General features: G+C 70.7%; 52 protein-coding genes, 1 tRNA gene and 1 pseudogene (2 of these 54 only partly in view). 18 read left to right on the top strand and 36 right to left on the bottom strand.

The annotated features are described in order from the left end of the window. The 3 genes in view from ACSC1Q_RS28005 to ACSC1Q_RS28015 are tightly spaced (at most 5 nt apart) and all read left to right on the top strand, a layout consistent with a single transcriptional unit that may run on beyond the window. Positions 1 to 259, top strand: partial view of a response regulator gene (locus ACSC1Q_RS28005; protein WP_436761669.1) — the end only. It extends 416 nt beyond the left edge of the window; the window shows 259 of its 675 coding nt (coding positions 417-675); its start codon lies beyond the left edge, outside the window; its stop codon occupies positions 257 to 259. A gap of 5 nt (positions 260 to 264) precedes the next feature. Continuing rightward, entirely contained in the window at positions 265 to 1686 is a 1422-nt protein-coding gene (locus ACSC1Q_RS28010) for an ATP-binding protein (RefSeq protein ID WP_436761791.1), read from the top strand. Continuing rightward, on the top strand, positions 1683 to 2330 hold the full coding sequence (locus tag ACSC1Q_RS28015) for a hypothetical protein (RefSeq protein ID WP_436761670.1): 648 nt from the start codon (positions 1683 to 1685) through the stop codon (positions 2328 to 2330). Before ACSC1Q_RS28010 ends, ACSC1Q_RS28015 begins: the two co-directional genes overlap by 4 nt. Before the next feature lie 131 nt (positions 2331 to 2461). Here ACSC1Q_RS28015 and phoH2 read toward each other — a convergent pair whose 3' ends face one another. The 14 genes and pseudogenes from phoH2 to ACSC1Q_RS28080 all read right to left on the bottom strand — a co-directional run bounded on the left by phoH2 (position 2462) and on the right by ACSC1Q_RS28080 (position 15767). Then, entirely contained in the window at positions 2462 to 3805 is a 1344-nt protein-coding gene (gene phoH2 / locus ACSC1Q_RS28020) for an RNA 5'-3' helicase PhoH2 (RefSeq protein ID WP_350971862.1), read from the bottom strand. A gap of 221 nt (positions 3806 to 4026) precedes the next feature. After that, positions 4027 to 4794, bottom strand: a complete 768-nt coding sequence (locus ACSC1Q_RS28025; RefSeq protein ID WP_344750149.1) for an isoprenyl transferase — start codon at positions 4792 to 4794, stop codon at positions 4027 to 4029. Between the two features lie 79 nt (positions 4795 to 4873). After that, a complete protein-coding gene (locus ACSC1Q_RS28030) occupies positions 4874 to 5326 on the bottom strand; it encodes a hypothetical protein (RefSeq protein WP_436761671.1) in 453 nt (150 codons plus the stop codon). Positions 5327 to 5438: 112 nt separating this feature from the next. Continuing rightward, positions 5439 to 6032 carry a DUF7064 domain-containing protein gene (locus tag ACSC1Q_RS28035; protein ID WP_436761672.1) on the bottom strand — a complete coding sequence of 198 codons (594 nt, stop codon included), beginning with the start codon at positions 6030 to 6032 and terminating at the stop codon, positions 5439 to 5441. Between the two features lie 92 nt (positions 6033 to 6124). Continuing rightward, a pseudogene (locus ACSC1Q_RS43370) lies at positions 6125 to 6442 on the bottom strand (DUF7064 domain-containing protein); the annotation flags it as partial. A gap of 125 nt (positions 6443 to 6567) precedes the next feature. Further along, positions 6568 to 7353 (bottom strand): TIGR04222 domain-containing membrane protein, encoded by a 786-nt coding sequence (locus tag ACSC1Q_RS28040; protein WP_436761673.1) that lies wholly within the window; start codon positions 7351 to 7353, stop codon positions 6568 to 6570. 230 nt (positions 7354 to 7583) lie between these two features. Beyond that, positions 7584 to 8282, bottom strand: coding sequence for an SCO6045 C-terminal-like domain-containing protein (locus ACSC1Q_RS28045; RefSeq protein WP_436761674.1), 699 nt, complete (start codon positions 8280 to 8282; stop codon positions 7584 to 7586). Beyond that, the gene (locus ACSC1Q_RS28050) at positions 8275 to 9090 is read right to left on the bottom strand and encodes an MbnB/TglH/ChrH family RiPP precursor modification enzyme (RefSeq protein WP_436761675.1); all 816 of its coding nucleotides are present in this window, start codon (positions 9088 to 9090) and stop codon (positions 8275 to 8277) included. The genes ACSC1Q_RS28045 and ACSC1Q_RS28050 overlap by 8 nt, the downstream gene beginning before the upstream one ends. A 158-nt stretch (positions 9091 to 9248) precedes the next feature. Further along, positions 9249 to 10229, bottom strand: a complete 981-nt coding sequence (locus tag ACSC1Q_RS28055; protein ID WP_436761676.1) for a TIGR04222 domain-containing membrane protein — start codon at positions 10227 to 10229, stop codon at positions 9249 to 9251. 305 nt (positions 10230 to 10534) lie between these two features. Then, positions 10535 to 12334 (bottom strand): phosphoenolpyruvate carboxykinase (GTP), encoded by a 1800-nt coding sequence (locus ACSC1Q_RS28060; RefSeq protein ID WP_436761677.1) that lies wholly within the window; start codon positions 12332 to 12334, stop codon positions 10535 to 10537. A gap of 291 nt (positions 12335 to 12625) precedes the next feature. Further along, positions 12626 to 13135, bottom strand: a complete 510-nt coding sequence (abmR, locus tag ACSC1Q_RS28065; RefSeq protein ID WP_436761678.1) for an ATP-binding transcription factor AbmR — start codon at positions 13133 to 13135, stop codon at positions 12626 to 12628. 116 nt (positions 13136 to 13251) lie between these two features. After that, positions 13252 to 14526, bottom strand: coding sequence for a C40 family peptidase (locus tag ACSC1Q_RS28070; protein ID WP_436761679.1), 1275 nt, complete (start codon positions 14524 to 14526; stop codon positions 13252 to 13254). A 200-nt stretch (positions 14527 to 14726) separates the two neighbouring features. Then, on the bottom strand, positions 14727 to 15227 hold the full coding sequence (gene greA / locus ACSC1Q_RS28075) for a transcription elongation factor GreA (RefSeq protein ID WP_436761680.1): 501 nt from the start codon (positions 15225 to 15227) through the stop codon (positions 14727 to 14729). 111 nt (positions 15228 to 15338) lie between these two features. Then, complete coding sequence (locus ACSC1Q_RS28080; protein ID WP_436761681.1) at positions 15339 to 15767, bottom strand: DUF4307 domain-containing protein; 429 nt, start codon at positions 15765 to 15767, stop codon at positions 15339 to 15341. A gap of 226 nt (positions 15768 to 15993) precedes the next feature. On the opposite strand from ACSC1Q_RS28080, the gene mca reads away from it, so the two are divergent. The 3 genes from mca to ACSC1Q_RS28095 all read left to right on the top strand — a co-directional run bounded on the left by mca (position 15994) and on the right by ACSC1Q_RS28095 (position 17539). Next, positions 15994 to 16890, top strand: coding sequence for a mycothiol conjugate amidase Mca (gene mca / locus ACSC1Q_RS28085; protein WP_436761682.1), 897 nt, complete (start codon positions 15994 to 15996; stop codon positions 16888 to 16890). Between the two features lie 34 nt (positions 16891 to 16924). Then, positions 16925 to 17125, top strand: a complete 201-nt coding sequence (locus ACSC1Q_RS28090) for a hypothetical protein (RefSeq protein ID WP_436761683.1) — start codon at positions 16925 to 16927, stop codon at positions 17123 to 17125. Between the two features lie 96 nt (positions 17126 to 17221). Next, positions 17222 to 17539, top strand: a complete 318-nt coding sequence (locus ACSC1Q_RS28095; RefSeq protein ID WP_436761684.1) for a GNAT family N-acetyltransferase — start codon at positions 17222 to 17224, stop codon at positions 17537 to 17539. Between the two features lie 53 nt (positions 17540 to 17592). Here the strand turns inward: ACSC1Q_RS28095 and ACSC1Q_RS28100 are convergent, their stop codons facing one another. The 3 genes from ACSC1Q_RS28100 to ACSC1Q_RS28110 all read right to left on the bottom strand — a co-directional run bounded on the left by ACSC1Q_RS28100 (position 17593) and on the right by ACSC1Q_RS28110 (position 20328). Beyond that, the gene (locus ACSC1Q_RS28100) at positions 17593 to 18753 is read right to left on the bottom strand and encodes a hypothetical protein (protein ID WP_436761685.1); all 1161 of its coding nucleotides are present in this window, start codon (positions 18751 to 18753) and stop codon (positions 17593 to 17595) included. Positions 18754 to 18901: 148 nt separating this feature from the next. After that, positions 18902 to 19732, bottom strand: coding sequence for a cytochrome c oxidase assembly protein (locus tag ACSC1Q_RS28105; protein ID WP_436761686.1), 831 nt, complete (start codon positions 19730 to 19732; stop codon positions 18902 to 18904). Further along, complete coding sequence (locus ACSC1Q_RS28110; RefSeq protein WP_436761687.1) at positions 19729 to 20328, bottom strand: DUF2243 domain-containing protein; 600 nt, start codon at positions 20326 to 20328, stop codon at positions 19729 to 19731. The genes ACSC1Q_RS28105 and ACSC1Q_RS28110 overlap by 4 nt, the downstream gene beginning before the upstream one ends. Positions 20329 to 20832: 504 nt before the next feature. On the opposite strand from ACSC1Q_RS28110, the gene ACSC1Q_RS28115 reads away from it, so the two are divergent. Beyond that, positions 20833 to 22914 carry a thioredoxin domain-containing protein gene (locus tag ACSC1Q_RS28115; protein WP_436761688.1) on the top strand — a complete coding sequence of 694 codons (2082 nt, stop codon included), beginning with the start codon at positions 20833 to 20835 and terminating at the stop codon, positions 22912 to 22914. A 210-nt stretch (positions 22915 to 23124) separates the two neighbouring features. Here ACSC1Q_RS28115 and ACSC1Q_RS28120 read toward each other — a convergent pair whose 3' ends face one another. Then, positions 23125 to 25329 carry a transglycosylase domain-containing protein gene (locus ACSC1Q_RS28120; RefSeq protein WP_436761689.1) on the bottom strand — a complete coding sequence of 735 codons (2205 nt, stop codon included), beginning with the start codon at positions 25327 to 25329 and terminating at the stop codon, positions 23125 to 23127. Positions 25330 to 25431: 102 nt separating this feature from the next. Next, positions 25432 to 25911: an Lrp/AsnC family transcriptional regulator gene (locus tag ACSC1Q_RS28125; protein WP_436761792.1), complete on the bottom strand. Its 480-nt coding sequence runs from the start codon at positions 25909 to 25911 to the stop codon at positions 25432 to 25434. Positions 25912 to 26013: 102 nt separating this feature from the next. Between ACSC1Q_RS28125 and hppD the strand changes: the two genes are divergently transcribed. The 3 genes from hppD (at position 26014) to ACSC1Q_RS28140 (ending at position 29708) form a co-directional block, all read left to right on the top strand. After that, on the top strand, positions 26014 to 27123 hold the full coding sequence (hppD, locus tag ACSC1Q_RS28130) for a 4-hydroxyphenylpyruvate dioxygenase (RefSeq protein WP_436761690.1): 1110 nt from the start codon (positions 26014 to 26016) through the stop codon (positions 27121 to 27123). Positions 27124 to 27419: 296 nt separating this feature from the next. After that, entirely contained in the window at positions 27420 to 28145 is a 726-nt protein-coding gene (locus ACSC1Q_RS28135) for an RDD family protein (RefSeq protein ID WP_436761691.1), read from the top strand. 72 nt (positions 28146 to 28217) lie between these two features. Next, a complete protein-coding gene (locus ACSC1Q_RS28140; RefSeq protein WP_436761692.1) occupies positions 28218 to 29708 on the top strand; it encodes a M1 family metallopeptidase in 1491 nt (496 codons plus the stop codon). A 102-nt stretch (positions 29709 to 29810) separates the two neighbouring features. Here ACSC1Q_RS28140 and ilvA read toward each other — a convergent pair whose 3' ends face one another. After that, positions 29811 to 31019: a threonine ammonia-lyase gene (ilvA, locus tag ACSC1Q_RS28145; protein ID WP_436761693.1), complete on the bottom strand. Its 1209-nt coding sequence runs from the start codon at positions 31017 to 31019 to the stop codon at positions 29811 to 29813. Between the two features lie 401 nt (positions 31020 to 31420). Between ilvA and ACSC1Q_RS28150 the strand changes: the two genes are divergently transcribed. Continuing rightward, positions 31421 to 32026, top strand: a complete 606-nt coding sequence (locus ACSC1Q_RS28150) for a hypothetical protein (RefSeq protein ID WP_436761694.1) — start codon at positions 31421 to 31423, stop codon at positions 32024 to 32026. A gap of 289 nt (positions 32027 to 32315) precedes the next feature. Here the strand turns inward: ACSC1Q_RS28150 and ACSC1Q_RS28155 are convergent, their stop codons facing one another. Further along, on the bottom strand, positions 32316 to 33497 hold the full coding sequence (locus ACSC1Q_RS28155) for an FIST signal transduction protein (RefSeq protein WP_436761793.1): 1182 nt from the start codon (positions 33495 to 33497) through the stop codon (positions 32316 to 32318). Positions 33498 to 33871: 374 nt separating this feature from the next. On the opposite strand from ACSC1Q_RS28155, the gene ACSC1Q_RS28160 reads away from it, so the two are divergent. Both ACSC1Q_RS28160 and ACSC1Q_RS28165 read left to right on the top strand, forming a co-directional pair. Next, positions 33872 to 35269: a sigma 54-interacting transcriptional regulator gene (locus ACSC1Q_RS28160; protein ID WP_436761695.1), complete on the top strand. Its 1398-nt coding sequence runs from the start codon at positions 33872 to 33874 to the stop codon at positions 35267 to 35269. 9 nt (positions 35270 to 35278) lie between these two features. Beyond that, a complete protein-coding gene (locus ACSC1Q_RS28165; RefSeq protein ID WP_436761696.1) occupies positions 35279 to 37225 on the top strand; it encodes a vWA domain-containing protein in 1947 nt (648 codons plus the stop codon). Positions 37226 to 37240: 15 nt separating this feature from the next. Here ACSC1Q_RS28165 and ACSC1Q_RS28170 read toward each other — a convergent pair whose 3' ends face one another. Then, positions 37241 to 37663, bottom strand: a complete 423-nt coding sequence (locus ACSC1Q_RS28170; RefSeq protein WP_436761697.1) for a DUF6292 family protein — start codon at positions 37661 to 37663, stop codon at positions 37241 to 37243. A 474-nt stretch (positions 37664 to 38137) separates the two neighbouring features. Between ACSC1Q_RS28170 and ACSC1Q_RS28175 the strand changes: the two genes are divergently transcribed. Beyond that, positions 38138 to 38563, top strand: coding sequence for a hypothetical protein (locus tag ACSC1Q_RS28175; RefSeq protein ID WP_350971812.1), 426 nt, complete (start codon positions 38138 to 38140; stop codon positions 38561 to 38563). A 68-nt stretch (positions 38564 to 38631) separates the two neighbouring features. Here the strand turns inward: ACSC1Q_RS28175 and ACSC1Q_RS28180 are convergent, their stop codons facing one another. Next, entirely contained in the window at positions 38632 to 39771 is a 1140-nt protein-coding gene (locus tag ACSC1Q_RS28180; RefSeq protein WP_436761698.1) for a cystathionine gamma-synthase, read from the bottom strand. 317 nt (positions 39772 to 40088) lie between these two features. On the opposite strand from ACSC1Q_RS28180, the gene ACSC1Q_RS28185 reads away from it, so the two are divergent. Continuing rightward, a complete protein-coding gene (locus ACSC1Q_RS28185; protein WP_436761699.1) occupies positions 40089 to 41369 on the top strand; it encodes a sensor histidine kinase in 1281 nt (426 codons plus the stop codon). A 198-nt stretch (positions 41370 to 41567) separates the two neighbouring features. On the opposite strand, the gene ACSC1Q_RS28190 is transcribed toward ACSC1Q_RS28185, so the two are convergent. Further along, the gene (locus ACSC1Q_RS28190) at positions 41568 to 42938 is read right to left on the bottom strand and encodes a cystathionine beta-synthase (protein WP_436761700.1); all 1371 of its coding nucleotides are present in this window, start codon (positions 42936 to 42938) and stop codon (positions 41568 to 41570) included. A 133-nt stretch (positions 42939 to 43071) separates the two neighbouring features. Between ACSC1Q_RS28190 and ACSC1Q_RS28195 the strand changes: the two genes are divergently transcribed. From ACSC1Q_RS28195 to ACSC1Q_RS28205, 3 genes are all read left to right on the top strand, one after another. Beyond that, positions 43072 to 44046, top strand: coding sequence for an SGNH/GDSL hydrolase family protein (locus ACSC1Q_RS28195; RefSeq protein ID WP_436761701.1), 975 nt, complete (start codon positions 43072 to 43074; stop codon positions 44044 to 44046). Between the two features lie 59 nt (positions 44047 to 44105). Next, complete coding sequence (locus tag ACSC1Q_RS28200) at positions 44106 to 45449, top strand: outer membrane protein assembly factor BamB family protein (RefSeq protein ID WP_436761702.1); 1344 nt, start codon at positions 44106 to 44108, stop codon at positions 45447 to 45449. A gap of 228 nt (positions 45450 to 45677) precedes the next feature. Next, complete coding sequence (locus tag ACSC1Q_RS28205; protein ID WP_436761703.1) at positions 45678 to 46898, top strand: acetyl-CoA C-acetyltransferase; 1221 nt, start codon at positions 45678 to 45680, stop codon at positions 46896 to 46898. 57 nt (positions 46899 to 46955) lie between these two features. On the opposite strand, the gene ACSC1Q_RS28210 is transcribed toward ACSC1Q_RS28205, so the two are convergent. The 12 genes from ACSC1Q_RS28210 to ACSC1Q_RS28265 all read right to left on the bottom strand — a co-directional run. Beyond that, complete coding sequence (locus ACSC1Q_RS28210; RefSeq protein ID WP_436761704.1) at positions 46956 to 47366, bottom strand: PPOX class F420-dependent oxidoreductase; 411 nt, start codon at positions 47364 to 47366, stop codon at positions 46956 to 46958. A 70-nt stretch (positions 47367 to 47436) separates the two neighbouring features. Continuing rightward, positions 47437 to 47664: a DUF4287 domain-containing protein gene (locus ACSC1Q_RS28215; protein ID WP_329093696.1), complete on the bottom strand. Its 228-nt coding sequence runs from the start codon at positions 47662 to 47664 to the stop codon at positions 47437 to 47439. Positions 47665 to 47850: 186 nt separating this feature from the next. Continuing rightward, complete coding sequence (locus ACSC1Q_RS28220) at positions 47851 to 48636, bottom strand: Bax inhibitor-1/YccA family protein (RefSeq protein ID WP_436761705.1); 786 nt, start codon at positions 48634 to 48636, stop codon at positions 47851 to 47853. 146 nt (positions 48637 to 48782) lie between these two features. Continuing rightward, the gene (locus ACSC1Q_RS28225) at positions 48783 to 49166 is read right to left on the bottom strand and encodes a winged helix-turn-helix transcriptional regulator (protein WP_436761706.1); all 384 of its coding nucleotides are present in this window, start codon (positions 49164 to 49166) and stop codon (positions 48783 to 48785) included. Positions 49167 to 49284: 118 nt separating this feature from the next. Then, on the bottom strand, positions 49285 to 50118 hold the full coding sequence (locus ACSC1Q_RS28230) for a helix-turn-helix domain-containing protein (RefSeq protein WP_436761707.1): 834 nt from the start codon (positions 50116 to 50118) through the stop codon (positions 49285 to 49287). Between the two features lie 386 nt (positions 50119 to 50504). Further along, positions 50505 to 50577 (bottom strand) — tRNA-Leu (locus tag ACSC1Q_RS28235). 202 nt (positions 50578 to 50779) lie between these two features. Beyond that, complete coding sequence (locus ACSC1Q_RS28240) at positions 50780 to 52096, bottom strand: NAD(P)/FAD-dependent oxidoreductase (RefSeq protein ID WP_436761708.1); 1317 nt, start codon at positions 52094 to 52096, stop codon at positions 50780 to 50782. A 170-nt stretch (positions 52097 to 52266) separates the two neighbouring features. After that, the gene (locus ACSC1Q_RS28245; protein ID WP_436761709.1) at positions 52267 to 53067 is read right to left on the bottom strand and encodes a uracil-DNA glycosylase; all 801 of its coding nucleotides are present in this window, start codon (positions 53065 to 53067) and stop codon (positions 52267 to 52269) included. A 273-nt stretch (positions 53068 to 53340) separates the two neighbouring features. Beyond that, positions 53341 to 54420 (bottom strand): hypothetical protein, encoded by a 1080-nt coding sequence (locus tag ACSC1Q_RS28250; protein WP_436761710.1) that lies wholly within the window; start codon positions 54418 to 54420, stop codon positions 53341 to 53343. A gap of 231 nt (positions 54421 to 54651) precedes the next feature. Then, positions 54652 to 55611, bottom strand: coding sequence for a Ppx/GppA phosphatase family protein (locus tag ACSC1Q_RS28255; protein WP_436761711.1), 960 nt, complete (start codon positions 55609 to 55611; stop codon positions 54652 to 54654). Beyond that, entirely contained in the window at positions 55608 to 56192 is a 585-nt protein-coding gene (locus ACSC1Q_RS28260) for a DUF501 domain-containing protein (RefSeq protein ID WP_436761712.1), read from the bottom strand. Before ACSC1Q_RS28260 ends, ACSC1Q_RS28255 begins: the two co-directional genes overlap by 4 nt. Before the next feature lie 40 nt (positions 56193 to 56232). After that, on the bottom strand, positions 56233 to 56500 hold the 3' portion of the coding sequence (locus ACSC1Q_RS28265; protein ID WP_436761713.1) for an FtsB family cell division protein. It continues 143 nt past the right edge of the window; the window shows 268 of its 411 coding nt (coding positions 144-411); the start codon falls outside the window, past its right edge — the gene reads right to left on this strand; the stop codon is at positions 56233 to 56235.

Raw genomic sequence — 56500 nt, forward strand, 5'->3', positions numbered from 1 at the left:
CAAGGTGGCGCTGGGCGGTCGCGAGGTCCACCTCACCCCCACGGAGCTGCGGCTCCTGCTCGAACTCGTCCGCCACCCCGGCCAGGTGCTCAACCGCAGATACCTGCTGCGGGCCGTCTGGGACCACACCCACGTCGCCGACTCCAGGCTGGTCGACGCCTGCGTCCAGCGGGTCCGCGCCAAGATCGAGGCGGTCCCCGCCGAGCCCGAGTTCATCCACACGGTACGGGGATTCGGCTACCGGTTCAGCCCGCCGTGAAGCGGATGTTCCCGCCCTCGACGCGGCGGATGTACACCGGCCTGCGCGGGCGCCTGGTGATCACCTTCACCCTGATCGCCGTCACCGCCTCCGCGGTCGTCGCGGTGATCGGCTACGAGTTCGTCAAGAACAGCATGATCAGGCGGGCCGAGCACGTGGCCGTGAGCGAGGTGCGCGACATCCTGGAGGGCAGCAGGCTGCCCGTCGGCGCGCTCTGGCCGGGAGACAGCCCGCCGACCGACGAGGAGATCAGCGCGCTGCAGAGGAGCCTGCGCCCCCAGGGCGGCAGGGTGGTGGTCCGCTACGAGAACTACCCCTACCCCGACGGCGACTTCGGCCCCAAGAACGTCCCCGGCGACCTCGCCGCCAGGGCCACCCAGCGGCTGGTCGCCAAGCGCATGACCATCGGCGGCGACATGTGGCTGCTCATCGGCACCCCCGTCTGGCGGATCGAGCCCATCCACACCGCCCAGCCCACCGGGATGACCGTCTTCGTGTTCGTCCCCCTCATCGAGGAGGAACGGCTGCTGAGCGGCCTGCGGCAGCCGCTCGCCGTCGCCGGCGTCGCCATGCTGATCATCGCGCTCTCCCTGGGACTGGTGTCGGCCCGGCAGCTCCTGCTGCCGGTCAGGCGGCTCGGCTCGGCGGCCCGCGCGCTCGGCGCCGGCCACCTCGACACCCGCCTGCCCGTACACGGCCAGGACGAGCTCGCCGAGCTCACCGCCACGTTCAACGACACCGCCGCCGCCCTGGAGCGGAGCGTCACCGAGCTGCGCGCGCTGGAGGCGATGTCCCGCCGCTTCGTCGCCGACGTCTCCCACGAGCTCAGGACGCCGCTGACCGCGATGACCGCGGTCACCGACATGCTCTCCGAGGAGGCCGACCGGCTGCCGCCCGAGCCCGCGGCGGCCGTACGGCTGGTGCTGCGCGAGATAGCGCGGCTGCGGACCCTGATCGAGCAGCTCATCGAGGCGAGCCGGTTCGACTCGGGGACGGCCACGCTGAACGTGGACACCGTGAACATCGTCGACGTGGTCTGCGACTGCCTGGAGATGCGCGGCTGGTCGGACCAGGTACGGGTGAACGTCCCCGAGGGGCTGGCCTTCTCCGTCGACCCCCGGCGCTTCGACGTCATCGTGGCCAACCTGGTGGGCAACGCCCTGCGCCACGGCGAGCTCCCGGTGATGGTGACCGCCCGCAGCACACCGAACGGCCTGGAGGTGAAGGTGCGCGACCACGGCAAGGGCATCCCGGCGAAGGACCTGCCCTTCGTGTTCAACCGTTTCTACAAGGCAGGCGCCCGGGGAGACGGCAGCGGGCTCGGCCTGTCCATCGCGCGGGCCAACGCGCAACTGCACGGGGGCACGATCTCGGTCCGCGCGCAGCGGCCGGGCACCCTCTTCACGGTCTGGCTCCCCCCGGCATGAGACGGCCCACGAGACGGCCCACCCGCCCGTACGTCCTCGCCGGGAGACGGCCCACCGGCCCGTACGCCGCCCGCCCTCGCGGGAGACGGCTCACCCGCCCGTACGTTCTGGTCGCCCTCGTCGCGGCCCTGGTGCTCTGCGGCTGCGGCATCTCCCCGACCGACGTCCAGGACTACGGCCGCCCGCCGGTGATCAGCTACAGCCCCACGTGGGTGACGGTCTATCTGCTCCGCGACAACCGGCTGGAGCCCGTCAAGGTCCCGGTGGTCTCCGACTCGGCCAAGAACATCATCGACACCCTGTTCCGGGCCGGGAAGCAGCCGCCGAAGGCGGGACTGACCAGCGCGCTCAACGACTTCAGCCACTACGACACCAAGACGACCCGCTACTCGGACAACACCGACCAGCGCAACGAGCCGGACGACAACCTGGGCTACCGGCTGAACGTGATCATCACGGGCGAGGGCAAGGTCACCGAGCAGGCCCTCGCCCAGATCACCTGCACCATCCGGCAGAACAAGCAGGAGAGCATCTGGAGCGTCGAGGTCACCCGCCTCTTCCCCGGCACCCCGGAGACGATGGGCGACCGCGGCTGCTTCGAGTACCGCAACCTCGCGGCGCCCGGGGTGCGGCTGCCCCCCTGAGGGCCTCCGCGTGCGGGCCCAGAGGCATGAAGAGGCCCGGAGAGGCCCGGAGCCTGTGACGCGCGGAGCGCGGTCGCGGGTGCTCGTACGGCACCCGCGACCGCGCTCCGGCGGTGGCGTTCGGACGCCCGTCACATCGTGATGTCCTCCAGCATCTCGGTGACCAGCGCCGCGATCGGCGAGCGCTCCGAGCGGGTCAGGGTGACGTGCGCGAACAGCGGGTGCCCCTTGAGCTTCTCCACCACCGCCACGACGCCGTCGTGGCGGCCCACCCGCAGGTTGTCGCGCTGCGCGATGTCGTGGGTGAGCACGACCCGGGAGTTGGCGCCGATGCGGCTCAGCACGGTGAGCAGCACCCCGCGCTCCAGCGACTGCGCCTCGTCCACGATGACGAAGGCGTCGTGGAGCGACCGGCCGCGGATGTGGGTGAGCGGGAGCACCTCCAGCATGCCCCGGTCCATGACCTCCTCGATCACCTCGGGCGTGGTGACCGCGCCCAGGGTGTCGTAGACCGCCTGCGCCCACGGGCCCATCTTCTCGTTCTCGGAACCGGGCAGGTAACCCAGCTCCTGGCCGCCCACGGCGTACAGGGGACGGAAGACGATGACCTTGCGGTGCTGGCGGCGCTCCAGGACCGCCTCCAGGCCCGCGCACAGGGCGAGCGCGGACTTTCCGGTGCCCGCCCGGCCGCCCAGCGAGACGATGCCGACCTCGGGATCCATCAGGAGGTCGAGCGCGATCCGCTGCTCGGCGGAACGGCCGTGCAGGCCGAACACCTCGCGGTCGCCGCGCACCAGCCGCACCGACTTGTCGGGCAGCACCCGGCCCAGCGCGGAGCCCCTGCTCGACAGCAGGCGCAGACCCGTGTGGGTGGGCAGGTCACGGGCGTCGGCCAGGTCGGCCGTACCGTGCTCGAAGAGGGTCTCGACGTCCTCCGAGGTCACCTGGAGCTCGTCCATGCCGGTCCAGCCGGACTCCACCACGAGTTCGGCGCGGTATTCGTCCGCGGCGAGCCCGATGGAGGCGGCCTTCACCCGCATCGGCAGATCCTTGGAGACCAGAACCACGTCGTTGCCCTCCGCGGCGAGGGTCTTCGCCACGGTCAGGATGCGGGTGTCGTTGTCGCCGAGCCGGAACCCGACGGGCAGGATGGACGGGTCACTGTGGTTGAGCTCGACCCGGATGGTGCCCTCGCCGATCGGCATGGGCTCGTCCAGCCGTCCGTGTGTCACCCGGAGTTCGTCGAGGGACCTTAGCGCCTTACGCGCGAAGTATCCGAGCTCTGGATGATGGCGTTTGCCCTCCAACTCGGTGATGACGACGATCGGGATGACGACCTCGTGCTCGGCGAAACGGCTCATCGCCGTTGGATCCGCCAGGAGCACCGAGGTGTCCAGGACGTACGTGCGCCGCTGCACTGCCGGCGACGTGGGTGAGGACGAAGGGTTTGCCACGCGTTCTCCCCCGGGCGCCATGGACGGCGCCCTGCCATGAGCTGGGATGCGGACCGGCCCCGGGCCCGCTCACGAGAACGTCGAGCAGGGACCGTTGACCGGCCCTCCTCAGCAGGTCGTGACGCAAAGGCGGGCCCTCTCCGGCGTAGGTGAGCTGTGCTCTCCTACTTCTTACGGTACGTCCTGAATGCCCGACTTCCAACTGCTTAAGACTGACCGAAAGGGGTCGTTCATGTGGAGTTTCAGGAACCGTACCTGCGGTGTCGCGCGGCGTAGGAGCGGAGAGCCCGCAAGAAGTCGACCCTGCGGAAGTCAGGCCAGTAGGCCTCGCAGAAGTAGAATTCGGAGTGAGCGCTCTGCCAGAGCAGGAAGCCGGAGAGCCGCTGCTCTCCCGAGGTCCGGATGACCAGATCCGGATCGGGCTGGCCGCGCGTGTAGAGATGCTCCGCGATGTGCTCGACATCGAGGACCTCGACAAGGTCCTCGATACTCGCGCCCTTGCTCGCGTGCTCCTGGAGAAGGGAGCGCACCGCATCAGCGATCTCACGCCTTCCTCCATACCCAACAGCAACGTTCACAATCAAACCGGGACGATGTGATGTCGCTTCTTTTGCGTTTTTGAGCACCCGGGCCGTGTGATCGGGCAGAAGATCAAGCGCGCCCATGGGCTTGATGTGCCATCCGTCGGCCACGAGCTCCTGGACGACGTCCTCGATGATCTTCATCAGGAGGTCCAGCTCGTCCTTGGAACGGTTGATGTTGTCGCTCGACAGCAGCCACACGGTGACGACCTCGACACCGGCCTCGCGGCACCAGCCGAGCAGCTCCGAGATCTTGTCGGCGCCCTTGCGATGCCCGCGGCTCACGTCGTCGATGCCCATCGAGCGCGCCCAGCGCCGGTTGCCGTCGACGATCACGCCGACGTGCCGGGGAGCCATCTCCCTCTGACGGGACAGCTTCGCCTCAAGCCTGCGTTCGTACACCCGGTAGACGAGATCGCGCACGCCCATTGAAGCCCCTCCCCCAGCACCCGCCACGAATTGGCACTGACAGGCAATTATCGCCGCCCCGCGGACCCCTCCGCCCCCTCTACAGGGATCTGGCGGGCTTGCCCGGCTTGCGGGCCCCCAGGCAGTCCTCGGCCTCCGCGACGAGCGCCTCCACGAAAACGCCCAGCTCAGAGGATGTCAGAATGGCGCGCATCCCCACCCCGCTGCCGCCCCAGGCCTCCAGGAAAGCCCTTCTGGTGAGCCGCCACTCCCCGCCGGGCCCCCGCCGCCCCGGGACCCAGACCGGGATGGTCCGCAGCTGGCAGCGGAGTTCGCCACCGCCGACGACACCGTTCCTGGCCCGGTAACGAAAGGCGAACAGTTCCGTGTCGTCGGGGAAGCGGTCGTCGGGGTCGGGCCACCGGGTCTCGTGGCCCGCCCGCGCCTCGGCCACCCCCCGCGCCAGCCGGGTGAGGAACCATCCGCACCGCTCGCCCACCGTCCCGTACAGCGCGCCGTCGCGGTGCAGCTGCAGGGTGATCTCGTACGGCATGCCGACACTGTCACGGCACGCCACCGGCGTAACGGTCAGATAAGAACCATCAAGACAACGCAGTCCCCCCACCTCAGAGAGGGTATCCCCGGCCCAGTCCGCCAAAACACGATCAACGCCATCCATGTCCCCGCCAGCCGGGCGGCTGATGCCATTCGGTCCAGCCGTACCCGGATCGCCCGTCCTCGGCCGCGAACCGGCACAGGGCGCGCGGGAAGCGGGCGACCTCCCCGTCGGGGGACGTCAAGGCGACCGGGGCGAAGGCGACCGGGACGGCCGTCATCGGCAGTCCGGGCACCTCCAGCCGCGCTCCGGACGGGAAACCGTCCTCGCCGAACTCGCTCGCCGCGGTGAAGCCCTCGTGCTCCTCGGTCTCACCGCCGGGCGGGACCGTGAAGCACGGCCAGGGCATCTCGAAGCCGACGTTGGCCCGCATGCCGTGGAAGAACGTGCCGTCGTCGAGCCGCCCCGAGCTCCACAGCCACGACAACCCCCACCAGTCGCGCTCCCCCCAGCTGTGGTCGCGCTCGCCGTACCCGGAGAAGGCGATCTCCGCGCCCCCGCCGACCCCGATCGTCCCCGCGACCTCGCAGGGGATCTCGTACCGCGACATGAAGCGGTAGGGGTACGGGGCGCCGCCGCTCCGCCACTCCAGGTCGAACGCGAGCGAGGTCGTCCCGGCGCTCCCCAGGTCCCCGTACGCCATGGCGGGGTCGTCCAGGACGCCGCCGCCCCGGCGTCGAGGGTCACCCGGAAGGACCGCATGGGGGCCGTCACGTCGTGGATTGCGTGAAAACCCTCGCCGCGCACCGCGTGGACGCCGGGACGCGTCCCGGCCCCGTCCGGCTCGGGAGGGCCGGGGACGGAGAGCGGGACGTGGTGGTCGGCCAGCAGCACCGTGGGCCGGTCCCTGCCGACCAGGCACGCCCAGTACCAGGCGCGGTTCCAGTTGGGATACAGGCCGAGCCGGACGTAACCGGCGAGCGAGCCGTCCTCGGCCGCGAAGTCGAGATAGACGGACTCGCCCCACAGCGGCTCGGGGCCCGCCGGGTGCGGCCCCTCGTCCTCGGGCCGCAACGGCCAGGTCGCGTGATCGACGAACTTTCCCACGGTCACTCCGATGCAGGCGCCCGATCATGTGTCGGCACGTGTCGGCCGGCGCGCACCGGCCGGTGCGTGTCGTCATGTGTCGTCATGTGTCGGCCCAACCTAACCGACCGCGCCCCGGCCGGACAGGGCTCTCAGGAGCTGCCGCCGCAGCCGCCCCCGCCCCCGCAACTGGAGCCCGAGCCGGAGTCGGAACCGCCCCCGCCCGCGCCGCAACCCCCGTAGTAGGCGCCCGCCGAGGCGTCGGAGGAGCTACGCCGGGAGGAACGGGAGGAGCCTCGGCGCAGCGCGGGGGGCGGTGGCGGGCCGTCCATGGACAGGATGGCAGCCAGCGCCCCCTCCTCCCACTGCTTCAGGCCGTGCAGGGCGACGCCCATGATGTTCAGCTCGTCGTGGTCGACATGACCGCCCGCGCGGGGCGGCAGGGACCTGTCCTCGCGGTGGCGCAGGCGGTAGTGGGCCAGCGCGGTCTTACCGGCACGGTTGGGGTGGGTGGGGTCGGCCCGGCCGGAACCGGGCGCGTCGATCAGCCCCAGGTCCCTCAGGCGCGCGATCAGCACGGTCACCGCGGCCCCCTGGGCCACCCTGTTCCTGACCGCCCAGACCGGCGCCCCGCCCTCCGGCCCACCGAGCCGGTCGAGGACCTCGGTCTGCACCGGCTGGGTGAGCACGCCGACCTGGCCCGACACCCGCGTCAGCCACCCGCCGCGCTGCGCCCTGACCACCCCGCCCCCGGTCAGCGAGGCCAGCGCGGTGTCGACCACCCGGGACCGGCCGCCCGCGAGCAGCGCCAGCTCGTACGGCGTCAGCTCGGGCCCCTCGTAGACACGTGAGGGACGCACGGCCAGGCGCAGCGCGATCAGCCCGGCCACCGCCAGGAGCGCGAGAACCACCACGACGACGATCTGTAAGGTCTGCATGACGGCCTCCGGGATGACGTCCCTGCCTGAGGTTCACTACCCAGTTGACGAACGGGGACGACCAGAAGTTTCGGCGACACCGGATCCGGCCCGCCGCCTGACGTGGAGCGCCCGGCTCAGGGCACCCGGTTCGGCGCAACCGGTTCGACGCACCCTGTCCGACGACGGCCGGGTCGGTGACGGCCGGGTCGACGCGCTCCGTTCGGAGCACCCGGTTCAGGGCGCGGGGTTCAGCGGCGTCTGCCGAAGAGCGACCATCCGCGGGGCGCGGGACCGGGCTCGGGAGTCACGGGCTCCTCCGGCAGCCGTCCCGCCGCGCGGAGGCGGTCGGCGAAGTCACGGGCGTCGGCGTGGGAGCCGCCCGGCGGCTTGGGACGGCCTCTCGCGTACGCGTCGAACTCCCCGGCGAAGCCGTCTCCGAGCAGCGCGGCCAGGTCGGGCCGCAGCCTGGCCACCGTCCTGCGCCGTTTGGAGATCAGGCTGGACTCCTGGATCCGCAGCCGCTCCCGGTCGAACCCCCGTGGCGCCTCCTCCCCGGCCACCAGGGCCGCCACCAGGGCCTCCTGGGCCCTGGCCAGCGCCTCCCGCGCCGAACCCCCACCGGAGCCCTGAACGCCCCCGGGCGTGAGACCGGCCTGAGCCCCGGCCGGCACCTCACGCGCCGCGCCCCCGGTCTCCGGCTCCCGGACGCCCTCCCGCCCCTCGCGGACTTCCAGAGCCTCTCTCGCGGCTTCCCGCCTCCGGGCGACCGCCAATGCCTCCCCGGCGGCTTCTCGTCCCCTGACGGCTTCCGGCGCTTCTCCCGCCGCCCTCCCCGGGGCGGCCTCCCGGTCCCCTGCGAGGGCTTCCCCGCCCTCGTGGCCGCCTGTCTCCCGCACCCGGCCGGTGGCGCCCCCGGGCACCGCGTCGCGGGCCGTGTCGTCAGGCACGGGCCATCGCGCCGCGGATCCGGCCCAGCTCCCCCTCCAGGGCGCCGTCGCTGGGATAGTCGTCGTCCCATTCGAGCAGCACACCGGGCGGATCGACCCGGGCGCACAGCTCGGAGAGGATGTCCAGCACGTCCTGCGGGACGTGGGCGGTGTGGGTGTCGTGCCACACCCCCTGGTGGGAGTGGCCTCCGGCGACGTGGACGTAGGCCAGCTCGGACAGCGGGAGGCCGTCCAGCGCCTCGGTGGCCGACAGGCCCAGGTTGACCTGGTTCGTGTAGAGGTTCGCCACGTCGATCAGGAGCCCGACGCCGGTCATCTCCACCAGCTCGCCGAGGAAGGCGGCCTCGGTCATCTCGTCCTCCGGCCAGCCGAACAGGGCCGCGACGTTCTCCAGGGCCAGCGGCACGGGAAGCGCGTCCTGCGCCCGCCGTACGTTCTCGGCGACGACGGAGAGCGCGGCCCGGGTGCGCGGCACCGGAAGCAGGTGCCCGGCCTCCATCCCGCCCGCCCGTACGAAGGCGAGGTGCTCGCTGACCAGCGGCGCGTCCAGGGCGCGGGCGCAGTCGGCCAGGTGCGCCAGCCGCCGCGGGTCGGGGGGCTCGGCACCACCGACGCCCAGCCCGACACCGTGCGGGATCACCGGAACCCCGCGGGCGCGGAGCACCCGCAGCGACTCGGGAAGCCGGTCGGGGTGGACGTTCTCGGCGACGACCTCGACGAAGTCGACCCCGGGCAGCCGCTCCACGGTCAGGTCGATCTCCGGCCGCCAGCCGATGCCCACCCCCAGCGCCGGGAACTCAGCCGCCATCGAGGACACCCCCGCCCAGACCCGCCCGCCGCCGGGCCACCACCGCCCCTCCGGAGGCCCCGGAAGCCCCGGGGACCCCGGCCGCCCCCAGCACCGGGGCCGGGGCCGGGGCCGTGGCCGTGGCCGGGGCCGTGGTCAGAGCCGGGGCCGGGTGCCGCTCACCCACCGCAGCCGCCACCGCCGCACCCTCCGCCACAGCTGGACCCGCCACCGCCGTCGCTCGACCCGCCACCGTCGCTCGACCCGCCGGAGTCACCCCAGCCGCCGGAGCCGAAGTCACCGCCGCCGCCGAAGGACGAGGCGTCGCCCGAGCCGGAACCGCCGCCGCAGGCACCCGAGGCGCAGCTGCTCGCACTGCTCGCGGTCTGACGCTGGAGCTCCTCCTCCAGGCCGGGCTCGTTGAGCTCGCTCAGGCCGTACAGGGCGACGGGAATGCCGACGGCGAAGGCCAGATCAGGTGTGAGAGGGCGAGCGCCCCGCACGTAGGTCCGGCGGGCGGAGGCGAGCGCCTCGTGACCGGCGTGGCTCAGGACGTCGCGCAGGGCCCGCTTCTGCCGCGTGTGGACGGAGAAACCGCCGACCACCGAGACCAGGCCCACCAGCAGCGCGAAGGTGCCGAGTCCCCCGGTGGCCCCCGCGAGCAGGATGCCCGCCACGACGATCACCTCGATGATCGAGGCGATCTGGAGCCGGCTCAGCAGCGCCTGCGCGTGGTCGAGCGCGCCCTCGGGCACGAGCAGGCCGAGCCCCAGCAGCCGGTAGCGCAGGCCGTCGACGCTCGGCCCCTCGGCCACCGCGCGGCGGACCTCGCTCACCGGAGCCGAGCCTCCGCGCCGGTGGAGCGACTCCATGACGGCGTACTCGATCGGGTCGGGAGACGGCTGGGCCCCGGCGACCAGGCTGGCCTGACCGCCTCGCGAGATCCGGATCGCCCCGGCCCTGGCCAGCAGGCCGAGCGCGGTGTTGATCACGCGGCGCGGCCCTCCGGAGAGATAGGCGAGCTCGTACGGGTTCGGCGGCCCGCCGTAGTGGCCGATCATGGCCGAGCGCACCCGGCGGTGCTCGCGGTGCAGCGAGACGATCGTGGAGAGGATGACCAGGCCGACGACGCAGGCGATGACGAACAGCGAGAACCCCATGTCCGCCTCCTTGGGGGGAAAGGTGGGTCGCGGGAGTGACGTCCCGTGTACCCAGGTAGACGCGCACAGCCTGGCAGAAGTTTCGCCCGACTTCGACGGCGACCCGGTGAGATGTCGGTCACCAGGCGAAACGCGGGTTACCTGCCCCGTCGCGACCGGGCCGATGACCTCGGTCGCGCCTTCCCCACGCCCTGGATCCCGCGCTTGAGGGTCCACGCCCCGGCCCGGTACCCGGCCCGATCACCGACCCGGTACCCAGCCCGACCCCCGGCCCAGGCCGGGCACGCTCAGCCGGGCGGAACCACTCAGCCCAGGCGGGCGACGAGGGCCTCGTACTCCTCCCACAGCTCCCGGGGCATGCGGTCGCCGAAGGTCTCGAAGAAGGCGGGCATGAGCGCCGCCTCCTGCCGCCAGATGTCCTCGTCGACGCTGAGCAGCGTCCGCATGTCCTCGTCGGAGACGTCGAGGCCCTCGGTGTCGAGCTCGGCGGGGAGCAGGCCGATGGGGGTCCGTACCGCCTCCGCCCGGCCGTTGAGGCGGTCGACGATCCACTTGAGCACGCGAGTGTTCTCGCCGAAGCCGGGCCAGATGAACCTGCCCTCGTCGTCCTTGCGGAACCAGTTCACGTAGTAGACGCGCGGCAGGCGGGCGTTCTCGCGCCGGCCGATCCTGAGCCAGTGGGCGAAGTAGTCGCCCATGTTGTAGCCGCAGAAGGGCAGCATCGCGAACGGGTCGCGGCGCAGCTCGCCGACCTTGCCCTCGGCGGCGGCGGTCTTCTCCGAGGCGATGTTGGCCCCCACGAAGACGCCGTGCCGCCAGCTCGTCGACTCCGTCACCAGGGGGACCGCGCTGGCCCGGCGCCCGCCGAACAGGATCGCGGAGATCGGCACCCCCTCGGGGTCCTGCCACTCGGGGGCGATCGTCGGGCACTGCGCGGCCGGGACCGTGAAGCGGGCGTTGGGGTGCGCGGCGGGCTCGCCGGAGTCCGGCGTCCAGGCGCGGCCCTTCCAGTCGGTCAGGCGCGCCGGGGGCCGGTCGGTGAGCCCCTCCCACCACACGTCGCCGTCGTCGGTGAGGGCGACGTTGGTGAAGATGCTGTTGCCCCAGAGCGTCCTGATCGCGTTGGCGTTGGTGGACTCACCGGTTCCGGGGGCGACTCCGAAGAAACCCGCCTCGGGGTTGATGGCGCGCAGCCGCCCGTCGTCGCCGAAGCGCATCCAGGCGATGTCGTCGCCGATCGTCTCGACCTTCCAGCCGGGAAGGGTCGGCTGGAGCATGGCGAGGTTCGTCTTCCCGCAGGCGCTCGGGAAGGCCGCCGCGATGTAACGCGTCTCCCCCTCCGGCGGGGTGATCTTGAGGATGAGCATGTGCTCGGCCAGCCAGCCCTCGTCGCGGGCCATCGTGCTCGCGACGCGCAGGGCGTAGCACTTCTTGCCGAGCAGGGCGTTGCCGCCGTACCCGGAGCCGTAGGACCAGATCTCGCGGGTCTCGGGGAAGTGGCTGATGTACTTGGTGGGGTTGCACGGCCACGGCACGTCGTCCTGGCCGGGCTCCAGCGGGGCGCCGACCGAGTGGACGGCCTTGACGTAGCCGCCGCGCTCCTCGATGAGCCGCAGGGCCTCGTCGCCCATGCGGGTCATGACGCGCATCGACACGACCACGTACGGCGAGTCGGTGATCTCCACGCCGAGCTGGGAGATCTCACCGCCCAGGGGGCCCATGCAGAACGGCACCACGTACATCGTCCGGCCGCGCATGCCGCCCGCGAAGATCTCACCGAAGGTACGGCGCATCTCGGCGGGGGCGATCCAGTTGTTGGTCGGTCCCGCGTCCTCCTCGCGCTCGGAGCAGATGTAGGTCCGGTCCTCGACCCTGGCGACGTCGCCGGGATCGGAGGTGGCGTGGAAGCTGTTCTGCCGCTTGGACAGGCGGGTGAACGTGCCCCGCTCGACCAGCAGGTTCGTCAGGCGGGTCCACTCGGCCTCGGAGCCGTCGCACCATTCGATCCGGTCCGGCCGGGTCAGATCGGCGATCTCCTTGACCCACCCGGCGAGCTCCTCGTGGCTGGTCGGGCTGACGGTGGTGACATCTGCGGTAACGGACACTACTGGGGCTCCTTTGCACTTCTCGGGGCCAAAACATCATTGACGAACGGACCGCGCCCAATCCAATTGGCATAGACCAGTGAATTAGTGTGATCACGCGTCACGACGCTCCGGCTCCGACGTCTCCGGCCACGTATGCCCTGGCAGGAAACGTAAGCTTTTGAAACCCCTACCCAAAAGAAGTGAATCTAAAAAAGCCCGTCCCGGCAGTGGTATAGGCCAATGAGAAAGGTCTAAACCAATCGGCGAACAGGTTCAGACCAATTCATCGGCCATTTTCGCCGCTCAGGCTCAGGAATTCACGGCCGGGCCCGCCGCCCGGACGCGGTCGACGTGCTGGAGCGCGTCCCTCAGATCCGCCAGCCAGGTGTCGGTGTGGTCGCCCACCAGGCGCACGCACCAGGCGAGCGCGTCGCTGCGGCTCCGGGCCACCCCGGCGGCCACGAGGGTGTCGAGCACCTGACGCTCCGACTGCTTGAGCCGGGTCATGACAGGCACCGAGAGTGTGGTGAACATCACTGTCTCGTCGCCGACGGCGACCCCCCAGGAGACCTTCCTGCGGAAGCGGCGCTCGGCCTCCAGCGCGATCTCGACGCGCCGCTCCCTGGTCTCCTCGCGGAAACGCAGGATGCCGCCCTCCACGGCGGCGGAGCGCTCCACCTCCGAGACGTCGTCACCGAGCGCGGGAGCCTGGAGTCTGCCGACCACCGCGATCTCCTCGCGGTCCAGCACGATCTCGACCGCGCCCTCGAACCACTCCTCGGGCAGCCTCCCCGCGAACCAGCCCCGCAGCTTCGCCACTGCTTCATCTTTTTCCATGTAATTAAGATTACAACGCTTCACCGAACGAGGCCAGCATCGTGTGACACCGAAGGCGGGATCGTGTGACGCCGAAGGCGGGTGGGAGCGGTGCCGGGCTAGCGGACCCGGGCGGCGACCTGCGGGCTGATCCGCACGGCCCCGGCGAAGTTGCGGGTGGTGACCGGGACGAGCTTGACCACGTCGCCGGTCCTGGGGGCGTGCAGCATCTTGCCGTCCCCCCAGTAGATGGCCACGTGCGAGACGTAGCCGGGGTTGGTGGGGTCGTGCCGCCAGAACAGCAGGTCACCGGGCTGGGCCTGGGCGAGCGGGATCTGGGGGCCCGAGACGAACTGCTGGTGCGTCACCCGGGGCACCTTGATCCCCGCCTGCGCGTACGCCCACTGGACCAGGCCCGAGCAGTCGAAGCTGTCGGGACCCTCGGCGCCCCACACGTACGGGCGGCCGAGCTTGCCGATCGCGGCGGTGAGCGCGGCCGTGACCTGGGAGGTCGACATGAAGGAGCTCGCGGACCACGTCACGGCCCTGCTCGGGGTCTCAGCGGCGGTCTTGCCGGGGGCCGTCAGCACGGGATTGATCACCGCGACCTGCGACCCCTTGGGGAGGGCGCGCAGGAGGGTGAGGCGCAGCCGCGCGGAGTCGGCCTTCGGCGCGCTCACCACGAGCGCGTTGTTCTCCGGGATGCCCAGCGCGCGGGCGGTCGGCCGGGAGACCACGGCGTCGATGGCGCCCATGCCCATCGTGGCGTAGGCGCCGACGCGCAGGTCGCGCCCGGCGGTGGTGAAGGTCTTGCCCAGGGGCATGCCCCCGTCGTTGCCCAGGACGAAGGAGACGGCGACCTCCCCCGCCGAGACGTTCCGCCAGAGCCGGTCGGAGCGCGCGGTCGGCTTGGGGGTGTACGCGCGGAACGTCGAGGGGTTCACCCCGAGCGTCTGCACCGGCTTGCCGTCCAGGACGACCTCGGCGGCGTCGGCCCGCTCCACCGCCCGTACCCCGGAGAGCTGGGCGATCCTGGCGACCACGGTCGCGCTGAGCGGCCGGTGCGCGACGACGAACAGGTGGGGCTGCCGCATCGAGGTGAGCGGCGCCACCGGTTCGGGGGCCGCCTGCCCGCCCTGGGCGGGCTTCGCCGCCCGGGCCGGCGCGGTGGCGACGGACTTGCGCATCGTGATCGTCTCCGGCCCGGCCTCCGGCATCTGGGTGAAGACCATCAGGCCGGTGGCGAGCAGGCCGACGAGCAGGACGGCCAGGATCGGGACGGCCCGCCTCATCAGGCGGGCGGTGCGGCGGCTGTAGCGGGGACGGGGACTGTAGGCGAGGTCCTGCCGGGCCTCCCGGATCAGGTCGGAGACACGCGGCCGCCGCTCGAACACGTCATCTCCCCTTCCCCACCGACTCCAGCCCTACGAGGGTGCCGTAGACCGTCCCCCGATGCACGCGAACCTACTGAAAAGCGCCCTATCTGCAATGTGGCCGCAAGACTTGCGAAACCCCATCAAACCCTCTGACACACGGCAATCCGCCGGGACACCCGTCCCGGCGGATTGATCGGATTGATCGGAGTGTGCGGAGGTCAGTTGCCGATGTACGGCACCGCCTCAAGGATCTCGACCGTGTTGGAGCGGCCGTTCGGCATCGTGTAGGTCGCCTTCTCGCCGATCTTCTTGCCGTTGATCGCCGCGCCGAGCGGCGACTTGGGCGAGTAGACGTCGATCGGGGCGCCGCTCTCCTCACGCGAGGCCAGCAGGAACGCGACCTCCTCGTCGTCGCCCTGGAAACGGACGGTGACCGTCATGCCTGGACCGACCACACCCTCGGTGCGGGGCGCCTCGCCGACCTTCGCGGTGTCCAGGATCTGGTGGAGGTGGAAGATGCGGGCCTCCATCTTGCCCTGCTCGTCCTTGGCGGCGTGGTAGCCGCCGTTCTCCTTCAGGTCACCTTCTTCGCGTGCCGCCTCGATCTTCTTGGCGATGTCGACGCGCCCGGGCCCCGAGAGGTGCTCGTACTCAGCCTTCAGGCGGTCGTACGCCTCCTGAGTGAGCCAGGTGACGCTCTCGATGCGGGAGTCGGCCACGGGATCTCCTTGCTTCCTCGGGGGCTTCGTGCTCAATGCCTGGGGGTTGCGGTCGGTCGAATTTCGAAAGGCTAACAAGTTAACCCCTCGACCGCCTCCCCAAATGTCTCACTATACGAGATAGCAGTACTGGACATCGACGGAAGTGGCCTGAGCACTGGTCTCTAGCCGTTCGGTAAGCCGAACATACCCCTCACCAGCCGGAATATTGACCTCCTTGCTGCCGACCTCGACGTGGCTCACGTCGGTGGCCCGGAGGCGGCAGAGCGCGGCGCGATCAGATGGTTTGACCGCTTCAAAGGTGATCTGCACAGAATCGCCGCGGGTGGTGTCGAACGCAATGACCTGGTCGATGACCTCCGTGTTGCCCTTCGCCGCCCACATCACGTAGCCCCAACCCCCCGCGCACACGGCGCAGAGGATCGCGATCACGATGTGCACGACGAAGCGCCCCCTGCGCTCCGGGCGGTCCGGAAAGTCGCCCGGGGTGCCGAGGACAGGACCGTCCTGACGGCCCTTCTCGGCTTCGCTGGTGGCCATGACGGAATCTCCCTGCACTACCTCGGTGTTATCCGAGACAATTGTCCCCTGCGGGGGCCTCGCCCTCGCGACCGCCCAAGAGAAACTAACCTCTCCCTAGAGTGACGTAAGCCGAGGGCGCGCGGGGACCCACGTCGAGCGGAGCGGAACATACGGCCAGGCGGGCCGTCCGCGAGGCGACCGACGACGATCCGACGCGCGACCGACATAAGGAGACACCGAGCCCGTGAGTGCACCGCTCAGGCTGATGGCCGTTCACGCGCATCCCGACGACGAGTCGAGCAAGGGCGCCGCCACCATGGCGCGCTACGTGGCCGAGGGCGTGGACGTGCTGGTCTGTACGCTCACCGGAGGCGAGCGCGGGTCGATCCTGAACCCCAAGATGGAGCGCCCGGAGATCCTTGAGAACATCGGCGAGGTCCGGCGCCTGGAGATGGAGCGCGCCCGGGAGATCCTCGGCGTGGAGCAGCGCTTCATGGGGTTCGTCGACTCCGGCCTCCCGGAGGACGAGAGCGAGCCGCTGCCCGAGGGCTGCTTCGCGCTGCAGCCGCTGGAGATCGCCTCGGAGCCGCTGGTGGCGGCCGTCCGCGAGTTCAGGCCGCACGTGATCCTGACCTACGACGACGACGGCGGCTACCCGCACCCCGACCACATCATGACCAACCGCGTCTCGGTCGAGGCCTTCGAGGCGGCCGGCGACCCCGACCGCTACCCGGGCGCCGGCGAGCCCTGGCAGCCCCTGAAGCTCTACTACCACATGGGTTTCACCAAGGACCGGTTCGAGGCGCTGCACGAGGCGATGAACGCCCGGGGCATCGGCTCCCCGTACGCCGAGTGGATCTCCCGCTGGGAGGACCGCCCGCAGAAGTGGCCGGTGACCACGCGCGTCCCCTGCGGCGACTACTTCGAGCTCCGCGACGAGGCGCTGCTCGCGCACGCCACCCAGGTCGACCCGGACGGCTTCTGGTTCGTCTGCCCGCGCGACCTGCAGCGCGAGATCTGGCCGACCGAGGACTACCACCTGGCCCGCTCGCTCGTGGACGTCGAGACTCCCGAGGACGACCTGTTCACGGGAGTCCGCGTGGAGGTCCCGGCCGACACGGTCTCGCACGCCTGCCACTGACGCGACCATGGGGTGGCGGTGGCAAACTTGACGTGTGATTGCATTCGACACCGTCACCAAAGGTGACGTCAGCCCGGGTCTCCTGGGCTTCCTCGTCGTGGCCGGCCTGGGGTTCGCCCTCTACGTGCTGGTCAAGTCGATGAGGAAGCAGATCTCCAGGATCGAGGTCCCCTCCGAGGCCGAGCTGAGGGAGCGGAACGGCGCCGGCACCACCACGACGCCGACCGCTCCCTAGCCCCGCCGGATCCACGGTCCCGGCCGGCCGTCGCGCGACACGCGCGGGAGGCCGGCTCCGCCGATCCGAAACCCCCGAGAGCGAGTGAGGACGATCATGGCCGACGACATCGAGGTCTCCGACAACCCCGAGGCGCTGCGCTTCGAGATCCTGCTGGACGGCGGGGTCGCCGGGTTCGCCGCGTACCGCCTGCGCGCCGGGAAGATCATTTTCACCCACACCGAGATCCTCCCCGAGCACGAGGGCAAGGGCCTGGGCGGCCGGCTGGCCTCCGCGGCCCTCGACGCGAGCCGCTCGGCCGGCCGGGCGGTCGTGCCGCTCTGCCCCTTCGTCGCCCGCTACATCCGGCGCCACCCCGAGTACAGGGATCTGGTGCCCGAGGGCTACCTCGACCTCCTCGACGAGGAGAGCTGACCACCCGGCGGCCGTACGCCCACCGGCCGGCCCTGGCCGTACGAGAGCGCCCGTCAGTTGCCGAGGGTGTCCGTCGAGGACCAGGCGCGCTCCAGCGCCCTGGGCAGCCCCCAGCGGCCCAGCGAGGTGAGCACCTCGGTCCTGTCGACGATCCCGAGGCACGCCCAGAGCGGGGTGACCGAGCTGAAGAGCGTCTCGGCCGCCTCCAGGTCCTCCGGCTCGTCCAGATCGACGTCGATGTCCTCCGATTCGGCGATGAGCCTCGCGATCCGCTCGGGTGACGCCAGCACCCCGGGGCCGCGCCTGGCCAGGGCGGCGACCACGGCCAGCCAGTCGGCGTGGTGGATCGCGCACAGGGCGGCCAGCACCGAGTCCTCGTGGCTGAGCTCCCCGTCCAGGTCGGAGAAGACCTCCAGCCGGTCGTCCTCGTCGGGCAGGTCGGAGATCGGCCCCGCGATGCCCGCCGTGACGGTCAGCCAGAGCTCCTCGTCGTCGGCGGGCAGCGGCTCCCCCTCGTACCCGGCGCAGGCACGCAGCACGTTGCCGGGATAGCCGGGCCTGCCCAGCACCTCGCGCAGCCGGGTGGCCGCGGCCCGCAGCTCCCTGACGGGCCGCTCGGGGTCGGGCAGCTCGGCCAGGATGCGCCGCAGCTCGGCGAGCGCGAACGCCTCCTCCTCGTCCCAGGCGGCGAACAGCTCCTCGTCCTGCTCGTCGGAGACCGCGGTCCCGGGGACCCGCCCGTCGGGCAGCGGGCCGGTGAGCCAGCGCTCCTGGAGGTCCGCGTAGGCCTCCCTGGCGCCCTCGTCGCCCCGGGCGAGCGCGTCGGGGTCGATCTCCCCGGAGGCGACCCGTTGCTCCAGGTAGGCGACGAGCCCGTGGAACATCTCCTCGCCGACCGGCCCTCGCTCGTCCTCCTCCGGCCAGACGAAGAAGCTCGGGGTGAGCAGGAGCGGCTCGGTGCCGGTGGACTCCATCCAGCGCTGCACGTCCCCCACGGTCGCGCCGCCGGACTCGATCGCGCTGAGCGTCGCCTTCGCGGAATCCCAGAAGGGCACCGACAGCGGGTTGCCCGCCGACAGCATCGCCCGCCTCAGATCGGGCAGCGCCACCAGCGCCACGCCGGACGGCACGGCGAGCAGCGCGCGGGCAACATCACGCCGGGTCAGCTCGGAAGCCGCCCTTCCGGCGTGCACACAGACGAAGTCGAGATCCACGCCCAGTGAGCCTACGCCGGAAGCGCGGCGAACACACCTTCCCGCCCGGTGTCACCTCACGCACCTGACGCACCGCGCCCCACCGGGGAGTCCGGGAGCCGTACGGCACGCCCACGGAACACACGAGGATCCCGGAGGGGGCGGCGGATCAGGAGACGCCGGGCGCGACGGCCGGGGCGCGCGTACGGCGCGGGGCGGTGGCCCGGACGGCCCGGACGGGACGCCAGGTGCTCACCAGCGCGAAGGCGAGCAGCAGCTCGGCGATGTCGCCGCCGTAGTACATGATCTCCGCGGCTCCGCGCAGCTGCTCGACCGGCACCGGCACGTCGACGACGAGCCCCGCGTACATCAGCTGCGACAACGTGGCGTGCACGGTGATCGCCACCCCCAGCACGACCAGCCGACGAGGGACAGAAGGGCGTCGCGGCGCCGGGTCGGGACCGGCGATCGCCCAGGCGAACAGGCAACCGGCCAGCAGGAAGTGCGCGTGCACCAGGTGGTGCGGCAACACGCCGGTGGAGGTGATCCGGTACAGCGGGGTGCAGTACAGCGCCACCATCGCGCCCACGCTGAGCAGCAGCGCGCTCCACGGATCGGCCAGTAGATGCGCCGCCCGGCAGCGCAGCACGGCGCCGAGGCGCCGCCCGTGGACCGGCGGCAGCGAGCGCAGCAGCAACGTCACCGGGGCGCCCAGCACCAGGCCCAGCGGCGCCAGCATGCCGATCAGCAGGTGCTGCAGCATGTGCCCGCGAAAGTCCGTCCCGGCGAACGCGGCGACGGGCCCGGTCACGGCGGCGGCGGCCAGCGCGGCACCGGTGAGGAAAGCCGCCGTCCGCCACCGGCTCCATCCTCTGGGCTCACGACCGCGCCGTACCGCCAGCAGCACGTATCCGCCCGCCGACACGGCCAGGAGGGCCGGTGGCAGCACCGCGGCCAGGTCACCGCCGTGCCGGTGGACCTCGTGCGCCAGGGCGATCATGACACCGGCGCGGCTGGGGCGCGCCCGTCCTTGTCACGCCCGTCCTTGTCGCGTGCGTTCCGGCCACGTCCGTCCTCGTCACACAGCTCGACCGGGCCGCCGCCGCGCTGCAGCAGCCAGCCTCCGGCCACCAGCACCGCGCCCAGGAGCAGGAACCCCAGGTCCCACCAGGTCTGGTACGGGCCGGTCCGCACGTGGTGGACGCCCAGCAGGTGGTGATCGACAACGCCTTCCACCAGGTTGAACACCCCCCACCCGACGAGGATCCAGCCCCACAGTTCCCGCGATCTCCACACCCGGCCGCGGGAGCCCAGGACCCGCGAGTACAGCAGGCCGAGGCCGATCAGCACCGCCAGCCAGGTGAACGCGTGGAACAGGCCGTCCCACAGCGTGTTCATCCGCAGCCCGGGGACGGTGTCCACCGGGTAGTACCTCACCCCGATGTTGTCGGTGTTCGTGCTGGACAGCATGTGGTGCCACTGCAGGATCTGGTGCAGCAGGATGCCGTCGACGAACCCTCCCAGTCCCACGCCCAGAACCGCGCCGGGCACGGCGATCCGCCCGGCGCCGCCCCTCCCCGCCGACCTGCCCGTCATCGCGGCCCCCTCGTCCCCGGTCAGGACCCGGTGCCGACGGCACCGGGCGTCCATTCCGCCAAACCCCACCAGAGCCACCGGCGGGCGTACGGGAGCGACGCACCCGCGCGCGTCATCCACGGCCTAAAATTTCGGCCACGACCACGCGGGGAACGGACCACGACCGCACGGGGAGCGATCACGGCACCGGCGGCCGCGCTCGCGGTGCCGTCCCGCTCCCGGTTCGGTGTGACCGGTTTAGTGTGAGAGGGACCGGGTGGGCCGAACCACGACGCGCGATCTTCACGCGCTTCGCGGGAGGCGCGCCTCGTGGGAGGCTCGCGTTTCGCGGGAAGCGCACCTCGCGGGAACCTCCCGCCTCCCGCCTCACGGGAAGCGCGTTTCGCGGGAAGCTCGCGCCTCTCGGGAAGTGGGGGAAACACACCTCGTGAGAAGCACACGCCTCGCGGGAAGAACGCACCTCGTGGGAAGCACGCACGCACCGCGTACGCAGGAAAGGTTTCCATGAACCGCTTGAAGGACGCGACGAGTCCCTATTTGCTCCAGCACGCGGACAATCCCGTCGACTGGTTCGAATGGGGTGAGGAGGCGTTCGCCGAGGCCGCCCGCCGGAACGTGCCGCTGCTGATCAGCGTCGGCTACTCGGCGTGCCACTGGTGCCACGTGATGGCCCACGAGTCCTTCGAGGACCGGGCCACGGCCACGCTGATGAACGAGCGCTTCGTCAACGTGAAGGTCGACCGCGAGGAACGACCGGACGTCGACGCGGTCTACATGGCGGCCACCCAGGCCATGACCGGTCAGGGCGGGTGGCCGATGACGGTCTTCGCCACCCCGGAGGGCCACCCCTTCTACACCGGCACCTACTTCCCCAGGCAACAGTTCCAGCGGCTGCTGACCGGGGTGTCGAGCGCCTGGACCGAGGAGCGGGAGGCCGTACTGGAACAGGGCTCGAAGATCGTGGAGGCGCTGAACGAGCGGTCGGCGCTGCCGTCCGGGCCGCTGCCCACGCCCGACACGCTCACCCGTGCCGTGCACAGCCTGGCCGAGTCCTTCGACCCGGTCCGCGGCGGTTTCGGCGGGGCGCCCAAGTTCCCGCCGTCGATGGCCCTGGAGTTCCTGCTGCGGTACGGCGCGGCGCCCGCCGGGAACACCCGGGGCGAGGAGCGGCGGGCGACCGCCGAGGCGGCGACGTCCATGGCCGGGCGGACGCTGGAGGCGATGGCGCGCGGCGGCATCTACGACCAGCTCGGCGGAGGGTTCGCCCGCTACAGCGTGGACGCCGAGTGGGTGGTCCCGCACTTCGAGAAGATGCTCTACGACAACGCCCTGCTCCTGCGGGTCTACGCGCACTGGTGGCGCTCCACCGGCTCCACCCTGGGCAGGAGGGTCGCGCTGGAGACGGCCGACTGGCTGCTGGCCGAGATGCGCACCCCCGAGGGGGGCTTCGCCTCCGCCCTCGACGCCGACAGCGAGGGGGTGGAGGGCAAGTTCTACGCCTGGACCCGTGAGGAGCTCCGCGAGGTCCTCGGCGAGGAGGACGGGCTCTGGGCGATCGAGCTGTTCGAGGTGATCGGGACGTTCGAGCACGGCACCTCGGTGCTGCAGCTCCTCGCCGACCCCGACCCCGGCGAGGCCGAACGGTTCGCCCGGGTCCGCGCCGCGCTGCTGGCCGCGCGGGCCCGCCGGGTACGGCCGGGGCGCGACGACAAGGTGGTGGCCGCCTGGAACGGCCTCGCCGTCGCCGCCCTCGCAGAGACCGGCGCCCTGTTCGAGCGGCCGGACCTCGTCGAGGCGGCGCGCGAGGCGGCCGTGCTGGTCGACGAGCTCCACATGGACGGCGACCGGCTGCTGCGCACCTCCCGCGACGGCAGGCCGGGCACCAACGCCGGGGTCCTGGAGGACTACGGCGACCTCGCCGAGGGCCTGCTCGCCCTGTACGGGGTGACCGGGGAGGTCCGCTGGTTCCGGCGGGCCGAGGCGCTGCTCGACACCGTCCTGGAGCGGTTCTCCGACGGCTCCGGCGGGTTCTACGACACCGCCGACGACGCCGAGCGGCTCTTCCAGCGCCCCCGGGACGCGACCGACAACGCCACCCCGTCCGGCCAGTTCGCCGCCGCGGGCGCGCTGCTCTCGTACGCCGCGCTGACCGGCGCGGCCCGGCACCGGGAGGCGGCCGAGGCGGCCCTGGGCACGGTCACCGTCCTGGCCGACAAGCACGCGCGGTTCGCCGGGTGGGGTCTGGCGGCGGCCCAGGCCGCGCTGTCCGGCCCGATCGAGGTCGCGATCGTGGGCCCGGCGGGCGATCCGGCGACGGCCGCCCTGCACAGGGCGGCGCTGCTGTCACCCCTGCCAGGTCTGGTCCTGGCGCTCGGCGAACCCGCTTCGGCCGGTTCTGATACCGGTGCCGGTGCGGATGCCGATGCCGATGCCGGTTCCGGTTCCGGTTCCGAGGAGGTCCCGTTGCTGGCGGGCAGGGGTCTGGTGGGCGGCGAGCCCGCGGCCTACGTGTGCCGGGGCTTCACGTGCAGGATGCCCGTCACCACCCCGGCGGCCCTGCGAGCCGAACTGGCGGGCGAAGCGTAACGGCGAACCGCGCCCGCTCTCTCGTCGGTCGTCCTGGATGTCGGTCGTCCTGGATGTCAGTCGTCCTGGATGGGGTCGGTCGCCCTGGATGGAGTCGGTTGCCGTAGACAGGGGCGGTCGGCCCCGTGTGGGGTCGGTTGCCCTGGATGGAGTCGGTTGCCGTAGACAGGGGCGGTCGGCCCCGTGTGGGGTCGGTTGCCGCAGGCAGGGTCAGTTGCCCCGGATGGGGTCGCCGAGTCTGTGGCCCAGGCCCTCGACGCCGAAGTCGCCACCGCCCCGGTCCTCGCCGCCCCTGTCACCGCCGTCCCCGCCGCCGCGCCCGTCGGGGACGTCACCCCGGCCGGGCCCGGGGCCGTCGCCGGGCCCGCCCGGCCCCTCGCCGGTCTCCTCGGGGGCCGGTGGCTGGTCCGGCCCCGGGGTCTCCTGGTCGGGGGCGGCGGTCTGGTCGGGGCCGGGAGTGCCCGTCTCGTCGGGGCCGGGCGTGCTCCGGTCCTGGCCGTCGTCCTGCCGGTCGCCGTACTCGTCGTCGGGGTCGTAGCCGCCGTACGTGTCGGAGTAGCCGTAGTTGGACGGCTCCTTGAACTCCTTGACCGGCTTGCCCTCCATCGCCTCGGTCATGAAGGACCGCCAGATCTGCGCGGGGTAGGAACCGCCGTACAGGGCGCTGCCGTTCACCGTCACCGGCTTGTTGTCGTCGCGGAACATGTCGACCGCCACGGCGAGTTGCGGGGTGAACCCGGCGAACCACACGGCCGCGGACTCGTCGGTGGTGCCCGTCTTGCCCGCCACGGGACGGTCGTAGAGACGGGCCCCGGAGCCGGTGCCCCCCTCGACGACCTGGGTCAGCGCGTAGGTGGCGTCGATGGCGGCCTGCTCGCCGAAGGCGCGCTTGCCCTTGGTGGAGCTCTTGACGACATTGCCCTCGGCGTCGGTGACCGAGCGGATCACGTGGGCCTCGCGGTGGACGCCCTCGGCGGCGAAGGAGGCGAAGCCTGAGGCGTTCTGGACGGCGCTCACCGAGGCCACGCCGAGCGGGAGCGTGGCGGCGCCCCGGTGCGGGTCGAGCTGGGCGGCGGGGATCCCGGCCCCCTCGGCGAGCTTGACGACCTTGTTCAGGCCGACCTTCTGGGCGAGGTCGACGAACGCGGTGTTCACCGAGCTCTGGGTCGCCTTCACGAGGTTGACCTCGCCGTAGGAGTAGCCGCCCGAGTTGGGGATGTCGGCGGAGGCGATCCGGAGCGGCGAGTTTCCGTCGACCCTGGTGTCGAGGCCGAAGCCGTTGTCCAGGGCCGCGGCCAGCGTGTAGGCCTTGAACGTCGATCCGGCCTGCACCTTGGCCGAGAAGGAGTTGTCGAACTTGTTGGCGGTGTAGCTGCGCCCGCCGTAGAAGGCCACGACCTCACCGGTGGCGGGGTCGACTGCGGCGAGCCCGGTGCGGACCTTCTTGGGGGTGCCGTCCGGCAGGGTCGAGGTGACGGCGCGCTCGGCGGCGGCCATGAGGTTCTTGTCGAAGGTCGAGACGATCTTCAGGCCGCCCTGGTTGATGACCTCGTCGGTGTATCCCCTGCTCTTGAGCTCGGCCGTCACCTGGTCGAGCATGTAGCCCTCCTGGCCCTTGGGCGCGAAGATCGCCTTGGGCCTGCGGAGGGCGGGGAAGGTCACCTCGGCGGCCTCCTGGGAGGTGATGGCCCCGGTGGCCACCATCCCGTCGATCACCGACCTCCAGCGGTCTCTCGCCGCGTAGAGGTCGGGGCCCTGCGGGTCGGCGAACCTGGAGGGCTGCTGGATCACCGCGGCGAGGTAGGCGCCCTGGGCGAGGGTGAGCTTGCCGACGTCCCTGCCGAAGTAGGCGGCGGCCGCCGCCTGGACCCCGTCGGCGCCCCGGCCGAAGTAGATCGTGTTGAGGTACTGCTCCAGCACCCAGTCCTTCGGCTTCGACTGGTCCACCTTCAAGGAGATCATGACCTCCTTGAGCTTCCTGACTATGGAACGTTCCTGGCTGAGGCCGCTGTAGTAGTTGCGGACCATCTGCTGGGTGATCGTGGAGCCGCCCTGGAGCTGCTGGCCGCTCACCGTGGACCACATGGCGCGGAAGGTGCCCGAGAGGGAGACGCCCTGGTCGTCGTAGAAGGAGCGGTTCTCCGCGGCGATGACCGCGTTGCGCAGGCTCTGCGGCACCTTGTCGAGGGCGACGCTCTTGCGGTTGACGCCCTGCCTGGCCAGCACGGTCTTACCGTCGCGATAGTAGATCACCGAGCCCTGCGCGGTGGCCCTTGGCTGTGTGCTGTCGGGGATGGGGGTGATCGCCCACACCACCCCGAGCAGGCCGATCGCCGAGAACAGCCCGACGCCGAAGACAACGAGTGTGATCCTCAGGAGTTTCCTCCTGGGACTGCCCGTCCCGCCTTTTAACACGCGTGACCCCCCGATAGGACCCGCCGCTGACCCCCGACGGTTGCGGACCGTTAAGGGTAAACGATGGATAACGGTGTCTGGCCCCTGCTTGGCATGGTACGGCTAGCTCTTCCCCTTGCGCGGGACATCGGCCACCAAAGGCAGAACACGGTATGGCACAGGGGTGTCCAAGGCGATCACCGACGAGGTCCTGACCACGCCCCGGACGTCAACGATCAGGTCAATTACCCGCTGCAGGTCGGCATTGCTGCGCGCCACCACCCTGCAGTGCATGTCGTCACCACCGGTGATCGTGTGCACCTCCAGTATCTCGGGAATGGCGGCGAGCTGGTCGGCGACCGGGTCGTACCCGCTGACCTGGCGGATCTGCAGGGTCACGAACGCGGTCACGTCGTAGCCGAGCGCCGCGGTGCTGACGTCCGGGCCGAACCCGGTGACCACCCCCCGGGAGGCGAGCCGGTCGAGGCGGGCCTGCACGGTCCCCCTGGCCACACCGAGCCGCCGCGAGCACTCCAGCACCCCTAGCCGGGGCTCCGCCGCCAGCAGGGCGATGAGCCGGGCGTCGAGCTGGTCGATCGTCATGATGTACAGATACTCCGCGGTGACCGGTGAGTAGGTGTGCATTTTGTGCAGTACTTGAAGACAGTGTTGCACAAACCGCCCAGAAAATCAGACAGTATTCGCATGAGCGACATCTTTCCGGTGAACGGTATGGACTGTGTGGTCTTCGCGGTGGGAAACGCCAAGCAGGCCGCCCACTACTACTCCAGCGCGTTCGGCATGCGGCTCGCGGCCTACCGGGGCCCGGAGAACGGCAGCCGTGACGAGGTGGCGTACGTCCTCACCTCGGGTTCGGCCAGGTTCGAGTTCCGGGGGGCGGTGCGTCCCGGCACCGGGGTGGCCCGCCACGTGGCCGAGCACGGTGACGGCGTGATCGATCTCGCCATCGAGGTCCCCGACGTGGAGGCGGCCTACGCCCACGCGCTCGCCCAGGGCGCGCGGGGACTGGTGGAGCCGCACGTGGTCGAGGACGACCACGGCAAGGTGGTGTCGGCGGCGATCGCGACCTACGGCGAGACCCGGCACACCCTGGTCGACAGGTCCAACTACAGCGGCCCGTACCTGCCCGGCTACGTCGCGGCGGAACCCATCGTGGCGGCCCCCGACGTGCGCAACGGCCGCCTGTTCCAGGCCGTCGACCACTGCGTCGGCAACGTGGAGCTCGGCAAGATGGACGAGTGGGTGGAGTTCTACAAGCGGGTCATGGGCTTCACCAACATGGCGGAGTTCATCGGCGACGACATCGCCACCGAGTACTCGGCGCTGATGTCCAAGGTGGTCGCGGACGGCACCCGCAAGGTGAAGTTCCCGCTCAACGAGCCGGCGATCTCCAAGAAGAAGTCGCAGATCGACGAGTACCTGGAGTTCTACGGCGGCCCCGGCGTGCAGCACGTCGCGCTGGCCACCAACGACATCCTCAGCACCGTCGACCACATGCGCGCGGCGGGCGTGAGCTTCCTCGACACCCCCGCCTCCTACTACGACGACCCCGAGCTGCGCGCCCGCATCGGCGAGGTCCGCGCGCCGATCGAGGAGCTGAAGAAGCGCGGGATCCTGGTCGACAGGGACGAGGACGGCTACCTGCTGCAGATCTTCACCAAGCCGGTGCAGGACCGCCCGACGGTGTTCTTCGAGCTGATCGAGCGGCACGGCTCGCTCGGCTTCGGCAAGGGCAACTTCAAGGCGCTCTTCGAGGCGATCGAGCGCGAGCAGGACCTGCGCGGCAACCTTTAGCAGAGGTCGTAGGCCGGGAACCGATCGGGCCGACCGGAGCCGGTCACGGCCCCGGAACGACCGGCAAGAAAACAGCCGGCTCCGGAGCGTTCAGGCTCTGGAGCAGTCGAGATCGGGAGTAACCGGGCTCGGCGGTGACCGCCTCCGAAGCGGCGCCCCGAAATAGTCGAAACCGGAGACGACCGGGCTCGGGAGCGACCGGCTCCAAAGTGGTCGAGTTCGGAGGCGACCGGCTCGGGAGCAACCCATAACCCCCCTTGGCTTTGCGATGGCCGCCTTGTGGCGATCACCCTTGAATGGGATCAGCACCGCCACCGCCGGACGACCGGGGATCGGACCCGTGGTCCGATCCCGCACCGCCCGGGCCGGGTTACGAGGGTCCGGGTCCCGGCCCCGGTCACGGACCTGACCCCGGTCCCGACGCGGGCCACAGGCTCGGCCCCGGCTCAAGTCACGACTCAAGTCACGGCCTCGGTCACAATCCCCTCCCCGGTCAAGGACCGAGCCTCAGCCCCGGCCAAGGACCTGGTCACGGTCCCGTCTTCGGTTACCCGCCGGTAGGAGAATCTCCCGGCGGTTTTCCCTGGGCCGGCGCCATCAGGCTGGGCGGGCGCTGGCGCCGCCTCTTCGCGGGAATCCTCGACCTTCTCGTCATCGGACTCGTCTCCTCGCCCTTCACCTACCGGACCGTCAGTACCATCACGGGCGCGGAGAGTGGTCTGTCGGTGCAGGTACCCTACGCGGAGACTCTCCTGGTGGCGGTCATCGGCTTCCTGTACTACTGGTTGCTGACCGCCTTCTGGCACGGTCAGACGCTCGGCAAGAGGATCTTCCGGTTGCGCGTGGCGGACATCAGCGGACACAAAGCCGGTGTCGGGCAGGTCGCGCTCCGTGAGCTGATCACGTGGCTGATGTACTCCACCTGCTGCCTGGGCTGGATAGATGTGGCTTGCATCCTTTTCCACTCACGCAAGCAGGCCGTACACGACCTCGCGGCCAGAACGCTTGTCATAGACGCCTGATCGGCGCAGGTCAGTCGCGTAGTGTGCCATTCCACGGGCTCGGCCGTCCGGCCGGGAAAGGGGCTTTAACGTATGGCGTCCAAACGGCTGGCCACCACGGCGACCGCCGCTCTTCTCAGCACGCTCGGGACCATCGGCACGGTCGCCTGCTCGGCGTCGAACGGGGAGAGCGCCCTGCCCGTGAAGCCGGACGCCTCCGCCGTGAGCCCCGTGACGCCGGTCGCCTCCGCCTCCGACGTCGCCACCGGCCGCGAGGCCGCGCCCGGCGCCCCGGGGATCGGCGACGCCGACTTCCCCACCGACGGCAACGGCGGCTACGACGTCGGCCACTACGGGCTCACGCTGGGCTACGACCCGGCCTCCAAGCACCTGTCGGGAGTGGCCAGGATCTCGGCGCGGGCCACCCAGAACCTCGCGAGTTTCAACCTCGACCTCTCCGGCTTCACCGTGAGCCGGGTCACCGTGAACGGCAAGCCCGCGAGATTCGACAGGGCGGGGACCGAGCTCGGCGTCACCCCTGCCGCGTCCATCCCGAACGCCACGGCGTTCACCGTCGAGGTCGCGTACGCCGGCGAGCCCGAACCGGTCCGGGGCTCCTCCAACCTGGGCACGTACGGCTTCATCCCGACCAAGGACGGCGCGTTCGTCACCTGCCAGCCCAACGGCGCCAAGACCTGGTTCCCCGGCAACGACCACCCCTCCGACAAGGCGAGCTACGACTTCGAGATCACCGTGCCCGCCGGGCTGACCGCGCTGGCCAACGGCGAACCCGTCGGCGAGCCGAAGACCGCCGGGGGCAGGACGACCTTCCGGTGGCGCGAGAGCCACCCGATGGCCAGTTACCTCGCCACCATGACGCTGGGCAAGTTCGAGATGCTGCAGGGCACGACCCCCGGGGGCCTGAAGAACGTCGCGGCCGTCGACCCGAGGTTCCACGGCTCGCTGCGGAAGCTGTACGACGTGTCGGGAAGGGTCACCGACTACTGGAGCACGGTCTTCGGCCCCTACCCCTTCTCCTCCACCGGAGGCGTGGTCGACGACTTCCCCGCCGGATACGCGCTGGAGAACCAGACCAAGCCCATGTACGGCGGATTCGCCCCCGACGACGCCATCATCGCCCACGAGCTGGCCCACCAGTGGTTCGGCGACAGCCTCAGCATCACCCGCTGGAAGGACCTGTGGCTCAACGAGGGCTTCGCGACCTACGCCGAGTGGCTCTGGTCGGAGCACGAGGGTCAGGGCACCGCCGAGCAGCTCTTCCGCAGGCACTACAGCGCCGGGGCCGACGACCCGATCTGGAGTTACGCCCCCGGCAAGGCCAAACCGGACGACCTGTTCAACAACTCCGTCTACACCCGGGGCGGCATGACGCTCCACGCGCTCAGGCGGCGGATCGGCGACCCGGCGTTCTTCAAGCTCCTGAAGGAGTGGAACTCCACGCACAAGTACGGGAGCGTCACGACCCCGGAGTTCGTCGCGATGGCCGAGAAGATCTCCGGCAAGAAGCTCGGCCCCCTCTTCGACGCCTGGCTGTTCACCGCGAAGAAGCCGACCACCTGGTGACGTGACCGGTGCCGACGCCCCTCGCTCCCTTCGCGCCTCCGTGAGACGGCGGGGGCGGCGGGGCGGCACAGGCACCGCCCCTCATCCCCGTCCCCTCGCGGCTCACGTGACGATGATCTTGTATCCCTCGACGCGCAGGGATCCCAGCACCTCCTCGGAGTGCACCGGCCCCCTGGTCTCCAGCTGCAGCTGGACCTCGACCTCCCCCGGGTGCATGCCCAGCCGCTCGTGCACGATGTCGAGCACGTTCGCGCCGAGCTCCGCCAGCCTCGACAGCAGCGCCGCCAGCGCGCCCGGCCGGTCGGAGAGCGGGACCCGCAGCGTGAGATAGCGCCCGGCGGCGGCCAGGCCGTGCCGGAGGACCTTGGCCAGCAGCAGCGGGTCGATGTTGCCCCCGGAGAGCACGGCCACCACGGGCGGCTCGAAGACGTGCGGGTGGGCCAGGATCGCGGCCACCCCGGCCACGCCCGCGGGCTCGACGACCTGCTTGGCGCGTTCGAGGCAGAGCACCAGCGCCTGGGAGATCTGGCTCTCGGTGACGGTGACGACGCTGTCGACCAGATAGTGGATCAGCTCGAAGGGCAGCTCGCCCGGACGGCCCACCGCGATGCCGTCGGCCATCGTCGAGGCGGGCCTGACCTCCACGGGGTGCCCGACGGCCAGCGACGCCGGGTAGGCGGCGGCCCTCTCGGCCTGGACCCCGACGATCCGCACGCCCGGCCGCAGCGACTTGACCGCGAGCGCCACCCCGGCCGCCAGCCCGCCCCCGCCCAGGGACATCACGATCGTGCCGACCTCGGGCAGCTGCTCCACGATCTCCAGCCCGATCGTGCCCTGCCCGGCGACGACGTCGGGATGGTCGAAGGGGTGGATGAACACGGCCCCGGTCCGGTTCGCGTGCTCCCTGGCCCGCTCCAGCGCGACGTCCACGGTGTCACCCGCGAAGAGCACCTCGGCGCCGTACGACCGGGTCGCGGCCACCTTGGGCAGCGGCGCCCCCTGCGGCATGTAGACCGTCGCCCCGGTGCCGACCAGGCCGGACGCGAGCGCGACCCCCTGCGCGTGGTTGCCCGCGCTGGCCGCGACCACCCCCCGCCGCCGCTCCTCCTCGTCCAGCCCGGCGATCCTGACGTACGCCCCCCGGATCTTGAACGAACCCGAACGCTGCAGGTTCTCGCACTTGAGGTGGACGGGCCCGCCGATGATCTCGGAGAGCACGTGGGAGTGGAGCAGCGGGGTGCGCAGGGCCACGTCGGCGAGCAGCTCACGCGCGGCGGCCACGTCGTCGTAGGTCACCTGGGGGTCTGACATGCGGATCATCGTACGGCGCGCGCTCCCATGGGCCGGACCGCCCCGGCTCGGTGAGGAAAAGGCCCTCCCGCCGACCGGCCGTCAGTGGACGCCGATCCGGTACGACAGCTCGTAGCGATCACCGGGCACGACGATCTACGACTGCGGCTGGGGCGGCATCCCCACCTTCGAACGACGCCCGGACACCACCGACGAAAGCGGCCGGGGACTGGCGACCGTCGCCGCCGTCGCCTCCCGGTTCGGCTATCGGGGCACCCAGGCCCTCGGCCACGCCGTCTGGGGTCAGCTGTCCGTCGTTCCCAGCCCGATCCCATCCGACAAGCAGGCCGAGATGTGAGAACACTCGGGGTTCCGTACGGAAGCGGTGGAAGTCTCTCGGCGACCCGGGCGATGATCTCCTCATGAAACGGCTCGTTGTGACGGCGGTGGCGATCTGCCTTCTGATCGTCCTGGGAGCGGCGGGCTGGTGGACCCTGGAGTCGCGGGGGCCGGACCGGACGGGACTGGCGCGCGAGGAGATTCTCACCCTCGACGCCTCCACGCGGGCGACCTTCCTGCAGGTGGTCGACCACCTGCAGACAGCCCCCGAGCGAGTCGGGAACACCTTCCTGACCGATGAGAAACCCGAGCTCGGCCCGCGGACGTTCTGCCACGAAGTTCTCATCGAGATCCGCAGGAAGAGCGCGAACGCCTACCTGGTCGGCGTCGTGGCCACGTGCGAGGAGTTCGCCCGCTCCGGCGACGCGCTCCTGTCGGGGACCGGTTTCAGAAGTCCGCTGCTCGTCACTCTGGAGGCCACCAAAGGCCGCTTCGAGGTCCGGTACGTCGAGGAGACCGGGGATGGCAGCAACCACTTACCCTCGATTCGCAAAATGTTCTCCGCCGACGCCGCGACCAGGGCACTGGACATCAGTAACTACGGTCCTCCCGGCCTGCCGCGGGGAACCGGCGACGAGGCCCGCCGGGCCTTCGGCCTCCCCCCGACCGCGAAGATCACTCGCCTATAGCCCGTTCCCTGCCCCACGGAGCGGGCCGTACCTAGATCCGGCAGAAGGAGACAACCCAGTGAGCAGCCATCGCGGACGGCGTGAGAGCGGCCATCCGGAGCGGGCGATCGAGACCGCGGGTGGGCCGGAGCGGTTCGAGGCGGAGACACGGCGCCTGAGCCGGCGTCTCAGTGAGACGCGCGTCGAGGGCGAGGCCGGTCATCGGCGTCGCGAAAACTACTTGCGGAGGTATCGCGGTAAGAGCCGTGAAGAGATCGCTGACGACCGAACGCCTCCGATCCCGAGGGCGTCACGAGCTCTCGGCCGGCTGGTGGGAGGAGAAGACCAGGACGGAGGCGGTGAAGCCGTGGACGTGGTTGTGGCCGCCCACTGGGCCCACCTCCCCGGCGGCGAAGAAACCGGCCACCCCGATGGGGCCCAGGGTGTCGCGGACGGCGACGGCGTCGTGGTCGGCGCTGCCGAACATGGCCGAGCCCCGGCCGTTGCAGGAGAACAGCAGGGCGCCGTCCACCCGGCCGAACTCCTCGCGGTGCGCGTCCAGCAGCTCGTACAGGTCCTCGTCGGCGGTGGCGGCGTCGCGGACCTGGAAGCGGACGGTACGGCCGATCTCGACGACGTCGCCGATGGCCACGGCCTCCCGCTCGGGGTCGATGCCGAGCACGCCCCGGATCAGGAAGTCGCCGTGCTCGTGCTTCTCGGCGTACTCGTCCATGGCGATGCCGATCTGCAGCCCCGAGGCGACCAGGTCGCGGTCGTCCTCGTCCAGGGCGCTGACGATCTCCTCCAGCCGTGCCAGGGCGGGCTGCCCGGCGAGTTCGAGCAGGAGGTTGTCCTCGACGGAGGTGACGGCCATCGTCGGGCCGATCGGGCGGCAGCCCTGGCTGACGACGGTGCTGACGTTGAGTGCGCCGCTGAGCAGCACCCCGACGGCCCCCTCGGTGTGGATCTCCCCGTCGGCGAACAGCCGGACCGCGCCGCGGCCCTGGATCGCATTGGCCAGGCCGCCGATCAGGGGGAGGTTCCCCATGACCTCCTCGGAGCGCTCGACGAAACCGTCGGTGGGGAAGCTGTAGGGGTCGGCGAGCAGGATGGCCGCGTGGTCGTCGGGGGCGCGGTCGGGCAGGCCGACGACGACGAACCGGTCGTCGGTCCTCAGCGTGTCGAGCGCGAAGGTCGTCAGCCGGGCCCCGCCCAGGGAGGCGGCCCAGGCGCTCACCGCGGGGGTGACCTCGACCCCCTGCCCGTCACCGATGACCCCGGTGGCGCTGCACCCGAGGACGGCGGCGCCGGGTGCCATGCTCATCGCGCGCAACCCGGCGCGGGAGACGTCGTCGGGGTCGTCCCCGCAGATGAAGAAGCAGAGCAGGTCGGCCGGTCCGGAAAGGCCGGACAGGGCCTGGCGCACCGCGGTCTCGGCCGCGGAGACCAGGTCGGACCCCACCGCGAGGCCGTCGGCGAAACGGCTCGTCATCAGCGCCACTCGTCTCGCCTCTCCTTCGTGATCCCTTGTCCGGTGGCCCGCCCGGAGAGTGTCCGGATCCCACCCGAAACTCACCGTCAAGCCGTGAATCCTGCCTGAACTGCCGTGAAGTCTGTCATGAACCACTGAGGAGCCGTGAAGTCCCCCGGCGCCACAGAACCGTGAACGCCGGAGATCTCACGTCGCGGCCCCTTCGAGGCTCCCCGGTCGCGGGAGCCGGGGCGATGCCTTGTCGTGGAGCGATGTCTTGGAGCGATTCTCCCCACTGCGAGCACAAGCACTCACGTTGTCCCTCACGCAATCGTCAAGATCCGAAAGAGGGATGAGAGTGCCGGATCGGGCGTTGTGGACGTAGGCTCGATCCCGTGCCTCACATCCCAGAGCCACGAACTCTGCGCGAGCTGCGCGCGAGCGGCCATATTCACCGTACGGTAAAGGCCGAGATCCGTGAGAATCTCCTGACCCGCCTGCGGGCAGGAGAGCCGCGGTTCCCCGGCATCGTGGGCTTCGACGACACCGTCCTGCCATACCTGGAGCGAGCGCTGCTCGCCGGGCACGACCTGGTCCTGCTCGGTGAGCGGGGTCAGGGCAAGACCCGGTTGATCCGCACCGTGACCGGGCTCCTCGACGAGTGGACCCCCGTCGTCGAGGGCTGCGAGATCAACGACCATCCCTACGAACCCTCGTGCGTCCGCTGCCGCCGCCTGGCCGACGAGGCGGGCGAGGAGCTGCCGATCTCCTGGAAGCACCGGGACGAGCGGTACGGCGAAAAGCTCGCCACCCCCGACACCTCCGTCGGCGACCTGATCGGCGACATCGACCCAATCAAGATCGCCGAGGGGCGCACGCTCGGCGACCCGGAGACCGTCCACTACGGCCTGGTCCCCAGGAGCAACCGCGGTGTGTTCTCCGTCAACGAGCTGCCCGACCTGGCCGAGCGCATCCAGGTGTCGCTGCTCAACGTGCTGGAGGAGCGCGACATCCAGGTCAGGGGCTACAACCTGCGCCTGCCCCTGGACATCCTGCTGATCGCGAGCGCCAATCCCGAGGACTACACCAACCGCGGCCGGATCATCACCCCGCTGAAGGACCGCTTCGGCGCCGAGATCCGCACCCACTACCCGCTCTCGATCGAGACCGAGCTGGTCCTGATCCGCCAGGAGGCCGCGCTCGACCAGGTGGGCGCCGACCTGCCCGACCACCTGATCGAGGTGATCGCCCGGTTCACCCGGCTGGTCCGCGAGTCCACCGCGGTGGACGCCCGCTCGGGGGTCTCGGCCCGCTTCTCCATCGCCGCCGCCGAGACCGCGGCCGCCTCCGCCGTACGGCGGGCGGCGCTGACCGGCGAGGACCACGCGGTGGCCAGGGTCGCCGACCTGCCGGGGATCGTGCACACGCTGCGCGGCAAGGTGGAGTTCGAGGTCAGCGAGGAGGGCCGGGAGACCGAGGTGCTCTCGCACCTGCTGCGCAGGGCGGTGGCCGAGACGTTCCGCGGCACGCTCGGCGGCACGGACCTGAACCCGCTGCTGGAGAAGTTCTCCGAGGGCATCCAGGTGGAGTCGGGGGTGACGGTCCCGGCGGCCGAGCTGCTGCGCAGGATCGGCCCGGTTCCGGGTCTGGCAAAGATCATGTCCCAGCTCGGCATCGGCGACGAGTCCCCCGGGCACGCCGCCGCCGCGCTGGAATTCGCCATGGAGGGCCTTTACCTCCTGCGCCGGCTGTCCAAGGACGAGGTGGACGGCACGACGGTTTACCGCACCTGAGGTGTCTGCATGAGCTACCGCTATGGCGAATACCGGGACGGGCCCGACCCGCTCGCCCCGCCGTACGACGTCCGTTCGGCGCTGGACCGGATGGGCGACGCGATCCTGTCCGGTTCCAACCCCGCGCACGCCCTGCGCGACCTCCTCAAGGAGGGCCTGCCGGGCGCGCGGGACCGTCGCGGCCTTGAGGACCTGCTCCGCGAGGTGCGCAGGCGGCGGCGCGAGCTGCGCGAGCGCGGCCGTCTCGACGGCACGCTGGAGCGGGCCAGGGCGCTGCTGGACAAGGCGATCGGCCAGGAGCGGGCCGAGCTGTTCCCCGACCCCTCCGACGAGGCCCGGCTGCGCGAGGCTGAGCTGGCCGCCCTCCCCGACGACACCGCGAGCGCCATCCGGGAGCTGGGCACCTACCAGTGGCGTTCGGCCGCCGCCCAGCGGACCTTCGAGGAGCTGCGCGACCTGCTGCGCAGGGAGGTGCTCGACAGCCAGTTCCGCGGCATGCGGCAGTCTCTGGCCAACCCCGACCCGGCCGCCATGGAGCGGGTCAGGGAGATGATGTCCGATCTGAACGACATGCTCGACCGGGATTCCCGGGGCGAGCACACCCAGGCCGACTTCGAGCAGTTCATGTCGAAATATGGAGACATGTTCCCCGAGTCGCCCCGGAACCTGGAGGAGCTGGTCGACGCCCTGGCCCGGCGGGCCGCGGCCACCCAGCGCCTGCTCGCCTCCCTCACCCCGGCCCAGCGCGAGGAGCTCGACCAGCTGATCGAGCAGACCCTCCAGCAGGCCGGGCTCGACGAGCAGATGCGCCGCCTGGGCGAGTCCCTCTACGCCCGCCGCCCCGACCTGGCCTGGAACACCCCGGAACGGCTGAGCGGCAACGAGCCGATGGGGATGTCCGACGCCGTGAGCGCGCTGGACGAGCTCGCCGACCTGACCCAGCTGGAGGCCGCGCTCCGCCAGGACTACCCCGGCGCCCGGATGGACGACATCGACGAGGCGGCGATCCGGCGCGCCCTGGGCCGGTCGGCCGTCGACGACCTGGAGGCGCTCAAGCGGATCGAGCGCGAGCTGGAGCAGCAGGGCTACCTCCTGCGCCGTCGCGGCAAGCTGGAGCTCACCCCCAAGGCCGTACGGCGGCTGGGGGAGACCGCGCTGCGCCGCGTCTTCGCCTCCCTGGAGAGCGGGCGCCGCGGCGACCACGACCAGGTGGACGCGGGCTCGGCCGGTGAGCTCACCGGCTCCACCCGGCCCTGGCGGTTCGGCGACGAGCAGCCGATCGACGTGGTCCGCACGGTGATCAACGGCGTCCGGCGCGGCGGGAGCGGCGGCACGGTGACCCTCTCGGTCGACGACTTCGAGGTGGCCGAGACCGAGCGGCGCACGGCGGCCGCGGTGTGCCTGCTGGTCGACCTGTCCTACTCGATGGCGCTGCGCGGGACCTGGGCCGCCGCCAAGCAGACGGCGATGGCGCTGCAGGCGCTGGTGACCTCGAAGTTCCCCCAGGACTCGGTGCAGATCATCGGCTTCTCCAACTACGCCAGGGTGCTGCAGCCCGACGAGCTGGCGGGCCTGGAGTGGGACATGGTGCAGGGGACGAACCTGCACCACGCCCTGCTGATCGCCGGACGCCACCTCGACCGCCACCCCGACTTCGAGCCGGTCGTGCTCGTGGTCACCGACGGTGAGCCCACCGCCCACCTGCGGCGCAACGGCTCGGCGGCCTTCGAGTGGCCGCCGACCCAGGAGACGCTGGAGCTGACCCTCGCCGAGGTCGACAAGATGACCCGGCGCAGGGCGACCCTCAACGTCTTCATGCTCGCCGACGACGAGCGCCTGAAGGAGTTCGTGAACGAGGTCGGGCGGCGCAACGGCGGCCGGGTCTTCTCCACCGGCGCCGACCGCCTGGGAGAGTACGTCGTCAGCGACTTCCTGCGGGCCCGCCGCACCCGCTGAGCCCTTCGCGAGGGATCAGGCGTTGACGTAGGCGACGTAGCCGTCGAGCGCCAGGTCGAAGCCGTCGCGGTGGTGGCGGTGGGAGCGGTAGCAGGGCCGCCACGCCGTGCTGTTGCCGACGCCCGCACGGGCGTCGGCGATCGCGGAGGGGACCCGCTCGGGGGAGAGCAGGAGGCCGCCGCCGAGATAGCGGTCGTCGGTGAGGACCGTGGGGGTGGCGGGGTCGCCGCTCGCGTAGCGGCCACGGCGCCAGCCGCTCTCCTCGTCCCAGACCAGCGCGTCGCCCCCGGTCAGGCGGACGGTGACGGTGCGCGGGTCGCAGGGACCCTGCCACCAGCTCTCGACCTGGTCCCCCAGCGCCTCGACGACGAGACCGGCGTAGCGGGACGGCCGGTCCCGCCACTCCTCGGTGTACGGCTCAACATGTTTGACACCCACGGCGGGCACTCCCTTGTGCCGTCTGACTCTGTCCGATGGAACGCCCGCCCGGCACGACCACGACTTCGGCGCCGCCGGTCTCATCACACGGGAACGAGCTCGCCCTCGATCCTACTGACCCCGCGGACGTGCTCCGCGCCGAATGCGAAGACCGGCGATCTCGTACGCCGCCCATCGCCCCCGCCTCAACCGTGACCCTTCCGTAACAACCACCCGGAAACAAACGCCGTCTATCCAGTAAAGGAAGAACACGGTTCGCGGAAGGGGAGGAAGTGAGTCCGATGCTCGCGGGAATTCTCGTGGCGCTGATGCTCATCGTCTGCGTCTGTTTCGAGTTGTGCGTGGTCCCGCCCACACGCGACAGGCACGACACCTCGGAGTCTCCGGCGAACGATCATTGAGAAAGACCCGGCCGGGCGGCGGGGACAGGTGAGCCGTACCCAGACGAGATGACCGGCCACTAATGTCTGGCGCATGACAGACCTGCTGCTCTGGCTGCACATCGGTTTTGCGATCTTCGCTCTCGGGCCGATCACCGCCGCCACGATGTCCACTCCCCGATTCATCCGCGCCAAGAACGTCGGTGTCCTGCGTTATCTGCACAAGACCACGCGTCTCTACGGTTTCGCGTCCGTGGGGGTCTTCCTGTTCGGGCTGCTGCTGGGCCGCGAATTCCTCGGAAAGCCGTACCTGTCGGTGTCCATGACGCTTTTCATCGTCGCCGCGGTGCTGCTGATCATGGTGGACCGGGACCAGAGCACCGCCATCCGGGTCCTCGCCAGCGAGAACCCGGACGACGACGCCAAGGTGCAGGTGGGCCGGATCGCCGCGCTCTCCGGTGTGATCGTGCTGATCTGGATGGTCATCCTGGTGCTGATGGTCTGGGGCGACCCGGTCTGAGCCTCGCCGGTCCCGCTGAACACGCCCCCGGACCCGCCACGCCCCGGCCGGAGGCCGCGCCGACCTCCCTACCGCAGTGCCTGGGTGAGGTCGGCCAGCAGGTCGTCGATCGACTCGATGCCGACCGAGAGGCGCACCAGGTCTCCGGGGACCTCCAGCGGCGAGCCCGCCACGGAGGCGTGGGTCATCCGGCCCGGGTGCTCGATCAGCGACTCCACGCCGCCGAGCGACTCGCCCAGGATGAACAGCCTGGTCCGGTCGCACAGCTCGACCGCCTCGGCCTCGCCCCCGGCGACGCGGAAGGAGACCATGCCGCCGAAACGTCTCATCTGCTTGGCCGCCACCTCGTGGCCGGGGTGGTCGGCCAGGCCCGGGTAGAGCACCGAGGTCACCCGCGGATGGGCGAGCAGCAGGTCCACCACCCGCTCGGCGTTGTCGCAGTGGCGGTCCATCCTCACGCCGAGCGTCTTGAGGCCGCGCAGCGTCAGCCAGGCGTCGAACGGCCCGGCCACCGCGCCCATCGCGTTCTGGTGGTAGGCGAGCTCCTCGCCCAGCCCGGCGTCCCGCGCGACGAGCGCGCCGCCGACCACGTCGGAGTGGCCGCCCACGTACTTGGTGGTGGAGTGCACCACGATGTCCGCGCCCAGCGCCAGCGGCTGCTGCAGGTACGGGGAGGCGAAGGTGTTGTCCACCACGAGCAGCGCGCCGCACTCGGTCGCGAGCTGGGCCAGGGCCGCGATGTCCGCGATGCCGAGCAGCGGGTTGGTGGGCGTCTCCACCCAAATTATCTTGGTCTTCTGGGTCACCGCGGCCGCCACCGCCGCCAGGTCGCCCAGCGGCACCGGGTCGTAGTGCAGCCCCCAGCGCTCGTTGACCTTCGCGAACAGGCGGTAGGTGCCGCCGTACGCGTCGTTCGGGATGATCACGTGGTCGCCCGGCCTGCAGACCGTGCGGAGGATCGCGTCCTCGGCCGCCAGCCCCGAGGCGAAGGCCAGGCCACGGCTGCCGCCCTCGACGGCGGCCATGGCCTCCTCCAGCGCGGTCCTGGTCGGGTTGGCCGACCGGCTGTACTCGTATCCGGCGCGCAGTCCTCCCACGCCGTCCTGCTTGTAGGTGGACACCGCGTAGATCGGCGGTACCACGGCCCCCGTGTAGGGGTCGGGTTCCTGACCTGCGTGAATGGCCAGTGTCTCGAATCCATGGTTCATGGGGACAACGCTACTCGCAGCAGCGGGGGCCCCAGGGCCGTGGGAGCCGCTCCCACGCCCCTCCGGCACCTACTCGGCGCGCTCCCTGTTGATCCGCGAGAGCAGGACCGGGTCGGCGAGCGTCAGCGCCGCGCCGATCACGAGCCCGGCGACCAGCAGCACTATCCCGATGACGGTCATCTCTTTCCCCCTTCGACCTCTCAAGAGTCGGTCACGGGCCCCACCCGCCGCCTCCGCTGAAGAGCCGGTTCCGGCCACGGCGGTTCGGCCGAACGGCCGATATGACTTCTCCTCCGCGAGGCCTAGGCTCGGGGACCGTGGGAGAAACGAGCCGGCTGGTCTACTGGATCAAACGCCTCAGCGAGATCGCGTTGATCGGCTGGCTCGTCCTGCTCCTGCTGGTCGACGTGATAGTGGCGACGAACGGCCTCAACCCGGCGATCCTGCTGAGCCCGGTGTGCGGCCTGGTGGGCATCGTGGCGGTGGTGCGGCGGCGCCGCTGGCGGGTCGGCGGGCTCGTCACCCTGATGACGGTGTCGTTCCTGTCCTCCCTGGCCATCGGGGTCACCGGTGGCGACGGCGGTCCCAGCGCGGCCGAGATCGGGTCGCTGCTGGTCCTCACCGTCGGCGGGCTGCGCGCGATCGAACCGGTACGGCGGGCCGCGCTGCTCTCCCTGGCGACGATGATCGTGCTTGAGGCCACCCCCTCCCGCATGAACGCCGTGGGCCCGGAACCGGCGGTGGCGGTCGGCTTCCTGCTCTTCGTCTGCTGGTCCTTCGCCGCCGGTATCGGCGCCTACCTCCGCTTCCAGCTGGAGCGCCGCAGGGAGGCCGTCGACACGGTACGGCGGTCCGAGCGCCTGGAACTGGCCAGGGAGCTGCACGACCTGGTCGCCCACCACATCACCGGGATCGTGGTGCAGGCGCAGGCCGCCAAGGTCGTCGCCGAGCAGAAGCCGGAGGCCGTGGTCCCCTCCCTGGAGGCGATCGCCAACGCCGGGGCCGACGCGCTGACCTCGATGCGCCGCCTGGTCAGCGTGCTGCGCGCGGAGGACGAGGCCGCCCGCTCACCGGGCAGCACCCTCATGGACATGCGCACGATGGTCGAACGGTTCTCCGCCGCGGGTCCCCAGGTCACCTTCGACATCGGCCAGGGCATCGCCGACGGCACCGTGGCCCCCGAGGTGATGACCACCCTCCACCGGGTCCTCCAGGAGTCGCTGACCAACGTCCGCAGGCACGCCCCGGGTACCGGCTGGGTCGAGGCGGACCTGAAGCTCACCGACGGCTCCGACCTGCGCGCGTGGGCCGAGGGCGTACGCGAGAGGAACGGCCAGGACCCCCGGGCCCGGCGCGCCGCCTACGCCTCCACGGGCACCTCGACCGGCGGGGGCCTGGGCGCCACCTCGGCCACCGGGGGCGCCGTGCGGCTGCGGGTGCGCAACTACGGCTCGACGGCCGACGTCAGGATCTCCCGCCTCGGCGGCGGCTTCGGCCTGGTGGGCATGGCCGAGCGCGTCGAGGCGCTCGGCGGCCGCCTCATGGCCGGGCCCACCCCCTCCGGGGCCTGGGAGGTCATGGCGGAGTTCCCCCTCTGACCTCGGAGATCCCCCGCCCCCGGAGATCCCCCCGACCTCGGAGATCTTCTGGCCTCGGAGACCCCTGACTCCGGAGCCCTCCGGCCTTCGAGACCGCTGACCCCTGAGCCATCTGACCCCGGAGACCCCGGGACCTCCGGGAGGCCCTGGCGTTCCCAAGGGCCGGGAGACCCCGCCGGGGGGGACGGCCCCGGGACCCTAGTGGTTGGCGAGGAAGGCCAGCAGGTCCTGGCGGGTGATCAGGCCGACGGGCTTGCCGTCGTCGAGGACGACCGCGGCGTCGGCCTTCTCCAGCGCCTCGACGGCGATGGACACCGGCTCCCCCGCGCCGATCGTCGGCAGCGGCTGCGACATGTGGGCGGCCAGCGGGTCGGTCGGCCGCACCCGGCCCCGGTAGAGGGCGTCGAGCAGGTCGCGCTCCAGGATCGAGCCGACCACCTCGGCGGCCATGACCGGCGGCTCCTCCTTCATCACCGGGAGCTGCGACACGCCGTACTCACGCATGATCGAGATGGCCGTGTCGACCGACTCGTGCGGGTGGGTGTGCACGAACTCCGGCATGCCCGAGCTCTTGCGCGTCAGGACGTCCTTGACCAGGCCCTCCTCGCTGGAGGTGGTCAGGAAGCCGTAGTCGGCCATCCACTCGTCGTTGAAGATCTTCGACAGGTAGCCCCGGCCGCCGTCGGGCAGCAGCACCACGATCACGTCGTCAGGACCGGCCCGCTCGGCCACGCGCAGCGCCGCGACCGTCGCCATGCCACAGGAGCCGCCCACCAGCAGCGCCTCCTCGCGGGCCAGGCGGCGGGTCATGATGAAGGAGTCCCTGTCGGAGATCGCGATGACCTCGTCGCAGATCGTGGTGTCGTAGTTGGCCGGCCAGATGTCCTCGCCGACCCCCTCCACCAGGTACGGTCGCCCGGTGCCGCCGGAGTAGACAGAGCCCTCGGGGTCGGCTCCGATGACCTTGACCCGGCCGCCGGAGACCTCCTTGAGGTAGCGGCCGGTGCCGCTGATCGTGCCCCCGGTGCCGACGCCCGCCACGAAGTGGGTGATCCTTCCCTCGGTCTGCTCCCAGACCTCCGGGCCGGTGGAGTGGTAGTGGCTCTCGGTGTTGTGCGGGTTGGAGTACTGGTCGGGCTTCCAGGCGTTCGGCGTCTCCTTGGCCAGCCGGTCGGAGACCGAGTAGTAGGAGTCGGGGTGGTCGGGGGAGACCGCCGTCGGGCAGACCACGACCTCGGCGCCGTAGGCGCGCAGCACCGAGATCTTGTCCTGGGCCACCTTGTCCGGCACCACGAACAGGCAGCGGTATCCACGCTGCTGGGCCACGATGGCGAGGCCGATCCCGGTGTTGCCCGAGGTGGGCTCCACGATCGTGCCCCCCGGGCGCAGCTCCCCCGACCGCTCGGCGGCGTCGATCATCCGGACCGCGATGCGGTCCTTCACCGATCCTCCCGGGTTGAAGTACTCCACTTTCGCGAGCACCTGGGCGGAGATGCCCTCCGTCACCTTGTTCAGTCGGACGAGAGGGGTGTTGCCCATCAGCTCGACGAGCGAGTCATGTACGCGCACCGGGATATCACCTCGAAATACCAAAGCTCGGTCGGCTTGTTGTTGTGGTCACCGTGATCCCATGAGGGTGGCGGGGACTCGGCTGTGTTACCAAGGGCAACGCTACCGCCCCGCCCGGAGGGAGCGACGCCACGTGATCTGGACACCTGGGGTGGCGAGAACCGCCCGCCGCATCGCCGCTGCGGCCGCGCTGGGCGGAGGAGGTCTCACCGCGCTCGGCGCGGCGACCTACGGCCTGCTGCTGGCCGAGGCACTGGTGGCCCGGCGCGCCGTCGGCCGCCCGCACGGCATGGAGGGACCGCCGTCGGACGGTGTGTACGGTGCGTTCGGCGGCGAGCCGCTCAGGATGGTCATGCTGGGCGATTCCACCTCCATCGGCCTGGGCACCTCCGACCCGGCGGAGACACCCGCGGCGCTGATCGCCAACGGGCTGGCCGTGATCGCCGAGCGGCCGGTACGGCTCACCGTGGCGGGCATGTCGGGAGCGACCTCCGCCGAGCTGGGCGAGCAGGTGGACAAGGCCCTGAGGGCCCGTCCCGAGATCGCGGTCGTCTTCATCGGCGCCAACGACGTCACCTCGCAGAGCAGGCCCGCCCATGCCGTACGGCACCTGCAGAAGGCGGTCAGGCGGCTGCGGGAGGCCGGGGCCGAGGTGGTCGTGGGCACCTGCCCCGACCTCGGGACGGTCCGGCCGATCGCGCAGCCGCTCCGCTGGGTGACGCGACGGTGGAGCCGCCAGCTGGCCGCCGCGCAGACCGTCGCCGTGGTCGAGGCGGGCGGGCGGACGGTGGCCTTCGCCGACCTGCTGGGGCCGGAGTTCGACACCAACCCGGCGGAGATGTTCGGCCTTGATCGTTATCACCCATCTGCCCAAGGCTATCTCCAGATCGCTTACGCGGTGCTACCTTCCGTATGCAGTGCGTTGGAACTGTGGCCCGAGCCCCGGGCCCGGCGCACTGAGTCGATCTACCTCGCGGCGGCCAAGGCCGCGGAGGAGCCCGGCGCCGAGGTCTCCGCGACCCGTGTCGCCGGACGAGCGACCGGAACTCACGGACGGTGGGTGACCATGCTCGGCCGCAGGCCGGGGATGCGGCCCAACGACGCCTGAACACGGTCACCCTCCGCTGCGAAGCCGTAACGCCTCGCCCGCATTGGAGTGGAATACCCGTGATCCGGCCCCTCGCGACCCCGGCCCTGGTGCTCGCCGGAGCTCTGGCCCTGGGCGGCTGCTCCGGCACAGAAGCGGCCACCCCGGACCATCCCACCTGGCACAACACCGAGATGAACGCGGTCAGCCGCACCACCACCGCCGCCGGAGTCGCCACGACGACCTCCATGAAGGCCGACGGCACACTGGAGACGGTGGCCCTCGACCTCGCCACCGGCAGGAGGCTGTGGGCCCATCCCTCGACCATGGCGGGCCGCCTGCCGGGGATGGGGGTGCCCGCCCCCGCGATCGTCGAGACCTCCGCGGGGCAGGCCGTCGCGGTGACCGTCGACCCAGCCAGGCGGGGACGCTGGAAGGCCACGCTCGTCGGCCTCGACGGCAGGACAGGGGCGCGCAGGTGGAGCCGCCCGGTGCACTCCACCTTCGGCCCGCAGCGGTGCGGGGCGTTCGTCTGCGTACCCGAGAACACCGCGCTCGCGAGCGCCCGCGTCGTCGTCCTCGACCCGGTGACCGGCAAGGTCATGTGGAGGATCCCCGGCATCGCCGAGGCCGAGTGGTCCGACGCCTCGCGCGTGGTGTTCCTCCGCCTGGCCCGCCATCCCGTCCTGGAGGCGCACGACCTGAAGACGGGCAAGGTCATCTGGCGGACCCCCGTCGAGCAGCCTCTCGGCGCCGGGGTGGACCTGTCGGGAGGCTGGTCCTTCGGCGCGACGGCGGGAAACCTCGTCGGATACGTCGCCCCCTACACCAACCCGAAGACGAGCAAGGTCTCCGCCTTCGGGCTGTTCTCCGTCAAGCTCGCCGACGGCACGGTCAACTGGATGCGCCCGTCGGTGGTCCGCGTCTACCCCAGCGGCAGCCCCGGCTTCGCGCCGGTGGTCCGCCCGGTCGACCAGGAGGGCCGCTACGGCGGGTTCGCCCGGCTGGAGGCCGGCAGTGGCCGGGTGCTCGGCCAGATCTCCGCCGAGCAGGTTCCCGAGTCGGGCTGGTGGCTGGCCTTCCCACCCCGGATGGAGAAGGTCGGCTTCCTGCGGCACGGCAAGCCGGGCAACGTCTTCGACCTGCCCACCGGCCGCAACTCCGACGCCAAGGACGAGCGGGCCTGGTCCTTCTGCGTGACCGACCCCAAGCCGCTCGCGCTCAAGGGCCAGAACTCCGGCTTCTACTCGGTGGCCTCGCTGTGCCAGTTCAGGCTCGCCGACGGCACGCGGGTGTCCGGCTCGGGCGCCCCGCCCCTGTGGTTCACCGGCAGCCAGAACGGCTGGCGGATGTGGCGCGACGAGAAGGGCGGCCTCCACGGGATCAAGGACGGCGACGGCACCTCCCCCGGCATGTACGGCTGACCACCCGGCACCCGCCACCGACCACCGGCTGACCAGCCACCCGCCACCTGATTTGTCATCGCGGCCGGCGGGGCGTCGAAGCGCGGCCAGGCCCCGTCCCGTCCCCGGACCGGACGGAGCCCTGTGCTTACCGTACAAAGTTCTGTTTCTACGCCCCCCGGGCGTGGCTTCCCGCATACCGCGCGGTACGCTCCGCTGGAGGAGCAGACACGAACCCAGGAGAGCCACATGCCCGAGGCAGTCATCGTCGCGACCGCGCGCTCGCCCATCGGACGCGCCTTCAAGGGGTCCCTCAAGGACATCCGCCCCGACGACCTGACCGTACAGATCATCCAGGCCGCGCTTGCCAAGGTCCCCCAGCTCGACCCGACCACGATCGACGACCTCATGCTGGGCTGCGGCCTGCCGGGCGGCGAGCAGGGCTTCAACATGGGCCGGGTGGTCGCCACCCTGCTCGGCCTGGACGGCGTGCCGGGCACCACCGTGACCCGATACTGCTCGTCCTCGCTGCAGACCACCCGGATGGCCCTGCACGCGATCAGGGCCGGCGAGGGCGACGTGTTCGTCTCGGCGGGCGTGGAGTGCGTCTCCCGCTTCGGCAAGGGCAGTTCCGACTCGCTGCCCGACACGATGAACCCGCTGTTCGGCGACGCCCACGCCCGCTCGGTCAGTGCCGCCGAGGGCGGCAAGGGGGTCTGGCACGACCCGCGTGAGGACGGCCAGGTGCCCGACGTCTACGTGGCGATGGGCCAGACGGCGGAGAACCTCGCCGGGCTGAAGGGCGTCTCCCGGCAGGAGCAGGACGAGTTCGGTGTCCGCTCCCAGAACCTGGCGGAGAAGGCCCTCGCCAACGGCTTCTGGGAGAGGGACATCACCCCGGTGACCCTGCCCGGCGGGACCGTGGTGAGCAAGGACGACGGCCCCCGCGCGGGGACCACCTACGAGGCGGTCTCCCAGCTCAAGCCGGTCTTCCGGCCGGACGGTACGGTCACCGCGGGCAACTGCTGCCCGCTGAACGACGGCGCCGCCGCCGTGATCGTGATGAGCGACACCAAGGCCGCCGAACTCGGCATCACCCCGCTCGCCCGGATCGTCTCCACCGGGGTGACCGGCCTGTCCCCGGAGATCATGGGCCTGGGCCCGGTCGAGGCCTCGAAGCAGGCCCTGGCCAGGGCGGGCATGGCCATCGGCGACGTGGACCTCGTCGAGATCAACGAGGCGTTCGCCGCCCAGGTCATCCCGTCCTACCAGGACCTCGGGATCGACATCGACCGGCTCAACGTCAACGGCGGGGCCATCGCGGTCGGCCATCCCTTCGGGATGACCGGAGCCCGGATCACCTCCACGCTGCTCAACAGCCTCGCCTTCCACGACAAGTCGATCGGCCTGGAGACCATGTGCGTCGGCGGCGGCCAGGGCATGGCCCTGGTCCTGGAGCGCCTCAGCTGAGACAGCCGAACCAGCCAGAATCAGCCGAACCCGGCCGGGGAACGGCCGGGCGGCCGGTCAGCCGTGCACGTCGGGGCCGGCGCGGGTGATCGCGATCCTCAGGATCACCCGCCGCTCCCGCTCCATCGCGGCCCGGTAGTCGTCCCAGTCGGGGTGCTCGCCCGAGATGTCGCGGTAGTAGGTGACCAGGAGATCCATCGCCTCGGGCAGGGGAACGATCTCCGCGACGCCGTCGATCTGGATCCACTCGCCGAAGAACCCGTCGGTCGTCACGCAGAGCGAGACCCGCGGATTCCTGCGCAGGTTGCGGACCTTCGCCGCGGTCTCCCGGGTGCTGACGATTACGTTCCCAAGCGTGTCGAGCCCCACGGTGACCGGGGAGAGCTGCGGGCGTCCGTCGGCGTGCGAGGTCAGCATGACCGCGCGGTGGTTGGCGCGGACGAACCCGCGCGCCTTGTCGTGATCCATGACCCCATCATCGCGCGCACATCAAAGCCCGCACCACCGGAGTGGCGCGGGCTTCACGGAGATAGGTGACTTACAGGTAACGGGTACGGCGGTGCCGCTCGTGCTCGTGCACAATGGCGGCGGCGTAGCCGTGGGTCAGCCCGTGCTCGTCGGCGAGCCAGGTGGCTCGCTCGTCACAGCGAAGGAACGACGGGCCGTTGTCGATTGCTTGGAACCACTCTGGGAGTGCGCGTCCCGTGATGTCCGGGACTCTTGCGATCAGCTTGCTCTGCGTCTCCAGTGAGTGGTTCAACGACATGGGCACCTCCACGGATAGGCTCCTTTGCTCGACAGTGCATCACGAAAGCCCAGATAGCAAGCCCCGAGATGCTCTCTTCCGTCGCGGTTCGTCTATCCCCCGTTGCCTTCCGTTCACTCACGTGCCGGTCCGGAAAAACGGGAGGCCCCGCCGGAACGTGTCCGGCGGGGCCTCCCGGCGTCATCGTCAGTCGCTGCTTGAGAAGTAGCTCAGCAGGCGCAGGATCTCCAGGTAGATCCAGACCAGCGTCATGGTGAGGCCGAAGGCCATCAGCCATGAGTACTTCTCCGGGGCACCGTTCTTCACGCCGCGCTCGACCTCGTCGAAGTCGAGGAGCAGGAAGAAGCAGCCGATGAGGATCGCGGCGATGCTGAACACGTAGGCCAGCACGCCACCCGACCGGATGCCGATGCCGTCCTCGATGAAGAAGCCGGCGACCAGGTTGATGAGCGCGAGGCCCATCAGGCCCAGGGCGGCGGCCACGACGAACTTGGTGAACTTCGGCGTCACGCGGATGATGCGCAGCGAGTAAACGGTCAGCATGGCGGCGAACGCCAGAGCCGTACCGACCACCGCCTGGAAGACGATTCCGCTGTACAGATCGTTGTAGACGTGGCTGATCACACCGACGGCGACGCCGTAGGCGACCGAGTAGCCGAGGATCAACACGGGGTTGGTGCTGGACCTGAACGAGATGATCAGGGCGAGCACCAGGCCGACGATGACACCGATGATCGCCGCGACCATGCCCAGGTTGAGCGCCCAGGCCACCGCCGCCGAGACGACGAGCGTGCCGAGCGTGATGAAACCACGTACGACCACGTCGTCGATCGTCATCGTCCGCTGTGCGGGCGGCGCGTACGACGGCGTGTTGTACATGCCCTGAAGCTGCTCAGGGGTGGGGGTCGGCGAGCCCCAGCCTTGCTGCTGGTTCTTGGCCTGCCGATTGAATACGGGGTTCTTGCTCTCCATCGCTGCCTCCACGCTGCGACCTACGCGATCAGCGTATTAGATCGGTTGTCACACGGCCGTATCGTGCTGATATCTATGTTGTCCAAGGGCCGTACGGCTACCGCCGATGTGGTCAACGAACGGGTGGCACGCCCGGTTCCCGGCCATCACACCCGTTTCGCCGATCGCTCGTCGAAAAGCCGCTGCGACGCCTCGACCTCGTCGAGGTTGCGGCGCGCCCACTCGCAGATGCCGGTCACGGCCACCGACAGGTCGCGTCCCATCCGGGTGAGCACGTATTCCACCGTGGGCGGCGAGGTCGGATAGACGTTGCGCTCGACGATGCCGTCGCGCTCCAGCGCCCGCAGCGTGCGGGTCAGCATGCGCTGGTTGATGCCCTCGACCCGCGCCTTGAGCCGGGAGAACCGCTGGGCCCCGGGCCCCAGCGCCGCGATCACCAGCAGGGACCACTTGTCCCCGATGTGACCGATCACCTGACGGGCGATCCCGTTGGCCCGGAGCACGGGCTCCAGGTTCGCCTCGTTCCTCATGGTTACTATTTTATACCTGGGTCTCCGTCGAATCCCAGGCGGTACGACACCGCGTTCCCGTCGGTCACCGGCCGGTCGCCGGACGGGCGGCACAGCGCCTCCGGCCGGGCGGGTCCTCTCAGCGCCGGCCGGCTCCGACGCCGGCGAGCCCGCGCAGGGCCTCGAAAGCGCGTTCCGAGGAGGTCTGCGGCTCGGGCTGGCCGACGACGAGCTGCTGGCCGGCGGCGGCGCCGACGCGGAACACCTCGTTGTGCAGGGTCAGCTCGCCGACCTCGCCGTGGCGGTAGGAAACGGACCGGTGCGTCCTGGTCCGGACGTCGTGGCGGGCCCATATCCGCCGGAAGTCCTCGCTCTCGCGCGAGAGTTCCTCGACCAGTTCCAGCACGAACGGGTCCTCGGGACCCGCTCCCGCGACGGCGCGAAGGTGGGCCACCAGCGTGTGGGCCTGCTGCTCCCAGTTCACGTAGAACTCGCGGGCGGCGGGATTGAGGAAGGCCAGCCGCAGCCCGTTGCCGTGGTCGTCCAGCCCTCGGTAGAGAGCGGTGGCCAGTGAGTTCTTGGCGAGGAAGTCGAGCCGGCGGTTCAGCGCGAACACGACCGCGTGATCACAACCCTCCAGGAACCGCAGCACGTCAGGGCGCAACAGGTCGCCACACCCGTCCGGCCCCTCGCAGGGTCTCCGGCCGTGTACGAGATCGCGAAGGTGCGCGGTCGCCTCGGCGTCGAGCTGGAAGACCCGCGCCAGGGCTTCGAGCACCCGGGCCGACGGATTGCGCTCCCGCCCCTGTTCCAGCCGGATGTAGTAGTCGGTGCTCATGTCGGCCAGCGCCGCGACCTCGTCCCGGCGCAGTCCGGGTATCCGGCGAGGGGTGCGCGGCAGCCCCACCTGGTCAACGGTCGTGACCTCGCGCCGAGCGCGAAGAAACGCCCCGAGCGGATTCTTACCGTCCATATTGTCAAGTTACGGTCATGTCCGTCAGAAGGGAAGCGCGATGGGGCGTCCGCCTCGCCGACGCGCCCGCCCCCGGGTCGCCGGGCGGGCGGAGTACCAACGGCACCGCGTCTCGTCCGGCCGCGCCCGGCCGCATCTGTCCACATCCGGCCATGCGAAGGCCGCGGGAGGCGGGAGGCGGGAGGCGGGAACGCCTCGCCCGGCGGCGAATCCGGAACGCACCCGAGGAAACTGATCACATTTAGGTAACCTTGAAAGTTTCGCGAACGCATTTGGGATGGACGGCCGTCACCGTTCGGGACCGGCCGCGGAGAGCCGGATAACGAGGAAAGGCCCACGACCGCGTTTTCACTGGTCATGGGCCTTGTTCGGCAGATCGTCATGAGTGCCCCCGGAGGGACTCGAACCCTCACTCGAACCCTTTTAAGGGGTTTGCCTCTGCCATTGGGCTACGGGGGCGCCGTAATCATACGTAACGGGCCACTCATGCGTAACTGCTCAAGGCAACCGTCGCATCACTTCCATTGGAAACCCGTGGATCGCCTTGGCTTCGGAGGGACCCGGTCAAGGAATAGCACATCGGGAGGAACGGCGAACCCGGAGGTGGGCCTCGTCGCCCACCTCCGGGTTCGGGAGTCTGATCCGCTCCGGGGGCGGGGGTTCAGTTGGACGCCGCGGCACGGAACTCCGTGCGCGGCTCCTCGATCTCGCCGAGGGAGACGGTCTCGCGCTTGAAGAAGAGCGCCAGGGTCCAGTCGGCCGTCACGCGGACCTTGCGGTTGACGGTGGGCACCCGCGACAGGTGGTACGTGCGGTGCATGAACCATGCCGCGAGCCCGCGGAGCTTGATCCCGTAGACGTTGGCGACGCCCTTGTGCAGGCCGAGCCCGGCGACGGAGCCGACGTACTTGTGCCGGTAGTCGGCGAGCTCCCGCCCGCGCAGGCTCCTGGTGATGTTGTCCGCGAGGACCTTGGCCTGCCGTACGGCGTGCTGCGCGTTGGGCGCGCAGTACTGTCCGGGGTTGGTCAGGTCGGGCACCCCCGCCACGTCCCCGGCCGAGTAGGCGTCCTCGACTCCGGCCACGGTCAGGCGGGAGGTCGTCTTGATCCGGCCGCGCTCGTCGAGCGGCAGGTCCCCGGCGTTGACGACCGGGCTGGGCTTCACCCCGGCGGTCCACACGATGGTGGCGGCCTGGAACTCCTCCCCGTCGGAGAGCTTGACCACGCCACCCACGCAGGATTCGAGGCGGGTGTTCATCTTGACCTCGATGCCGCGCTCGCGCAGCTGCTCGGCGGTCCAGGCGCCCATCTCGGGGCCGACCTCGGGGAGGATGCGGTCGGTGGCCTCGACGAGGATCCAGCGCATGTCCTCGCGGGAGATGTTGCGGTAGTAGCGGGCGGCGTCGACCGCCATGTCCTCCAGCTCGGCGAGCGCCTCGACGCCCGCGAAGCCGCCGCCGATCACGACGAAGGTCAGGGCGCGCCTGCGCAGCTCCTCGTCCTCGTCGCTCTCGGCCCGGTCGAGGAGCTCCAGCACCCGGTTGCGCAGCGCGATCGCCTCGCCGACCGTCTTGAAACCGATCGCGGAGTCGGCCAGGCCGGGGATGGGGAGCGTACGGGAGATCGACCCGGCGGCCATGACCACGATGTCGTAGTCGATCTCGTGCGGGGTGCCGACGTTGGGGGCGAAGGTGACGGACTTGGCCGCGTGGTTGACCTTGGAGACCTTCCCGTTGAGGATCGTCGCCTTCGAGAGCACGCGGCGGAGGGGGACGACCACGTGCCTGGGCGAGAGGTTTCCCGCGGCGGCCTCGGGGAGGAAGGGCTGGTAGGTCATGTGGGATTCGGGGGTCAGGACGGTGATGCGCACGCTTCCTTCGCGGAGTTCCCTGCGGAGGGTGTGCTGCAGGCGCAGCACGGTGTAGAGGCCGACGTAGCCTCCACCGACGACCACGATGTGCTTGGAGTTGCGGTTCACTTCGACGCCATCCTTAGTTTCATAGCTTGTGAAACCTTTCACAAGCATACGCTCGGGCCTCCGATCACGCCAGCCGCCCATCTGGCAATCTGACCAGAATTTCCGCTAATGGCTAGAAACAGCCGCTCTTCTTGGCAGAATTCCCGCCGATCTTCTCTTTGTGATCGAGTTCACAAGTCCCGGAGCGCGTTCGCCCTGGTGAAGAGATCGTCGAGCATCCGCGCGGTCACCCGGCCGGTGAAGGTGTTCTGCTGGCTGGGGTGGTAGCAGCCGAGAAGACGCGCGGAACTTCCCCCCGGCGAGGTGATCTCCACCTCGGCGCCGTGCCCGAAGGGCGGCCTCGGCCGTGGCAGGGCGTACCCGGCGTCCCTCAGCGCGGGCCAGATCGCCTGCCAGGCGAAACCTCCCAGCGCGACGACCACCCGTACGTCCGCCGAGACCAGCGCGACCTCGCGGGACAGCCAGGGGAGGCAGGCGGACCGCTCGGCGGGCTCGGGCTTGTTGGCGGGAGGAGCGCACCGGACCGCCGCCACCATCCGCGCGCCGACGAGCCGCTGGCCGTCGCCCGCGCGGACGCTGGTCTCCTGCACGGCCAGGCCGGTCCGGTACAGGGAGGCGAACAGCCAGTCGCCGCTGCGGTCGCCGGTGAAGATCCTGCCGGTCCTGTTGCCGCCGTGCGCCGCCGGTGCCAGCCCGACGATGAGGACCTCGGGCCTCTCGTCGCCCCACCCGGCGATGGGACGGCCCCAGTAGGTCTCCTCGGCGAACGCCCGCCTCTTGACCGTCGCCACCTCCTCGCGCCACCCCACCAGGCGCGGGCAGGCCCGGCAGACCGACTGCGCGGCCGTGAGCTCCGCGAGGGTACGGCTCTCCCCCGCGAGTTTCCGCACCTCGGCGGGGTCGTGCGCGACGGGGGTGCCGGGCCGGGCGGGATCGTCGGGCCAGCCGGATCCGGGAGGAACGTGGGTCATCCCTCGATGGTGCCCGACGCGGGAGGGCACCGGGAAATCCCGGGTCGACACCCCGCCGCTCGCCCCGTACGAGCCGCGGGCTCGGGCCGCGGGCTCCGGCCGGGGCGGGGGCTCCGGGCTCCGAGCTGCGGGCCGCGGGCCGCGGGCCGCGGGAGATGGGCGCGGGAACGCGAAAGGCGGCGCCCGCTGGGTGCGGACGCCGCCTCTCGTCTCACTCGGGACGCGGCCCGGCGTCAGCCGCCGGGCGCGCTACCTCGACCTACCGTGCCGTCGTCAGACGGTGGGGGTCGGGGTGGGAGTGGGGGTAGGGGTGGGGGTCGGCGTGGGGGTCGGGGTCGGCGCGACCTTGCAGACGACCTTGGCCGTCACGGTGTCGGTGGTCGGGCCACCGGCGATGTCGATCGCGCGCTTGGACTCGCCGGAGACCGCGGTGTTCCAGTGGTCGAACACCCGCTCACGCTGCGTGCCGTGACCGCCGAAGTAGAGCGACTTCCAGTCACCCGCCACACCGTTGGTGATCCAGCGGTACTTCACGGTGGTGCGACCGGTCACGCTGATCACACCGCTGAACGTACGGGTCGTCGGGCAGGTGCCCTCGTAGGCGACCGGGGAGTCGACGGACGCCCAGACCTTCGGCGACGCGTCCTTGCACCAGATCTTGAAGTAGGCGCGGTTGGAGGAGGCCTCCACCGGGCCGACGATCTGCAGCGAGGCCCAGCCCCTGAAGTCGTCACGGGGCTTGATCACGTGGAAGACCTTGCGCGAGCCGTCGACGCGGACGGAGTCACGGTCGACGACGCGGCCGTTGACGACCCAGCGGTAGTGCACCCAGCGGGTACCGGAGGCGTGGATGCGGCCGATCAGGACGGCCTTGCAGTCGCCCTCGTCGACCCACACCTGAGCGCTGACGCGCGGGGGAGTCTTGATCTCGTTGTCGTCCGGGGTGGAACCACAGGAGACCGAGAAGTAGCCCTTCGAGGACTTCACGCCGCGCGGGGACAGGACCTGGATGGCCTGCCAGCCCTTGACGCTGCCCTTGAAGGTCGCCTTCTCCTTGACCGTGAAGCTCTTGACGCCCTTGCCGCGGAAGGTGAAGGACTTCACCTTGCTCTTGGAGCCGTCTCCGTGCAGCCACCGGTAGGCGACCGTGGTCTTGCTCTTGACGGCCTTCACCTTGATCTTCGAGGAGAAGGTCACGCCGACGGGGCACTCACCCGTGTACTTCGCGGGCGATGCCTTGGGGGTTCCGGCGGAGACGGCCGGCCTCGGCTTGGCGGCGGCCGAGGCCACCTTCCCCGCCTGGCTCGAACCACTGGCCGCCGCTGCGGGCGTGGCCAGCATGCCTACTGCCATGGTTGCCAGCATGGCCGCGCTGGCTCCTGCTGCGGCTAGCTTTCTGGCTAGTCCGGACTTCATGAGGGGATGCTCCGTTCGTTGGGAAGCAAGATCGCTCAGGAGACGGTTGCCGGGCCGGCAACAGCTGTGCCGGGCCCCACGGCAAAGCCTCACTAAAGCTTCTTTACCTAACCATAAACGGGAAGCTTTCCTCAATACTCCCTAAACAGGCGAATTGTCTAGGTCTTGTTATGAATCAGAGAGTGACCACGCGATGCCGTCGAGGATGTCGTGCTCACTGGCGACCACGTCGCCGAAACCGTACCGGGTCACTATCCGGTCCAGGATGAGAGCGCCCGCCCCGATCACGTCGACCCTTCCCGGATGCATGAGGGGAATCGCCGCCCGCCGTTCAACGGTCATTCCAAGCAAGCGCTCGGCGATGTCATGCACTTGACCTGCGGTAATTCGCGAGTGGTGAATTTTCTCCGGATCGTATTCCGGCAGGTCGAGCGCTATTCCGGCGACGGTGGTGACGGATCCGGCGAGCCCGACCATCGTCATCGCCCGCTCCACGGGCACCTCGGCAGCGACCCGGTCGAGCGCGTCGTCGATGTCGGCGGTCACCGCCTCGATCGCCTCCGCCGACGGGGGGTCACCCGCGTCGCGCAGGTGACGCTCGGTCAGCCGGACACACCCGATGTCGACCGACAGCGCGGCCTCCACGCGCGTCGAGCCGAGCACGAACTCGGTCGAGCCGCCGCCGATGTCGACCACGAGGTACGGCGGGCGGGTGCCGTCGGGGGCGGGCAGGCCCGTCTCGTGCGAGAACCGCACCAGATCGCGGGTGGCCCCGGCGAACGACAGCTCCGCCTCCTCCGCACCGGTGATCACTTCGGGCTCCACCCCGAAGATGTCGCGGACGCCGTCGACGAAGTCCCGCCGGTTGGCGGCGTCCCTCGTCGCGCTGGTGGCGACCACGCGGACCCTGGAGGCCCCGTGCCGGTCGATGAGCCCGGCGTAGCCGCGCATGGCGGCGAACGTGCGCTCCAGGGCCTCGGGGGCCAGCCTGCCGGTCCTGTCGACCCCCTGGCCCAGCCGGACGATCTCCATCCGGCGCTCCAGGTCGATCAGCCTGTCCCTGCCGATGTCGGCGACGAGCAGGCGGACGGAGTTGGTGCCACAGTCGATCGCGGCGACGCGGATCACTCGGTCTCCTTCGTGGTCGGCGCCACGGACGGTGCCGTGGTCGATGCAGTGGTCGGTGCTACGGCCTGGGCGCACGGTGCCTCGGCGTGGGCGGCGCACGGCCCGGCGGACCACCAGTCGCCGAGCGCGTCGAGGGCCTCGCGGCCGAAGGGGTTGCTCCCCGGGACGGCCAGTTCGTGCCCGACGAGGGCGTGCAGGCACTTCACCCGGGTGGGCATGCCCCCGGTGCTCTGCATGTCACGGGGCAGCGGCTCCAGGCCGTCCTCGGCGGCCGCCCTGTCGCGGCGCGCCACGTAGTCGTCGTGGGCCGCCTGGTAGGCCTCGGCCAGCTTCGGATCGTCGGCGAGCCTGGCCTGCATGTCCCGCATCAGCCCCGAGGTCTCCAGCGTGCCGATGGCCGAGGCGGCCCTGGGGCAGGTGAGGTAGAAGAGGGTCGGGAAGGGCGATCCGTCGGGCAGCCTCGGGGCGGTCTCGACGACGTCGGGAAGCCCGCACGGGCAGCGGTGCGCCACCCCGCGCAGTCCTCGCGGCGTCCGGCCGAGCTGTCGCTCCACCGCCGCCACGTCGCGGTCATCGACCATTCGTGACACCCCCTGAAAGACGACACCCAGGGTATCGGCGTCACCCGGCGGTCTTGGCCGCCTTCTGTCCCCCGCCGCTGTCGGCGGCCTTGACCGAGTCCCACAGCGTCTCGTACCACGGTGGTCTGGCGACGGCCTTGCGCTCGCCGGCCGTCCCCTTGCCCGGCGAGGGAGATCCGCCCATCACGACGTAGCACTTCTGCCCGGGGTCGCAGTAGAAGAGGCGCTCCCTGCCCTGCCGCTTGATGAACCCGGGGTCGAGAAGCTGCTTGGCGCGGTCGTCCAGGGCCTTGATCGCGGCGATCTCC

Source organism: Streptosporangium heterodermiicola (assembly GCF_051390675.1).
Lineage (GTDB): Bacteria > Actinomycetota > Actinomycetes > Streptosporangiales > Streptosporangiaceae > Streptosporangium.

What these genes read in the sequence shown, in the direction of transcription:
- ACSC1Q_RS28250 (WP_436761710.1), bottom strand. Translation starts at nt 54,420, where the DNA reads ATGGCAGTAGGCATGCTGGCCACGCCCGCAGCGGCGGCCAGTGGTTCG.
- ACSC1Q_RS28010 (WP_436761791.1), top strand. Translation starts at nt 265, where the DNA reads ATGTTCCCGCCCTCGACGCGGCGGATGTACACCGGCCTGCGCGGGCGC.
- ilvA (WP_436761693.1), bottom strand. Translation starts at nt 31,019, where the DNA reads ATGTCAGACCCCCAGGTGACCTACGACGACGTGGCCGCCGCGCGTGAG.
- ACSC1Q_RS28210 (WP_436761704.1), bottom strand. Translation starts at nt 47,366, where the DNA reads ATGGATCACGACAAGGCGCGCGGGTTCGTCCGCGCCAACCACCGCGCG.
- ACSC1Q_RS28140 (WP_436761692.1), top strand. Translation starts at nt 28,218, where the DNA reads ATGGCGTCCAAACGGCTGGCCACCACGGCGACCGCCGCTCTTCTCAGC.
- ACSC1Q_RS28205 (WP_436761703.1), top strand. Translation starts at nt 45,678, where the DNA reads ATGCCCGAGGCAGTCATCGTCGCGACCGCGCGCTCGCCCATCGGACGC.
- ACSC1Q_RS28105 (WP_436761686.1), bottom strand. Translation starts at nt 19,732, where the DNA reads ATGATCGCCCTGGCGCACGAGGTCCACCGGCACGGCGGTGACCTGGCC.
- ACSC1Q_RS28245 (WP_436761709.1), bottom strand. Translation starts at nt 53,067, where the DNA reads ATGACCCACGTTCCTCCCGGATCCGGCTGGCCCGACGATCCCGCCCGG.
- ACSC1Q_RS28155 (WP_436761793.1), bottom strand. Translation starts at nt 33,497, where the DNA reads ATGACGAGCCGTTTCGCCGACGGCCTCGCGGTGGGGTCCGACCTGGTC.
- ACSC1Q_RS28055 (WP_436761676.1), bottom strand. Translation starts at nt 10,229, where the DNA reads ATGGGGTTCTCGCTGTTCGTCATCGCCTGCGTCGTCGGCCTGGTCATC.
- ACSC1Q_RS28150 (WP_436761694.1), top strand. Translation starts at nt 31,421, where the DNA reads ATGAAACGGCTCGTTGTGACGGCGGTGGCGATCTGCCTTCTGATCGTC.
- ACSC1Q_RS28230 (WP_436761707.1), bottom strand. Translation starts at nt 50,118, where the DNA reads ATGGACGGTAAGAATCCGCTCGGGGCGTTTCTTCGCGCTCGGCGCGAG.
- phoH2 (WP_350971862.1), bottom strand. Translation starts at nt 3,805, where the DNA reads ATGGCGCCCGGGGGAGAACGCGTGGCAAACCCTTCGTCCTCACCCACG.
- ACSC1Q_RS28080 (WP_436761681.1), bottom strand. Translation starts at nt 15,767, where the DNA reads ATGGCCACCAGCGAAGCCGAGAAGGGCCGTCAGGACGGTCCTGTCCTC.
- ACSC1Q_RS28030 (WP_436761671.1), bottom strand. Translation starts at nt 5,326, where the DNA reads ATGCCGTACGAGATCACCCTGCAGCTGCACCGCGACGGCGCGCTGTAC.
- ACSC1Q_RS28215 (WP_329093696.1), bottom strand. Translation starts at nt 47,664, where the DNA reads ATGTCGTTGAACCACTCACTGGAGACGCAGAGCAAGCTGATCGCAAGA.
- ACSC1Q_RS28040 (WP_436761673.1), bottom strand. Translation starts at nt 7,353, where the DNA reads ATGCAGACCTTACAGATCGTCGTCGTGGTGGTTCTCGCGCTCCTGGCG.
- ACSC1Q_RS28025 (WP_344750149.1), bottom strand. Translation starts at nt 4,794, where the DNA reads ATGGGCGTGCGCGATCTCGTCTACCGGGTGTACGAACGCAGGCTTGAG.
- ACSC1Q_RS28115 (WP_436761688.1), top strand. Translation starts at nt 20,833, where the DNA reads ATGAACCGCTTGAAGGACGCGACGAGTCCCTATTTGCTCCAGCACGCG.
- ACSC1Q_RS28050 (WP_436761675.1), bottom strand. Translation starts at nt 9,090, where the DNA reads ATGGCGGCTGAGTTCCCGGCGCTGGGGGTGGGCATCGGCTGGCGGCCG.
- ACSC1Q_RS28015 (WP_436761670.1), top strand. Translation starts at nt 1,683, where the DNA reads ATGAGACGGCCCACGAGACGGCCCACCCGCCCGTACGTCCTCGCCGGG.
- ACSC1Q_RS28225 (WP_436761706.1), bottom strand. Translation starts at nt 49,166, where the DNA reads ATGAGGAACGAGGCGAACCTGGAGCCCGTGCTCCGGGCCAACGGGATC.
- ACSC1Q_RS28165 (WP_436761696.1), top strand. Translation starts at nt 35,279, where the DNA reads ATGAGCTACCGCTATGGCGAATACCGGGACGGGCCCGACCCGCTCGCC.
- hppD (WP_436761690.1), top strand. Translation starts at nt 26,014, where the DNA reads ATGAGCGACATCTTTCCGGTGAACGGTATGGACTGTGTGGTCTTCGCG.
- ACSC1Q_RS28135 (WP_436761691.1), top strand. Translation starts at nt 27,420, where the DNA reads ATGGGATCAGCACCGCCACCGCCGGACGACCGGGGATCGGACCCGTGG.
- ACSC1Q_RS28110 (WP_436761687.1), bottom strand. Translation starts at nt 20,328, where the DNA reads ATGACGGGCAGGTCGGCGGGGAGGGGCGGCGCCGGGCGGATCGCCGTG.
- ACSC1Q_RS28175 (WP_350971812.1), top strand. Translation starts at nt 38,138, where the DNA reads ATGACAGACCTGCTGCTCTGGCTGCACATCGGTTTTGCGATCTTCGCT.
- ACSC1Q_RS28260 (WP_436761712.1), bottom strand. Translation starts at nt 56,192, where the DNA reads ATGGTCGATGACCGCGACGTGGCGGCGGTGGAGCGACAGCTCGGCCGG.
- ACSC1Q_RS28220 (WP_436761705.1), bottom strand. Translation starts at nt 48,636, where the DNA reads ATGGAGAGCAAGAACCCCGTATTCAATCGGCAGGCCAAGAACCAGCAG.
- ACSC1Q_RS28035 (WP_436761672.1), bottom strand. Translation starts at nt 6,032, where the DNA reads ATGGCGTACGGGGACCTGGGGAGCGCCGGGACGACCTCGCTCGCGTTC.
- ACSC1Q_RS28095 (WP_436761684.1), top strand. Translation starts at nt 17,222, where the DNA reads ATGGCCGACGACATCGAGGTCTCCGACAACCCCGAGGCGCTGCGCTTC.
- ACSC1Q_RS28180 (WP_436761698.1), bottom strand. Translation starts at nt 39,771, where the DNA reads ATGAACCATGGATTCGAGACACTGGCCATTCACGCAGGTCAGGAACCC.
- ACSC1Q_RS28125 (WP_436761792.1), bottom strand. Translation starts at nt 25,911, where the DNA reads ATGACGATCGACCAGCTCGACGCCCGGCTCATCGCCCTGCTGGCGGCG.